The 54,757-nt window shown below is 67.1% G+C and carries 55 protein-coding genes, 1 tRNA gene, 5 pseudogenes and 1 other annotated feature (1 of these 62 cut by a window edge); of the genes and pseudogenes, 19 read left to right on the top strand and 42 right to left on the bottom strand.

The window, feature by feature from the left end:
• On the bottom strand, positions 1-215 hold the 5' end (the start) of the coding sequence (locus tag VRZ77_RS05080) for a class I SAM-dependent methyltransferase (protein ID WP_414591571.1). The gene continues 469 nt to the left of window position 1, outside the view; only the first 215 of its 684 coding nucleotides appear in the window; it begins with the start codon at positions 213-215; its stop codon lies off the left edge, out of view.
• Between the two features lie 50 nt (positions 216-265).
• Positions 266-1,468 carry a tRNA 2-thiouridine(34) synthase MnmA gene (gene mnmA, locus VRZ77_RS05075; RefSeq protein WP_414591570.1) on the bottom strand — a complete coding sequence of 401 codons (1,203 nt, stop codon included), beginning with the start codon at positions 1,466-1,468 and terminating at the stop codon, positions 266-268.
• Between the two features lie 261 nt (positions 1,469-1,729).
• On the opposite strand from mnmA, the gene VRZ77_RS05070 reads away from it, so the two are divergent.
• A complete protein-coding gene (locus VRZ77_RS05070; protein ID WP_241616637.1) occupies positions 1,730-2,005 on the top strand; it encodes a DUF1153 domain-containing protein in 276 nt (91 codons plus the stop codon).
• Positions 2,006-2,064: 59 nt separating this feature from the next.
• Here VRZ77_RS05070 and phnN read toward each other — a convergent pair whose 3' ends face one another.
• From phnN to phnG, 8 genes are all read right to left on the bottom strand, one after another.
• Complete coding sequence (gene phnN / locus VRZ77_RS05065; protein WP_414591569.1) at positions 2,065-2,664, bottom strand: phosphonate metabolism protein/1,5-bisphosphokinase (PRPP-forming) PhnN; 600 nt, start codon at positions 2,662-2,664, stop codon at positions 2,065-2,067.
• Positions 2,661-3,818: an alpha-D-ribose 1-methylphosphonate 5-triphosphate diphosphatase gene (locus VRZ77_RS05060; protein ID WP_414591568.1), complete on the bottom strand. Its 1,158-nt coding sequence runs from the start codon at positions 3,816-3,818 to the stop codon at positions 2,661-2,663. The genes phnN and VRZ77_RS05060 overlap by 4 nt, the downstream gene beginning before the upstream one ends.
• 21 nt (positions 3,819-3,839) lie before the next feature.
• Positions 3,840-4,550: a phosphonate C-P lyase system protein PhnL gene (gene phnL / locus VRZ77_RS05055; protein ID WP_414591663.1), complete on the bottom strand. Its 711-nt coding sequence runs from the start codon at positions 4,548-4,550 to the stop codon at positions 3,840-3,842.
• A 121-nt stretch (positions 4,551-4,671) separates the two neighbouring features.
• Positions 4,672-5,448 (bottom strand): phosphonate C-P lyase system protein PhnK, encoded by a 777-nt coding sequence (phnK, locus tag VRZ77_RS05050; protein WP_414591567.1) that lies wholly within the window; start codon positions 5,446-5,448, stop codon positions 4,672-4,674.
• Positions 5,441-6,475, bottom strand: coding sequence for an alpha-D-ribose 1-methylphosphonate 5-phosphate C-P-lyase PhnJ (locus VRZ77_RS05045; protein ID WP_414591566.1), 1,035 nt, complete (start codon positions 6,473-6,475; stop codon positions 5,441-5,443). The genes phnK and VRZ77_RS05045 overlap by 8 nt, the downstream gene beginning before the upstream one ends.
• Positions 6,472-7,557, bottom strand: coding sequence for a carbon-phosphorus lyase complex subunit PhnI (locus VRZ77_RS05040; RefSeq protein WP_414591565.1), 1,086 nt, complete (start codon positions 7,555-7,557; stop codon positions 6,472-6,474). Before VRZ77_RS05040 ends, VRZ77_RS05045 begins: the two co-directional genes overlap by 4 nt.
• 5 nt (positions 7,558-7,562) lie before the next feature.
• On the bottom strand, positions 7,563-8,153 hold the full coding sequence (gene phnH, locus VRZ77_RS05035; RefSeq protein ID WP_414591564.1) for a phosphonate C-P lyase system protein PhnH: 591 nt from the start codon (positions 8,151-8,153) through the stop codon (positions 7,563-7,565).
• A gap of 2 nt (positions 8,154-8,155) precedes the next feature.
• The gene (gene phnG, locus VRZ77_RS05030) at positions 8,156-8,626 is read right to left on the bottom strand and encodes a phosphonate C-P lyase system protein PhnG (RefSeq protein ID WP_414591563.1); all 471 of its coding nucleotides are present in this window, start codon (positions 8,624-8,626) and stop codon (positions 8,156-8,158) included.
• Between the two features lie 132 nt (positions 8,627-8,758).
• On the opposite strand from phnG, the gene phnF reads away from it, so the two are divergent.
• The 4 genes and pseudogenes from phnF to VRZ77_RS05010 all read left to right on the top strand — a co-directional run bounded on the left by phnF (position 8,759) and on the right by VRZ77_RS05010 (position 10,494).
• The gene (phnF, locus tag VRZ77_RS05025; RefSeq protein WP_414591562.1) at positions 8,759-9,523 is read left to right on the top strand and encodes a phosphonate metabolism transcriptional regulator PhnF; all 765 of its coding nucleotides are present in this window, start codon (positions 8,759-8,761) and stop codon (positions 9,521-9,523) included.
• A gap of 10 nt (positions 9,524-9,533) precedes the next feature.
• A complete protein-coding gene (locus VRZ77_RS05020) occupies positions 9,534-10,142 on the top strand; it encodes a pyridoxamine 5'-phosphate oxidase family protein (RefSeq protein ID WP_414591561.1) in 609 nt (202 codons plus the stop codon).
• A gap of 42 nt (positions 10,143-10,184) precedes the next feature.
• Positions 10,185-10,331, top strand: a pseudogene (locus VRZ77_RS05015) (phosphotransferase-like protein); the annotation flags it as partial.
• A gap of 22 nt (positions 10,332-10,353) precedes the next feature.
• The gene (locus VRZ77_RS05010; protein WP_414591671.1) at positions 10,354-10,494 is read left to right on the top strand and encodes a hypothetical protein; all 141 of its coding nucleotides are present in this window, start codon (positions 10,354-10,356) and stop codon (positions 10,492-10,494) included.
• 62 nt (positions 10,495-10,556) lie between these two features.
• Here the strand turns inward: VRZ77_RS05010 and VRZ77_RS05005 are convergent, their stop codons facing one another.
• Entirely contained in the window at positions 10,557-11,693 is a 1,137-nt protein-coding gene (locus VRZ77_RS05005) for an alpha-hydroxy acid oxidase (RefSeq protein WP_414591560.1), read from the bottom strand.
• A gap of 212 nt (positions 11,694-11,905) precedes the next feature.
• Between VRZ77_RS05005 and VRZ77_RS05000 the strand changes: the two genes are divergently transcribed.
• On the top strand, positions 11,906-12,517 hold the full coding sequence (locus VRZ77_RS05000) for a hypothetical protein (protein ID WP_414591559.1): 612 nt from the start codon (positions 11,906-11,908) through the stop codon (positions 12,515-12,517).
• Here VRZ77_RS05000 and VRZ77_RS04995 read toward each other — a convergent pair.
• Positions 12,504-13,436 (bottom strand): metallophosphoesterase family protein, encoded by a 933-nt coding sequence (locus VRZ77_RS04995; protein WP_414591558.1) that lies wholly within the window; start codon positions 13,434-13,436, stop codon positions 12,504-12,506. The two genes, VRZ77_RS05000 and VRZ77_RS04995, sit on opposite strands and share 14 nt — an antisense overlap.
• Between VRZ77_RS04995 and VRZ77_RS04990 the strand changes: the two genes are divergently transcribed.
• From VRZ77_RS04990 to VRZ77_RS04975, 4 genes and pseudogenes are all read left to right on the top strand, one after another.
• Positions 13,419-13,964 (top strand): NUDIX domain-containing protein, encoded by a 546-nt coding sequence (locus VRZ77_RS04990; protein WP_414591557.1) that lies wholly within the window; start codon positions 13,419-13,421, stop codon positions 13,962-13,964. The genes VRZ77_RS04995 and VRZ77_RS04990 overlap by 18 nt on opposite strands.
• Before the next feature lie 118 nt (positions 13,965-14,082).
• Positions 14,083-14,159 (top strand) — tRNA-Met (locus tag VRZ77_RS04985).
• 177 nt (positions 14,160-14,336) lie between these two features.
• Complete coding sequence (locus VRZ77_RS04980; protein ID WP_414591662.1) at positions 14,337-14,714, top strand: Arm DNA-binding domain-containing protein; 378 nt, start codon at positions 14,337-14,339, stop codon at positions 14,712-14,714.
• Positions 14,715-14,726: 12 nt separating this feature from the next.
• Positions 14,727-15,020: pseudogene (locus VRZ77_RS04975) on the top strand (transposase); the annotation flags it as partial.
• A 64-nt stretch (positions 15,021-15,084) separates the two neighbouring features.
• Here the strand turns inward: VRZ77_RS04975 and VRZ77_RS04970 are convergent.
• The 6 genes from VRZ77_RS04970 to VRZ77_RS04945 all read right to left on the bottom strand — a co-directional run bounded on the left by VRZ77_RS04970 (position 15,085) and on the right by VRZ77_RS04945 (position 21,318).
• Positions 15,085-16,290, bottom strand: a complete 1,206-nt coding sequence (locus VRZ77_RS04970) for an IS1182 family transposase (protein ID WP_414591556.1) — start codon at positions 16,288-16,290, stop codon at positions 15,085-15,087.
• 86 nt (positions 16,291-16,376) lie between these two features.
• Positions 16,377-16,775 carry an acyl-CoA thioesterase gene (locus tag VRZ77_RS04965; RefSeq protein ID WP_414591555.1) on the bottom strand — a complete coding sequence of 133 codons (399 nt, stop codon included), beginning with the start codon at positions 16,773-16,775 and terminating at the stop codon, positions 16,377-16,379.
• A gap of 70 nt (positions 16,776-16,845) precedes the next feature.
• Positions 16,846-18,348, bottom strand: coding sequence for a tripartite tricarboxylate transporter permease (locus VRZ77_RS04960; RefSeq protein WP_414591554.1), 1,503 nt, complete (start codon positions 18,346-18,348; stop codon positions 16,846-16,848).
• A gap of 3 nt (positions 18,349-18,351) precedes the next feature.
• A complete protein-coding gene (locus VRZ77_RS04955) occupies positions 18,352-19,014 on the bottom strand; it encodes a tripartite tricarboxylate transporter TctB family protein (protein ID WP_414591553.1) in 663 nt (220 codons plus the stop codon).
• A gap of 162 nt (positions 19,015-19,176) precedes the next feature.
• On the bottom strand, positions 19,177-20,157 hold the full coding sequence (locus tag VRZ77_RS04950; RefSeq protein WP_414591552.1) for a Bug family tripartite tricarboxylate transporter substrate binding protein: 981 nt from the start codon (positions 20,155-20,157) through the stop codon (positions 19,177-19,179).
• 45 nt (positions 20,158-20,202) lie between these two features.
• A complete protein-coding gene (locus tag VRZ77_RS04945) occupies positions 20,203-21,318 on the bottom strand; it encodes a 4-oxalomesaconate tautomerase (RefSeq protein WP_414591551.1) in 1,116 nt (371 codons plus the stop codon).
• Between the two features lie 93 nt (positions 21,319-21,411).
• Between VRZ77_RS04945 and VRZ77_RS04940 the strand changes: the two genes are divergently transcribed.
• A complete protein-coding gene (locus VRZ77_RS04940; protein WP_414591550.1) occupies positions 21,412-22,314 on the top strand; it encodes a LysR substrate-binding domain-containing protein in 903 nt (300 codons plus the stop codon).
• Positions 22,315-22,658: 344 nt separating this feature from the next.
• Here VRZ77_RS04940 and VRZ77_RS04935 read toward each other — a convergent pair.
• The 13 genes and pseudogenes from VRZ77_RS04935 to VRZ77_RS04875 form a co-directional block, all read right to left on the bottom strand.
• A pseudogene (locus VRZ77_RS04935) lies at positions 22,659-22,991 on the bottom strand (IS3 family transposase); the annotation flags it as partial.
• Positions 22,985-23,460: pseudogene (locus tag VRZ77_RS04930) on the bottom strand (transposase); the annotation flags it as partial. The pseudogenes VRZ77_RS04930 and VRZ77_RS04935, both read right to left, overlap by 7 nt.
• Positions 23,060-23,176, bottom strand: a sequence feature (AL1L pseudoknot). Its footprint overlaps the pseudogene before it by 117 nt.
• Positions 23,426-24,643, bottom strand: a complete 1,218-nt coding sequence (locus VRZ77_RS04925; protein ID WP_414591549.1) for a CobW family GTP-binding protein — start codon at positions 24,641-24,643, stop codon at positions 23,426-23,428. The pseudogene VRZ77_RS04930 and the gene VRZ77_RS04925, both read right to left, overlap by 35 nt.
• Positions 24,636-24,953 carry a hypothetical protein gene (locus VRZ77_RS04920; protein ID WP_414591548.1) on the bottom strand — a complete coding sequence of 106 codons (318 nt, stop codon included), beginning with the start codon at positions 24,951-24,953 and terminating at the stop codon, positions 24,636-24,638. The genes VRZ77_RS04925 and VRZ77_RS04920 overlap by 8 nt, the downstream gene beginning before the upstream one ends.
• A gap of 5 nt (positions 24,954-24,958) precedes the next feature.
• Complete coding sequence (locus VRZ77_RS04915; RefSeq protein WP_414591547.1) at positions 24,959-25,840, bottom strand: polysaccharide deacetylase family protein; 882 nt, start codon at positions 25,838-25,840, stop codon at positions 24,959-24,961.
• A 30-nt stretch (positions 25,841-25,870) separates the two neighbouring features.
• Positions 25,871-26,851, bottom strand: a complete 981-nt coding sequence (locus VRZ77_RS04910; protein WP_414591546.1) for an asparaginase — start codon at positions 26,849-26,851, stop codon at positions 25,871-25,873.
• Between the two features lie 4 nt (positions 26,852-26,855).
• Complete coding sequence (locus VRZ77_RS04905; protein ID WP_414591545.1) at positions 26,856-28,355, bottom strand: tripartite tricarboxylate transporter permease; 1,500 nt, start codon at positions 28,353-28,355, stop codon at positions 26,856-26,858.
• Between the two features lie 4 nt (positions 28,356-28,359).
• Positions 28,360-28,809: a tripartite tricarboxylate transporter TctB family protein gene (locus VRZ77_RS04900; RefSeq protein ID WP_414591544.1), complete on the bottom strand. Its 450-nt coding sequence runs from the start codon at positions 28,807-28,809 to the stop codon at positions 28,360-28,362.
• Positions 28,810-28,903: 94 nt separating this feature from the next.
• Positions 28,904-31,096 (bottom strand): acetate--CoA ligase family protein, encoded by a 2,193-nt coding sequence (locus tag VRZ77_RS04895; protein WP_414591543.1) that lies wholly within the window; start codon positions 31,094-31,096, stop codon positions 28,904-28,906.
• Entirely contained in the window at positions 31,093-32,739 is a 1,647-nt protein-coding gene (locus tag VRZ77_RS04890) for a thiamine pyrophosphate-binding protein (protein ID WP_414591542.1), read from the bottom strand. The genes VRZ77_RS04895 and VRZ77_RS04890 overlap by 4 nt, the downstream gene beginning before the upstream one ends.
• 255 nt (positions 32,740-32,994) lie before the next feature.
• Positions 32,995-34,047 (bottom strand): tartrate dehydrogenase, encoded by a 1,053-nt coding sequence (locus VRZ77_RS04885; protein WP_414591541.1) that lies wholly within the window; start codon positions 34,045-34,047, stop codon positions 32,995-32,997.
• Between the two features lie 70 nt (positions 34,048-34,117).
• Positions 34,118-35,080, bottom strand: coding sequence for a Bug family tripartite tricarboxylate transporter substrate binding protein (locus VRZ77_RS04880; protein WP_414591540.1), 963 nt, complete (start codon positions 35,078-35,080; stop codon positions 34,118-34,120).
• A 160-nt stretch (positions 35,081-35,240) separates the two neighbouring features.
• Positions 35,241-35,705 (bottom strand): GAF domain-containing protein, encoded by a 465-nt coding sequence (locus VRZ77_RS04875; RefSeq protein WP_414591539.1) that lies wholly within the window; start codon positions 35,703-35,705, stop codon positions 35,241-35,243.
• Between the two features lie 142 nt (positions 35,706-35,847).
• On the opposite strand from VRZ77_RS04875, the gene VRZ77_RS04870 reads away from it, so the two are divergent.
• Both VRZ77_RS04870 and VRZ77_RS04865 read left to right on the top strand, forming a co-directional pair.
• Positions 35,848-36,771 (top strand): LysR family transcriptional regulator, encoded by a 924-nt coding sequence (locus tag VRZ77_RS04870; protein ID WP_414591538.1) that lies wholly within the window; start codon positions 35,848-35,850, stop codon positions 36,769-36,771.
• An 83-nt stretch (positions 36,772-36,854) separates the two neighbouring features.
• Positions 36,855-36,989, top strand: a pseudogene (locus VRZ77_RS04865) (IS3 family transposase); the annotation flags it as partial.
• A gap of 187 nt (positions 36,990-37,176) precedes the next feature.
• On the opposite strand, the gene VRZ77_RS04860 reads toward VRZ77_RS04865, so the two are convergent.
• The 3 genes from VRZ77_RS04860 to VRZ77_RS04850 form a co-directional block, all read right to left on the bottom strand.
• Positions 37,177-38,202: an aldo/keto reductase gene (locus VRZ77_RS04860; RefSeq protein WP_414591537.1), complete on the bottom strand. Its 1,026-nt coding sequence runs from the start codon at positions 38,200-38,202 to the stop codon at positions 37,177-37,179.
• Between the two features lie 239 nt (positions 38,203-38,441).
• Positions 38,442-39,254 (bottom strand): hypothetical protein, encoded by an 813-nt coding sequence (locus VRZ77_RS04855; RefSeq protein WP_414591536.1) that lies wholly within the window; start codon positions 39,252-39,254, stop codon positions 38,442-38,444.
• Positions 39,248-41,128, bottom strand: coding sequence for a hypothetical protein (locus VRZ77_RS04850; RefSeq protein WP_414591535.1), 1,881 nt, complete (start codon positions 41,126-41,128; stop codon positions 39,248-39,250). The genes VRZ77_RS04855 and VRZ77_RS04850 overlap by 7 nt, the downstream gene beginning before the upstream one ends.
• Before the next feature lie 411 nt (positions 41,129-41,539).
• On the opposite strand from VRZ77_RS04850, the gene VRZ77_RS04845 reads away from it, so the two are divergent.
• Positions 41,540-42,523, top strand: a complete 984-nt coding sequence (locus tag VRZ77_RS04845) for a zinc-dependent alcohol dehydrogenase family protein (protein WP_414591534.1) — start codon at positions 41,540-41,542, stop codon at positions 42,521-42,523.
• Between the two features lie 83 nt (positions 42,524-42,606).
• On the opposite strand, the gene VRZ77_RS04840 is transcribed toward VRZ77_RS04845, so the two are convergent.
• The gene (locus VRZ77_RS04840) at positions 42,607-43,101 is read right to left on the bottom strand and encodes a BA14K family protein (protein ID WP_414591533.1); all 495 of its coding nucleotides are present in this window, start codon (positions 43,099-43,101) and stop codon (positions 42,607-42,609) included.
• A gap of 192 nt (positions 43,102-43,293) precedes the next feature.
• Here VRZ77_RS04840 and modA point away from each other — a divergent pair, with 192 nt between their 5' ends.
• The 3 genes from modA to modC all read left to right on the top strand — a co-directional run bounded on the left by modA (position 43,294) and on the right by modC (position 45,985).
• Positions 43,294-44,076: a molybdate ABC transporter substrate-binding protein gene (gene modA / locus VRZ77_RS04835; protein WP_414591532.1), complete on the top strand. Its 783-nt coding sequence runs from the start codon at positions 43,294-43,296 to the stop codon at positions 44,074-44,076.
• Positions 44,077-44,160: 84 nt separating this feature from the next.
• The gene (modB, locus tag VRZ77_RS04830; RefSeq protein ID WP_414591661.1) at positions 44,161-44,865 is read left to right on the top strand and encodes a molybdate ABC transporter permease subunit; all 705 of its coding nucleotides are present in this window, start codon (positions 44,161-44,163) and stop codon (positions 44,863-44,865) included.
• Positions 44,866-44,875: 10 nt separating this feature from the next.
• Positions 44,876-45,985: a molybdenum ABC transporter ATP-binding protein gene (modC, locus tag VRZ77_RS04825; RefSeq protein WP_414591531.1), complete on the top strand. Its 1,110-nt coding sequence runs from the start codon at positions 44,876-44,878 to the stop codon at positions 45,983-45,985.
• Here the strand turns inward: modC and VRZ77_RS04820 are convergent.
• From VRZ77_RS04820 to xylF, 7 genes are all read right to left on the bottom strand, one after another.
• Positions 45,963-46,385: a winged helix-turn-helix domain-containing protein gene (locus VRZ77_RS04820; RefSeq protein ID WP_414591530.1), complete on the bottom strand. Its 423-nt coding sequence runs from the start codon at positions 46,383-46,385 to the stop codon at positions 45,963-45,965. The two genes, modC and VRZ77_RS04820, sit on opposite strands and share 23 nt — an antisense overlap.
• 53 nt (positions 46,386-46,438) lie before the next feature.
• Positions 46,439-47,797 (bottom strand): PepSY-associated TM helix domain-containing protein, encoded by a 1,359-nt coding sequence (locus VRZ77_RS04815; RefSeq protein WP_414591529.1) that lies wholly within the window; start codon positions 47,795-47,797, stop codon positions 46,439-46,441.
• A gap of 97 nt (positions 47,798-47,894) precedes the next feature.
• Entirely contained in the window at positions 47,895-48,455 is a 561-nt protein-coding gene (locus tag VRZ77_RS04810; protein ID WP_414591528.1) for a copper chaperone PCu(A)C, read from the bottom strand.
• Positions 48,456-48,534: 79 nt separating this feature from the next.
• The gene (locus VRZ77_RS04805; protein WP_414591527.1) at positions 48,535-48,921 is read right to left on the bottom strand and encodes a hypothetical protein; all 387 of its coding nucleotides are present in this window, start codon (positions 48,919-48,921) and stop codon (positions 48,535-48,537) included.
• A gap of 166 nt (positions 48,922-49,087) precedes the next feature.
• Positions 49,088-49,867, bottom strand: coding sequence for an ATP-binding cassette domain-containing protein (locus VRZ77_RS04800; RefSeq protein ID WP_414591526.1), 780 nt, complete (start codon positions 49,865-49,867; stop codon positions 49,088-49,090).
• Positions 49,868-49,881: 14 nt separating this feature from the next.
• Positions 49,882-51,198, bottom strand: a complete 1,317-nt coding sequence (locus tag VRZ77_RS04795) for a sugar ABC transporter permease (protein WP_414591525.1) — start codon at positions 51,196-51,198, stop codon at positions 49,882-49,884.
• A 175-nt stretch (positions 51,199-51,373) separates the two neighbouring features.
• The gene (gene xylF, locus VRZ77_RS04790) at positions 51,374-52,402 is read right to left on the bottom strand and encodes a D-xylose ABC transporter substrate-binding protein (protein ID WP_414591660.1); all 1,029 of its coding nucleotides are present in this window, start codon (positions 52,400-52,402) and stop codon (positions 51,374-51,376) included.
• Between the two features lie 295 nt (positions 52,403-52,697).
• On the opposite strand from xylF, the gene VRZ77_RS04785 reads away from it, so the two are divergent.
• Both VRZ77_RS04785 and xylB read left to right on the top strand, forming a co-directional pair.
• The gene (locus tag VRZ77_RS04785) at positions 52,698-53,735 is read left to right on the top strand and encodes a LacI family DNA-binding transcriptional regulator (protein ID WP_414591524.1); all 1,038 of its coding nucleotides are present in this window, start codon (positions 52,698-52,700) and stop codon (positions 53,733-53,735) included.
• Positions 53,736-53,782: 47 nt separating this feature from the next.
• The coding region (xylB, locus tag VRZ77_RS04780; RefSeq protein WP_414591523.1) for a xylulokinase at positions 53,783-54,757 on the top strand (975 nt) is incomplete at its 3' end.

The raw sequence follows: 54,757 nt of genomic DNA, 5'->3' as shown, positions 1-54,757 counted from the left end.
ATGTCGACGCCGACCAGACGGTTGGTCCGGCGGTAATTGGGCAGCGCGATGCCGGTGCCGACGCCGAATTCGAGGATGCGCCCGCCGATGCGCTCGGCCGCCTGGATAGCCACCTTGCGGCCCGCCTCGAACACCGCCCCGAAAACCACGTCGTAGATCGGCGCCCATTTGGCATAGGCTTCTTCCACGGTGCTGCGGTCGAGATCGGTGCTCATCGTCGTCGTTCTCCCCTAAGTCCCGCGTGGCGGGATTGCACCCCGCAGCGCTACCCGACTCGCGCCCGCGGCGCATCCGTCACCATCGCCGCACCGCGTGTCACCTGCGTGAAGGACGGGCGGGCGCGGCGGATGGCGCCCCCGCCCAGCAGCCGCGCGGCGGGCCCGCCATCCTCATAGAACACGCAGGCCTGCCCGGGCGCCACGCCTTCCTCCGCCATGTGAAGATGCACCGTCACCGAGCCGTCCGCCGCCCGCGCCAGATGGCCGGGCACCGGCGCGCGGGTGGAGCGGACCTTGACGAAAATCTCGCGCTCGTTCGCCAGCGCCGCGTCGAGCGGCTCGTCGCCGAGCCAGTTCACCTCGTCGACCGGCACCACCGCGACGCCGAGCGCGCTGCGCGGGCCGACCAGCACCCGGCGCGTGGCGGCCTCGATGCCGACCACATAGAGCGGCTCGGCGCTGGAAATGCCGAGCCCCTTGCGCTGGCCGATGGTGTAGCGCATCACGCCGTTGTGCCGGCCGAGCACCCGCCCGTCGATATGGGCGATGTCGCCCGGCTCGGCGGCCTCGGGGCGCAGCTTCTCCACGATGTCGGTGTAGCGGCCGGTGGGCACGAAGCAGATGTCCTGGCTGTCCGGCTTGTCGGCGACCTTCAGCCCGAAGCCTTCCGCCAGCGCGCGCACTTCCGGCTTGGTGGTCTCGCCGAGCGGAAAGCGCAGCATGTCGATCTGCGCCTGGGTGGTGGCGTAGAGGAAATAGCTCTGGTCGCGGCTCTCATCCTGCGGGCGGAACAGCGCGCGCCCGCCCTCCGGCAGCGCGCGGCTGGTCACGTAATGGCCGGTGGCGAGAATATCGGCGCCGAGGTCGCGCGCGGTCTCCAGCAGGTCGCGGAACTTCACCGTGCGGTTGCAGTCCACGCAGGGGATCGGCGTCTCGCCGCTGGCATAGGCATCGGCGAAGCGCTCGATCACCGCGTGGCGGAACCGGCTTTCATAGTCGAGCACGTAATGGGGAATGCCCAGCTTCTCGGCGACGGTGCGCGCGTCATAGATGTCCTGCCCCGCGCAGCACGCGCCCGGGCGGTGGTGCATCGCCTCGCCGTGATCATAGAGCTGGAGCGTGACGCCGAGCACGTCATAGCCGGCCTGCGCATAAAGCGCGGCGACCACGGACGAATCCACGCCGCCGGACATCGCAACGACGACGCGGGTCTGGCTGGGGGCGCGGGAGGTGTCGTCGAGACGGATCATCGCTGCTGCGGGTTCGGGGCACGGAAGGCTCTATATAGAGGAGCCGGGCGCTTCTATGAACCCCAATACGCGGCCCCGCATGCCGCCGGCCGCGCGCGCCGCGCATCGAGGCCATGCGCGAAACGTAAACAAAGCGTTTCAACACTATTAACGAAGCACTTACGAAGCAGATACTCAAGCGCTCGTGATTCGCTTAGGAAAATATTTAAGGCTGCCTGTCTATGCTACCAGCATTGATTGGGTGTTTTTAGTGAGCGTACCATGAGCGAACCCTATCGCCCGAGGGTGAAATACGTAATCGGGCCGGACGGAAGTCCGTTAACCATTGCCGATTTGCCCCCGCCCAACACCAGGCGGTGGGTCATCCGTCGCAAGGCGGAAGTCGTCGCCGCCGTCCGCGGCGGTCTCCTCAGCCTTGAGGAGGCCTGCAAGCGCTATACGCTGACCACCGAGGAATTCCTGTCCTGGCAGGCCTCGATCGACCGCCACGGCCTCGCCGGCCTGCGCACCACCCGCATTCAGCAGTACCGGCAGTAATTTTTGCCGCAGATCTTTGAAATGCAGAGATGGCCGGGCCTGCCCGGCCATTTGCGTGTTCAGCCTTCGGCGCCGAGGCCGCGCAGAAAGGCCGTCAGCCGCTCGCCCGCCTGTTCGACGCCGCCATCATTGATGAGGATGAGGTCGGGCGGGATGTCGATCCTCGGCTCGCGGGCGAGCCGCTGCGCCGCCGCCTCCCCGCCCTCGCGCCCGCGCGCGCTGATGCGGGCGGCGAGCACTTCCGGCGGCGCGGTGACCAGCACCACCTTGACGCGCGCGAACAGATGACGGGCCAGCGCCACCGCCGCGCGCGAGCCGTTGGCCACCACCACGTTTCCATTCGCAATTCCCGCGGCGACGTCCTCGCCCAGCGCGTAGCCGAGCCCGTTGGCGCGCCAGTACAGCGGGAAGCGCCCCTCCGCGACGCCGCGCTCGAAGGTGTCGCCGTCGAGGCTGAGATGATCCTCGGTATGGTCGCTCGCGCGGGTGATACGCCGGCGCGCGAACACGATATCCCCGCGCTCCGCCAGCCGCTGCCGCGCATAGGACAGCAGCGTGTCCTTGCCCGCCCCCGAGGGGCCGACCACGAACACCAAGAGCCCCGCGCCGGAACAGCCGGTGCCCCCGGCGGTGCCTTCCCGCAGTTCGTCCCCGCTCACGCCACCCGCTCGCCTTCGCGCCACACCATCCGCACCACCGGCACCTCGCCGCCGCCTGCCAGCGCCACCCTTATCAGGTCCGCGCGCAATCCGGGGGCGATCCGGCCGCGATCGTTCATGCCGGCCGCGCGCGCCGGATTGGCGCTCACCAGCCGCGTGGCGGCGGCAAGATCGATGCCCTCGACCCGGCGCGGCAGGTCGAAGGCGGCGAGCAGCAGGCTGCCGGGCACATAGTCCGACGACAATATGTCGAGCGTCCCGGCGCGGGCGAGGCTCTCGGCCGCGATGTTGCCGGCATGCGAGCCGCCGCGCACCAGATTGGGCGCGCCCATCAGCACCTGAATGCCGGCCTGGTGCGAGCCCGCCGCCGCCTCGGTGGTGGTCGGGAATTCGGCGATGGCGACCCCGTCCTCCAGCGCCTCCTCGACATGGACGCCGGTAGCGTCGTCATGGCTCGCCAGCACGATGGCGCGCTCATGGGCCAGCGCCACCAGCGCCTGACGGTTCGGACGCGCATGCAGGCGATGCGCCTCCAGCCGCTTCTCGACGATCACGTCCATCTCGGCTGCGGTGATGCCGCTTTTCTTCATGTAGTAATTGCGGAAATGCTCCTGGGTGAGGAACTGGCGCTGGCCCGGCGTGTGGTCCATCAGCGAGATAAGCCGCACATCGGCCTCTTCCATCAGCGCCTGCGCGTCCTCCACCACGCCCTCGGCGGCGACCTCGCAGCGCAGGTGCACATGGTGCTCGGCGCGCAGCATGCCTGCGAGGCCCGCCTCGCGCAGCGTGCGCATCAGCAGCGGCGCGTCGCCTTCCATGCCCACCGCGCGCTTGTCCGGCCACACGCGCAGAGAGTCGAACACGGTGGTGATGCCGGCGCTGGCGATCTGCGCGTCATAGGCGGTCACGGCGGCCATCGCGTTCCAGGCCACGCGCGGGCGCGGATAGAGATGGCCCTCCACCGCGTCGGTGTGCAGTTCGACGAGGCCGGGCATCAGGTAATCGCCTTCTAGGTCGATCGCGCCGCGCGGCAGCGCTCCCCCGCCGATCTCCGCGATCACCCCGTCGCGCAGCACCACATGGCCGACCCGCACCTCGTCCGGCAGCACCAGCCGGGCATTGCCCAGCACGGTCTCACCCATCGTCTCGTTCATCACATCCTCACGCCGCACATGTCACGCCGCCTGCCGGCCGAATTCCGTCACGTCGATCACCCGGCTGCACACCGCCTCGCGCACTTCCGCGTCGTGGAAGATGCCGAGAATGCCGACCCCGGCCCGCTTCTTTTCCTCGATCAGCCCGATCACCACCGCCCGGTTGGCGGCGTCCAGCGAGGCGGTCGGCTCGTCCATCAGCAGCAGCGGGCGATGGGCAATCAGCCCACGCGCGATGTTCACGCGCTGCTGCTCGCCGCCGGAGAAGGTGGCCGGCGGCAGGCCCCACAGCCGCTCCGGCAGGTTGAGCCGCGCCAGCAGCTCGGCGGCGCGGGCGCGCGCTTCCTCGCGGGGCGCGCCGTCGCCGGCCAGCGGCTCGGCCACCACATCGAGCGCACTCACGCGCGGGATCACGCGCAGGAACTGGCTGACATAGCCGATCGTGCCGGCCCGCAGCCGGATCAGCCGGCGCGGCGCGGCGCTGGCGACATCGACGGTCTCGTCGCCGTCACGCACGAGAATGGCCCCGGCATCCACGCGGTAATTGCCGTAGATCATCTTCAGCAGCGAACTTTTGCCCGCGCCCGAAGGCCCGCCCAGCGCCACGCATTCGCCGGGGAAAAGCTCGAACGTCGCGCCGGAGACCACCGGCAGCCGCGCCCCCTCGCGCAGATGCAGCATGAAGGTCTTGGAGAGGCCGGAGACGGAAAGCAGGGCCCCCTCCCCCCTCATTCGCCCCTGCGGGGTGACCTCGCTCTGGCTGGCCGAGGCCATGCGTTCCTCCGGTCCCCTCTGCTCGACGGCGAGAGAGCCGGGGTGAGAGGCGTTGTCCGTCGTCGTCATTCCATCCCCCTCACGCCGCCAGCACCGAGGACACCAGCAGTTGCGTATAGGGCTCGCGCGGGTCGTCGAGCACCTGGTCGGTCAGCCCGGTCTCGATCACCCGCCCCTGCCGCATCACCACCATGCGGTGCGACAGCAGCCGCGCCACGGCGAGGTCGTGGGTGACGATGATCACCGCCAGCCCCAGTTCCGACACCAGCGAGCGCACGAGGTCGAGCAGCCGCGCCTGCACCGAGACGTCGAGCCCCCCGGTCGGCTCGTCCATGAAGACGAGGCGCGGGCGCGTCACCAGATTGCGCGCGATCTGCAGGCGCTGGCGCATGCCGCCGGAAAAGCTGCGCGGGTCGTCGTCGATCCGGTCCGCCGCGATTTCCACGCGGCCGAGCCAGTCCAGCGCTTCCGTGCGGATGTCGCCATAATGGCGGCGCCCCACCGCCATCAGCCGCTCGCCGACATTGCCGCCGGCCGAGACCGCCATGCGCAAGCCATCCGCCGGGTTCTGCCGCACAAAGCCCCAGTCGGTGCGCATCAGCAGCCGGCGTTCCGCCGCGCCGAGCGTCGCCAGATCGCGCAGGCTGCCGTCGCGCAGTCGGTAGGAGACGCGCCCCGCGCTCGGCTCCAGCTCGGTGGAAAGCAGGCCGAGCAGGGTGGACTTGCCCGAGCCGGATTCCCCGACCACCGCCAGCACTTCGCCGGGATAGACCTCCAGCGCCACGTCGCGGCAGCCGATGCGCGCGCCGTAATTCTTGCCGAGCGTCTCGGCGATCAGCAGGGGCTGTTCAGTCATGGCCAGCCTCCGTGCCGCCCGCCCCTGCATCCGCCCCGGCGGGGCGGCCTCTCGCGGACGCGGAGAGGTCGGAAGACGCATCATCGCGGTGAATGCGCGAGGCATCCTCGCCCCGTGGGGAAACGGGTTGGGGCAAGGCCGCATCCGGCGGCGCCATCTCGCCGCGATGCCCCGCGGCCTGCCGGCTTTCGCAATAATCGGTGTCTGAACACACGAACATCCGCCCGCCGCGATCATCGAGGATCACCTCATCGAGATACACGCCCCGCGCCGCGCACAGCGCGCAAGGCTGCGCGAAGCGCTGCACCTCGAACGGGTGGTCCTCGAAATCCAGCGAGCGCACGCGGGTATGCGGCGGGATCGCGTAGATCCGCTTCTCGCGGCCGGCGCCGAAAAGCTGGAGCGCCGGGCAGTCGTCCATCTTCGGGTTGTCGAATTTCGGGATCGGCGAGGGGTCCATCACATAGCGCCCCGCCACCTCGACCGGATAGGCGTAGGTGGTGGCGATGTGGCCGTGGCGGGCGATGTCCTCATAGAGCTTCACATGCATCAGCCCGTATTCTTCGAGCGCGTGAAGCTGGCGCGTCTCGATCTCGCGCGGCTCCAGAAAGCGCAGCGGCTCGGGGATCGGCACCTGATAGACCAGGATCTGGTCTTCCCCGAGCGGCGTCTCGGGGATGCGGTGGCGGGTCTGGATCACGGTCGCCTCCGTGGTCGCGGTAGTGGTCGCCACCCCGGCGGTCTTCTCGAAGAAGCCGCGGATCGCCACCGCATTGGTGGTGTCGTCCGCGCCCTGGTCGATCACTTTCAGCACATCATCCGGCCCGAGCACGGCGGCGGTAACCTGCACGCCCCCCGTTCCCCAGCCATAGGGCATCGGCATTTCGCGCGCGGCGAACGGCACCTGATAGCCGGGAACCGCGATCGCTTTGAGGATCCCGCGGCGGATCATCCGCTTGGTCTGCTCGTCGAGATAGGCGAAGTTGTAGGTGATGGCGGGCATGCCCCCGAGCGTTGCGGTAGTCATTCTGCCGCCTCCTTGAGTTCGGCCTCATGTTCGGCACGCATGCGCCGCACAAGGTCCAGCTCGGCCTGGAAATCGACGTAGTGCGGCAGCTTCAGGTGCTCGACGAAGCCGGTCGCCTGTACGTTGTCGCAGTGGGAGAGCACGAATTCCTCGTCCTGCGCCGGGCTGCCCGGCTCCTCGCCCAGTTCCTTCCAGCGCAGCGCCCGCTCCACCAGCGCCATCGCCATCGCCTTGCGCTCGCTCTGGCCGAAGACGAGGCCATAGCCGCGGGTGAACTGCGGCGGCACTTCGGCGCTGCCCTTGAACTGGTTGACCATCTGGCACTCGGTGACCTGCACCGTCCCCAGCGACACCTCGAAGCCCAGCTCCTCGACGAACAGGCTCACCTCGACATCGCCCACGCGGATTTCACCGACGAAGGGGTGCGAGCGCGCATAGCCGCGCTGCGTGGAGTAGCCGAGCGCGAGCAGATACCCCTCGTCGCCACGCGCCAGGGTCTGCAGCCGCGTCGGCCGGTCGACCGGGAACGTCACCGGCGCGCGGGTGATGTCGAAGGGTTCCGCGCCGTCATCGGCGGGCGCGCTCTCGATCAACCCCTCCTCGCCGAGCAGGTCGGTCACGCGCGGCATGTCCGCCGGCTCGGCGCCGCCGATTTCCGCCGTCGGCGCGCCGATATCGCCGACGAGAGAGGTATCCAGCAACCGGTGCGTATAATCGAAGGTCGGCCCGAGAAGTTGCCCGCCCGGCAGGTCCTTATAGGTCGCCGACACCCGCCGGCGCACCAGCATGGCAGCGGTATCGACCGGTTGCGAGGCACCAAAGCGCGGCAAGGTGGTGCGGAACGCGCGGATCAGGAAGATCGCCTCGATCAGGTCGCCGCGCGCCTGCTTGACCGAAAGGCTCGCCAATTCAACGTCATAGAGCGAGCCCTCCGCCATTACCCGGTCGACCGCGAGACTGAGCTGTTGCGCGATCTGATCCAGCGTGAGCGCAGGCAGCGCCCGGTTTCCGCGCCGGCGTTTCGCCAGCAGGGCATGAGCATTGCGGATCGCCCGCTCGCCACCTTTAGCCGCGACATACATGGCGCCTAGCCCTCCCGAACCATGACCGAACGCGGCAGGCCGGCAACATGCCCTGCCCCGACCAGCAGCAGGTCGACGCCCAGCGGAAAGCCGGCCCGGTTCGCCGCCAGACGCGCGCTGAAATCGACGGGCAGCGGGTCGGCACCAAAGCCCCGCGCGCCCTTAACTCCCGGCCCTTCCAGCACGAGGCCGGAGGAGGCAAAGCCGTTCACCTGCACCACCAGCGTCGCGGAAGCGTCTGGATATTCGAGCGTTCCCTGCGCGAACCCGACGAAATCGGGCATCCGCGCCGGGTCCGTGATCAGCGCGAAGCGTGCCCCGGCGGGATCGGCGACGATCCGTGCGCCGGTGTGGAAGCGCAGGAAATGCGCCACCTGGGGTGCGCTCGCAGCGGGCGCGTCGAGCCAGATCGGCGTCTCGAAATCGCACAGCGCCAGCAGGAGCGCCGCTGCCTCGGGCGAGAGCGGCGCGGGCGGATCCAGCGTCACCGCCAGCGGCTCCGGCCGGCCGGGGCGGGCGAGCGCCCACATGGCGGCGCGGAAAACGCCTTGAGAATCAAACACCGGATCGACAAAGCCGAGAGCGAGGCCCGCCATGCTCAATCCTCCCCGCGCACGAGCGTGAAGAACTCAACCTTCGTCGCCGCCGTCTCGGCGCGCACCGTCTCCGCCTCCCCGGCAAGGCGCTGACGGACCTGAGCGAGCGCGCCTTCCACGCCAGGGCGGCGCGCGGGGTCCTGCCACAGCGCATCGAGGATCGCCGCGGCGCGGGCGGCGGCGATGTCGCGGCCGAGCCGGTAGCAGAAGCCTTCCGCGCCGCCATCGAGCCGCACCGCCGCGCGGGCGACGCTGGCCTCACCGAGATTGAACGGCGCGCCATCGCCCCCGGTGCGGGCCCGCAGCATCACCAGCCCGGCTTCCGCCGGACGCAGATCGGTGGCGGCTGGAACCGGCGAAAGACGTTCCAGAGCCGCCTGCAATTCGCCGATGTCGGCACGGGCAAGCAGCGCCATCACCGCCTGCCGCCCCGGCAAATCCTTGCCGCCGCTGGATTGTGGAGAACTCTGCATCGAAATTCCGCCGGTCAGGAAAGCGCTGGGTGATTTACTTGTTCGACGAATTTGTATAATCATCTATACAAACAGGCAATAGCCCTTCACCGATCCGGCGCAAAAACAATGAGCCCCTCCGACGACACGCCCATGACGGACCTTCCGACAAGCCTGATGCCGCCTCTGGAATCGGAGGATGTCGCGCGCGGCACCGGGGTCGCGCTGTGGAAGCAGATCGCCGAGCGGATCGAGGCCGACATCGCGGAAGGCCGCCTGCCGCCGGGCCAACGCCTGCCGACTGAAATGGAGCTGGCGGAGCGTTTCGGCGTGAACCGCCACACCCTGCGCCGCGCGCTCGCCATGCTGGCCGAGCTGGGTTTGATCGAGGCGACGCCGGGACGCGGCACCTTCGTCAAGGAACCGCCGCTGCGCTACCCGATCGCCGCGCGCACCCGCTTCTCGGAGATCGTCTCCTCGGAAGGTCGGGCGCCGGGTGGGCGGGTAATCAGCTCGCGCGTTGAGCCGGCCAGCCCCGAAGTGGCGCAGGCGCTGCGTCTTGCCGCCGGCGCGCAGGTGCTGCGGCTCGACATGGTGCGCGAGGCCGACGGCGTGCCGATCACGCTGGGCACGCACTGGTACGACGCCGAGCGCTGCCGCGATCTCGACCTGATCGCCGCCGCCACCGGCTCGGTGACGCGGGCGCTGGAAGCCATCGGCATCGCCGATTATCGCCGGCTGGAAACCCGCATCACCGCCCGTGCGGCCGACGAGGAGGAGCGCCGCCACCTCAGCCTGCCGCCGGGGCGCACCGTCATGGTGGTCGACAGCCTCAATGGTGACGCCCAGCGCCGGCCCCTGCAATATACGCGGGCACGCTTCTGCGCCGATCGCGTGCAACTCGTCATCAAGAACTGAAAGGCGCCGCATGGCCCGCATCGACAGCCTCGACCAGCTCCGCAACCTCTATCCCGAACCGCGCGAGCGCAGCCGGCGCAAGGTGCTGCCCGCGCTGGACGTGCATTGCCGCTCGGTCATCGCGCTGTCTCCGCTGGTGATGATGGCGAGCTTTGGCGCCGACGGGCGCGCCGACGTCACCCCGCGCGGCGACGCGCCGGGCTTCGTCCGTGTCGAGGACGACGCCACGCTGCTGATCCCGGACCGGCCGGGCAACAACCGGTTGGACACGCTGACCAACCTGATCGCCAACCCGGCCATCGGCCTGCTGTTCCTGATCCCCGGCGTCGACGAGACGCTACGGGTGAACGGCCGCGCGGAAATCCGCGACGACGAGACGCTGCGCCAGCTTTTCGTCATCGACGGCCGCCCGCCGGCCACCGTGCTGCGCGTCCACGTCGAGGAAGCCTATCTGCACTGCGCCAAGGCCTTCATGCGCTCCCATGCCTGGGACGCCGCGCATTTCGTGCCGCGCTCCGCCCTGCCGAGCATGGGCGAGATGCTGCGCGACCAGCTTGGCCTCGCCACCGCCGAGACCCAGGCCGAGATGATGCAGCGCTATCGCGAAACGCTGTACTGAGCCGCCAAGTCTCGCTCGCCTGAAGACCGGGCAGGATGTGGGATGCTGACGATGGCACGGATCATCTTCCTTCATGGCGCGTCGAGCAGCGGCAAGTCGACCCTTGCCCGAGCCTTGCAGAGCCGGACCGAGGCGCCGTTCTGGCACATCTCCATCGATCATCTGCGCGATTCCAGGGTGTTGCCCATGGCGCGATCTCGCCGCGGAGATTTTGCCTGGAAAGACGCGCGACCGGCCGCACGGCGGCGCGCGAGACGACTTCGAGACCATTCACGTCGGAAAACTCTACGATCTCGAATTGCAGGACGGCGACGACATCGAGAGCAATGTGGAGCGTCTGCTGGCGGCGTAGCGGTCGGACCGGCGACAGTCGTCCTTCCAGAAGCCCCCTCCGCGCCATAGTCCAGCAAGGTCTCAGGCGCTTCGTTCACGTGTCATGTCGACCGTCGGAGGGGCGACACCGCCCCACAGTACATGCGGGCCGATCTGATCCAGCCTCGCGCAGCCCGCCAGCACCATCGCGACCTCGAACTCGCAGCGCAGCACATGAAGCAGATGCGCCACCCCGGCCGGCCCGGCGACGGCGAGCGCAAAGAGGCACGGGCGGCCGACCAGCACCGCCTTCGCACCGAGCGCCAGCGCCTTGAGCACATCGGTGCCCCGGCGGATGCCGCCATCCATCAGCACCGGCACCCTGCCCTCGACCGCGCGCACCACGCCCGGCAGCGCGTCGAGGCTCGCCGGCACGGTGTCGAGCACCCGCCCGCCATGATTGGAAACGATGAGGCCGTCCGCGCCGTGCTCCAGCGCGAGCCGTGCATCTTCCGGCGCGAGGATGCCCTTGAGCAGAATCGGCAGGCGCGTATTGGCCCGCAGCCAGGCGATGTCCGCCCAGCGCGCCGTCACGTCGAGCAGGCCGTTGAACATGATGCTCTCACCCAGCTCGGCATGGGCGGAATAGGCGGTGTGCAGCCCGGCGAGATTGGCGTGCTCGGAGAGCTTGGGCGGCTGATAGCCGGCGCGCTGTTCGCGGTTGCGCATGCCGAAAACAGGGGCATCCACCGTCACCACCAGCGCGCCATAGCCGGCGCGCTCGGCGCGGCGCACCAGCTCCAGCGTGAAGCCGCGATCGTGCTGGATATAGAGCTGGAACCAGAGCGGCGTCCTGGCCGCCGCCGCGATCTCCTCCAGGCGGATATCGGCCTCGGTGCTCACCACCATCCCGGCCTTCGCGCCACCGGCCCCGACCACGGTCGCGATTTCGCCATCGGGATCGGCAAGGCGATGATGGGCGGTGGGCGCGACGAAGATCGGGTGCACATAGTCCTGCCCGAACAGGGTAAGCCCGGTGCCACCGCCGTCGAAGCTACCGAGCACGCGCGGCTTCAGCCGGTGGCGGTCGAACGCCTGCCGGTTCCACGCCACGCTGTGCTCGTCCGCCGCCCCGCCGGCATAATAGGCCAGCGCCGGCGCACTCAGCCGCTCGCGCGCCACCCGCTCATAATCGTCGGCACAAACCACGCCAGCGGGGATCTCGTAGCGTCTGGACATGAGCGCGCTCACCTTCGGAAGGCCAATTCGCAGAACGATGCGGCTTCATAACCCCTCAACCCGCGCGGCGCGACCTGTTACCGGTGCTGAGCGTAAACAGGCGTTAACCCCTCGCGTGTAAGCAATATGGAACGTGTGGCGCATCCGGCTGGCGGGGCGCCAGCGCAACGGTTACTCTTCCGACGACCTCTCGCTCAGGGTATCGAACGACCATGGACGACGCCGGCCACTCTCGTGGCGATACGCCGGGCCTGTCGCTGCGCGAGGCGATCCGCGCCGCGCGGGTCGAGGCCGCCGAGCATACCGGCGTGATCGTCGAGCTGCGCGACGCCAGCCTCGCCCGGCTGTCCATGCTCAATGAAATCCTCGATCCGATCTTCGCCGAGGTGCCGCTCGAACATGCCGACCTGTTCGACCGCGGCCTGATGCCGGGCGAGACCCCACGCCTGTTCGTCGACATGGTGGCCCATGTCACGCTTGCGCGCGACCGGCGCACCTACCGCTTCCTTCAGGACACCCGCTCGGGCCGGCGCGTGCTGGCGGAGAGCACCAATCCGCACGACATCGCCGACGCGGTGACGCGCTATGTCGCCCGCCGGCTCATCGCCCGCGAGCAGGCGATCTCGGCCAGCGGGCCGCCGGAGCCGGAGATCGCCCCTCGCCCGGCGCCGCATCACCCGCCGGCGACGCCGCCCGCGCCACAGCCGGCCGCCGCGCCTGCGCCCGACAAACGAGCCCGCGCCAAGCTCTTCGCCTTCATCGGCGGCGTGCTCGCTGGCGTCTGCGCCATGATCGCGGCCGACGTTCTGCTCAACGTGCGCTGACCACAGGCGCGCTCAGCAGCCGCTCCGTTCGAGCCGCGACCTCCAGCCCGCCGGCGCGGAAACCGCGCGCCTCCAGCGTGCAGCGCCAAGGGAAGGCGGCCTCCTGCGTACGCTCGATACGGTAGAGGTGATAGCCGCCCGGCCAGTGCCGATCTTCCGGCCCCGCTGCGAAGGACGGCGCCTCCACCACCGGGATCAGCCCGGAATTCGGGCCGGGCAGCATCTCCACCATCGGCCGATGGTCATGGCCGCAGATCACCAGCTCCGCGCCATGGCGGGCGAGGCAGGCACGTACCGCGGACGCATCGGTAAGCCGCTTGTGCGCGGCGCGCTGCCCGCAGGGCGGGTGATGGATCAGCACCACCCGGAAAAGCCCCTGCTGGCCAAGTTCGTCGAGCTCGCGGCCGAGGCGTTCGAGCTGCGCATGTCCGACCCGGCCGGTCGCCATGAAGGGCTGGGTGGGAATGGCGGTGGAGACGCCGATCAGCGCCACGTCGCCGCGCCGGCGCACGAAGGGGAAGGCATGGGCGGCGGTGACGTCGCCACCCGCCCCATCGCCGCGCATATATTCGCCCCAGTTCAGCAGGGCGTGATGGGCGGTGGAGCGCACATAGGCGTCGTGATTGCCGGGCACGACGGTGACGTCGGTGCCGGTGCCGAGAACTTCGAGAAAGCGCAGCGCGGTGTGGTACTCGTCCGGCAGGCCGACATTCACCAGATCGCCGGTCACCGCGATATGATCGGGCGCCTGCTCCTTGATGTCGGCGAGCAGCAGGTCGATCGTATCGGAGGAGAATCGGTGCCGGCGGCCCCGGCGCCAGTTCAGCACGCCGAGGACCCGCTTGCCGGCCAGTTCGCGGAACCGGGCGCGGGGCAGCGGCCCGAGATGGGCATCGGTAAGATGGGCGAGAACAAACACGAGGGCTTCCATAGCAGCCCGAACCCGCCCGTGGAAGGCACGGCGACGGCTTTCGGGCCGAGGGCGCTGCTGCCGCGCCGCCTGATACCGCGCCTCATCCATGCGCTCGGCCGCCTCCGACGTTCCATGACGCTCGGCGTGCGCGCGCTGGTGATCGACGGGAAGGGCGATGTGCTGCTGCTGCGCCATTCCTACGTGCCTGGCTGGCATCTGCCGGGCGGCGGGGTGGAGCGCGGCGAGGCGGCGCAAGAGGCGCTGGCGCGCGAGCTCGCCGAGGAAGCGGCGGTGGAAATTCTGGCGCCGCCGCGCCTGCACGGGCTGCTGCTCAACCTCAATCTCGGCCGGCGCGACCATGTGGCGGTCTATGTCATCGAGCGTTTCCGCGCCGGGAAACCCGAGGTTCCGAATCGGGAGATTCTGGAAATCGGCTTTTTCGCGCCGACCGCACTGCCCGACGACACCACGCCCGCGACGCGGCGGCGCATCGCGGAGGTCGTCACGGGCCGTCCGGCCGCACTTTACTGGTGAGGCGCGGCGCGATGGGGATGGCGGGCGCCTGGTTTGCACTCCCGCCTTGACACCCCCCGGCCAGCTTCCTTATATCGCGCCCACTCTGCGGTGCCGGCGCGAAGCGCCAGCCCGTCGTGGCGGGGTAGCTCAGCTGGTTAGAGCACGGGAATCATAATCCTGGGGTCGGGGGTTCAAGTCCCTCTCCCGCTACCAAAACCCTCTCGGATGCATCCCCATGCGTCCCGAACCAGAGAGGAAGTTGGATGAAATCAATCTTCTCGCTATTCTGACGTCCCAATTCGTCCCAGCCTCCTGTGGTGCGGATGTGGTACGGCGAAGCGCAGGCCGCACCACAGGAAAGCGACGTGCCGCTTGCCGACATTGCCTGCCGTGCGGCCAAGGCCGCGGAGGCTGTCGGAAAAAATGAGCGGCGGCGGCCTGAGACTGGTCGTCCGTCCCAACGGGTTAAAAGCTTGGCATCTCGCTTACCGTTTCGAGGGCAATCAACGAACGCTCGTTCTTGGCCCATATCCCGAAGTGAGCCTGGCAACCGCACGAGGGATGCGCGACGACGCGAAACGCATCTTGCGGGACGGGTTCGATCCGGGCGCGAAAAAGCTTGCCGGGAAAACGATCGTTTCATTCGAGTCGGTGGTGCTCTCCAGCTTCGAAAACGACGTTTTTCCGGAGATTGGAAAAATGCACGTTGCCCAGATCGAACCCCAGGACATTAAACCGCCCGGCTCTGCCGGAGGCCCCCACTCCTGAGAGGATGGGGCGATGACGAGCAAGACGACGGACAAGTTCTCGCCTGAGGTGCGTGCCCGGGCGGTGCGGATGGCGCTGGATCACGAGGCTGAACCCCCTTCGCGCTGGCAGGCGATGGTGTCGATTGCGGCGAAGATCGGCTGCTCGGCGCCCTCACTGAATGAGTGGCTGAAGAAGGCCGAGGTCGATGCCGGCAAGCGGGCCGGCGTGACGACGGATATGTAGGCGAAGCTGAAGGCCCTTGAGCGCGAGAACCGCGAGTTGCGGCAGGCGAACGAGATCCTGCGCACGGCATCCGCCTATTTCGCCATGGCGGAGCTCAACGCCGGTCGAAGACATGCATCCAGCCGGCGGAAGCCGAGGAACGCTACTACGCCATGCTCGGTGAGACAGCCATGGCGGCATGACTTAAACCAAATGGCCTCCGGTGAAGCCGGGGCGGTTCAATCCAGCCCTTGATGGTGCCGAAGACGTGCTCGATGGTACAGCGGCGGACCGCCATGGCTTCGGGCATCGCTTGAAGCCTGCGCTCCATGGCATCGAGCACCGCTTCGTGCTCCCATCGTCGGATGCGCTTCTCCTTGCCGGCCGTGCACAGCGGACGCGACGGGCAGGCGCGGCAGGCCTTCTGGTTGAGGTAGACGCTGATGAGCTTGCCGCCCTTCACCCGGGCAAAGCGTTTCTGCAGCTGTTGATCGGCCGGGCAGCGATAGGTGTCGGTCTGCGGCTCATACACGAACATAGCCTTGCCCCAGAAGCCGCGCGCCTGAGCCGGCGATGTGTTGGGCTTGGGCACCATCGGGATGATGCCAGCTTCGGCGCAGGCGCGGATCTGCTCGCCCTCATAGTATCCACGATCTGCCAGGGCGATCATCTCAGTAGCACCGGTCTCGGCCTGGGCGGCTGTGGCCATCTCGAGCAGATGCGAGCGGTCGTGACCGCGGTTGGTCACCGCATTGGCGACGACGATGTGGTGCCGGGTATCGACGGCCGCCTGAACATTGTAACCGACCACGCCGCGATGATCGCTGCCGGTTGCCATGGCGCGGGCATCCGGATCGGTCAGCGATATCTGCTCATCGGGGGAGGCTTCCAGCTGCCGGCCGATCGCCTCGAGTTCGCCAAGGCGCCCGCGCAGCGACGCCAGTCGCTCGGTCAGGTGATGGATCCGGGGAGTGGCCGATTCGGTCTCCGCCCTGTCGGTCTCCTCAAGCTCGGCGAGATAGCGCGCGATGCTTTCCTCGACACGGGCCTTCCGGCGCGCCAGCTTGCCCTTGGTGTAGTTCTTCTCGTGCGTGTTCACCGCGCGCAGGCGTGATCCGTCGATCGCGACCATGCCACCACCGACCAGGCCAAGGGCACGGCAGATTGCAACGAAGCGCTGGCACGCGATCTGGATCGCGCTGGCATTGTCATGGCGGAAGTCCGCGATCGTCTTGAAGTCGGGTGCCAGCTTGCCGGTCAGCCACATCAGTTCGACGTTGCGGCCTGCCTCGCGCTCCAGCTTCCGGCTCGAGGTGAATCGATCTCCTTCTTGAACACGACCACGCGAGCACCTGAAGACTGATCTGCCCAATGCTCGCCAGTTGCTGCAGGAGAGACGCTTCCTTGCTGTCGTCCAGAATACGAGCGAGATAGGGATGGGCCCTTACGATGACGAGATCACGACCCGTCGATCGGGCGCGGCCGGCGGTCGGGCCCGATCGCGACGAAGGTGAAGGTCGCCTCCGTCACCTTGTTGAGCGCTTCACCTTCACGGGGCCTGCGCCAGGCTTCGATGCGGATGCGTAGCGACGTGCGGCCGACCGACAGCACCTCGCCATAGAAGCTCACCTCGTCACCGACCAGAACCGGGCTGAGAAAGCTCATGGCCTCCACCGCCACTGTGGCGACCCGGCCCTTTGCGCGCCGCGTGGCGACGTTGCCGGCGGCAAGATCCATATGCGCCATCAGCCATCCGCCGAAAATGTCGCCTGCCGGATTGGTATCGGCGGGCATGGCGATGGTGCGCACGACCGGTGAAGTCGGCGGCGGCTCGGTAGCGGCGATCATGGTCATCATCCGGCGAGGGGGGCGAGGGCAGGCAGCATGGCATCACACGTTGCCATGCTGCTCGGCTGAGGGGCGCAGGCTATTCCGCAAAGACATCCTCGCGCCCACGGCGGAAGCTCGGCAGCAGCACCACCACCAGCATGATGGCCGCGATGGCCAGGAGGCCGGCGGAGATCGGGCTCTCGACGAAGGTCGCCATATCGCCGCGAGACACCAGAAGGGCGCGCCGGAAATTCTCCTCCATCAGCCGGCCGAGCACAAAGCCGAGCAGCATCGGCGCCGGCTCGAAGCCGAATTTGGCCAGGATGTAGCCGGCAAAGCCGAACAGGCCGATCAGCAGCACCTGCACCGGCTCGGAATTGATCGAGAAGATGCCGATGGAGCAGAACATCAGAATGGCCGGGAACATGAGGTGATAAGGCACCTTCAGCAGCTTCACCCACAGGCCGATCATCGGCAGGTTGATGATGAGCAGCATAAGGTTGCCGATCCACATGGAGGCGATCATGCCCCAGAACAGGTCGGGCGAATTGGTCATGACCAGCGGGCCCGGCACGATGCCGTGGATGGTCATGGCGCCGACCATGAGCGCCATCACCGCGTTGGGCGGGATGCCGAGGGTGAGCAGGGGAATGAACGACGTCTGCGCGCCGGCATTGTTGGCGCTCTCCGGACCCGCGACGCCTTCGATCGCGCCCTTGCCGAAGCGGCTGGGATCTTTGGCGATCTTCTTCTCCAGCGTATAGGCGGCGAACGGGCCGAGCACGGCGCCGTTGCCCGGCAGGATGCCGAGGATGGCGCCGATGATCGTGCCGCGCGCGATTGGTGCCGCGGACTGGCGCATCTCGGCGCGGCCCGGCAGCAGCCGACCGATCGCCTGCTTCACCACGTCCCGGGTCTCGACATTGTCGAGATTGCGCAGGATCTCGGCGACGCCGAACACACCCATGGCGAGCACGGCGAAATCGATGCCGTCGGCGAGGAACTCCATGCCAAGGGTCATGCGCGCTTCGCCGGTCTCAAGGTCGATGCCGACCGTAGAGAGCAGGATGCCGAAGAGGATCATGGCAATGGCCTTGATGATCGATCCGTGCGCGAGCACGACGGCGAAGACGAGGCCCATCACCATCAGCGAGAAATACTCGGCCGGACCGAAGACCAGGGCGAGGCTGGTCAGCGGCTTGGCAAGCGCCGCGATCAACAGGGTGGCGAAGGTGCCGGCGATGAAGGAACCGATGGCGGCGATGCCAAGCGCGACGCCGGCACGCCCGCGCCTCGCCATCTGGTGGCCGTCGAGCGTCGTCACCACCGCCGTCGCCTCGCCGGGAATGTTGACGAGGATTGCGGTGGTCGAACCACCATACTGTGCGCCGTAATAGATGCCGGCGAGCATGATGAGGGCGCCTACGGGATCAAGCCCGAAGGTGATGGGCAACAGCATCGAGATGGTGGCGATCGGCCCGACGCCGGGCAGAATGCCGACCAGCGTTCCCACCAGACAGCCGGTGAGGCACAGCACGAGGTTCTTGAGCGAGAAGGCGACGGCGAGGCCGAGACCGAGATTGCTGATGAGATCGAACATGGCTCAGCCCTCCTTGGTCGCGGTCGGCGCTTTGGCGGACGCGCGGCGTCCGGAAAACAGCACCAGCAATCCGGCGCCGACCATCAGGGCCGCAGCAAGCCGGAGCGCCCCGCGATAGCTCCAGCCGCCCAGCACCACCTCCTGCACGTAGCGGGGCATGATCGGGATCGGAAGATTCAGGAGGTCGCCGAACAGCACGAGGCTGAAGGGCGTGAGGAAGAGCGCCAGGGTCACCAGCGGTCGGAGCTGAACCTCCGGAGCGGCATAGCCGCCAACGATGATGGCGAGCGGTCCGGCCACCACGAGGCCGAGCTCCGGCGTGCTCCAGCCGTCAAAATGCGAGCTCTTGATGGTCAGCGCGAAAAGCGCCGTGGCCGACAGCACGAGGACCGGCCCGCGCAGCGAGAAGGTGAGCCCTTCGGATCCGCCGGCGCCGCGCCACGCGCCCACGAGAATCGGAATGGCGCATAGCCCGAGCAGAATGGAGAGCGCCTGCGGCAGCATCCCGGCGCCGACCGAGCGCAGCGTGCCGCGCGGCAGCTCGGAGGAGAGGGCGAAGCCCAGCACGGCAAGCACGATGAGAATCGCCGCCGCGCCCAGTTCCTTGCGGGAAACGGCCCCCGCCTGCTTGCCGGAGCCCGCAGTTCCGCGTGCAACATCCGTCATCATGCCCTCCCTGAGCGTTCGCCGGGCTTTAGCCCTTGGCGCGTGGTGGCGTTACGCGGTCCGGTTCTTCCCGCCATGTTGTGCCAGACCGGTCTTTGGCGCGGCGATTTCGGAGTGCCGCACGTATGGTCGCGCCCCGGTCAAGGCCGGGGCGCGGAACGGTCAGTCGATGGAGATGCCGGCCTCACCGAGGAACTTCGACCAGCGGGCGCTTTCGGTCTTCATCATCGCGGCGAACTCCTGAGGGGTGTCGCCGACGATAGTCGTGCCCTCGGCGCTCAGACGCTCCTTGATGACCGGCATGGCGAGCGCTTCGATCGTCGCGGTGCGCAGCTTGTCGACCACCGGCTGCGGCGTGCCCTTCGGCACGGCGAAGCCGTACCAGGCGGCCGATTCGTAGTCGGGGTAGCCGCGCTCGGCGATGGTCGGGACGTTGGGTAGCTTGGCGACCCGCTCCTTGGTGGTGACGGCGAGCGGGATCATCTCGCCGCTGTCGACCAGGCCCAGCACCGAGGGAAGCGTCGTCACCATGAAGTCGCCGCGTCCGCCCAGCATGTCGTTGAGCGCCGGGCCCGCGCCCTTGTAGGGTACGTGCACCGCCGAGATGCCGGCCTGCGAGAGCAGCAGCGCCGTCGCCAGATGGCTCGCCGAGCCGTTGCCGGCCGAACCATAGGTAAGGTCGCCGGGGTTCGCCTTGCCGAAGGCGATGATGTCTTCGAAGCTCTTGAACTTCGAGTTCTTGGAGACCACCACGACCAGCGGCGTGCGCGCGATCAGCGTCACCGGATCGAAGGCGGTAAGCGGATCAAGCTTCAAGCTCTTGAACAGGTGCGGATTGACGACCATGGGGCCTTGATTGGCCATCAGCACCGTGTAGCCATCTGGATCGGCACTCGCCACGCGCTGCGAGGCGACATTGCCGCCGGACGTGCCGTTGTTCTCCACGACCATCGCCTGGCCGAGTTTCTCGCCCACGCCATTGGCGACAAGGCGGGCAATGGCGTCGGTGCCGCCACCGGCGGCATAGGGCACGACGAGCTTCACGGGCCGCACCGGATAGGCGTCCTGCGCCTGCGCGGTGGCAAGGGGGGCGGCAAGGCAGCCGGCGGCCAGAAGCAGCGAGAAGTGGCGACGATTCAACATGTTTTCCTCCGGTTCTTGTGTCTTGGTATTCTGGTGGATCGGCGTTCAGGCGAGGCGGGCTTGAGGCTCGCCGTTATCGGTTTCTTCTTCCATGGAAACGATAACCGTCCCCTCGAAAATGCGGCGGGCGGTACGGATCAGGCTCGCGCGGCGCACTTCGCCGGCCGCGTCCATTTCGAGATCAACATCGATCTTACCGCTGGGATGCTCGATGATGAGTGCCTTACCCGCAGCCGGCTGGCGCGCTACGGCATGTGCAACCGTGCCGGGCGTCGCGGCGGCGACAGCGACGCAGAGCGCACCTGTGACCGCATGGGCACGGTGGGTGCGGTGAGGCACGAGGTAGCGCGAGGTGATCGTGCCGTCGGCGCGGACCGGCGCCGACATCAACCCGATCTTCGGCACGACCGCATTGGAAACATCGCCGAGCCCCATGCGACGGCCCGCCTCGCGGCGGAGCGCCTCCAGCTTGCGAAACAGCGGCCGGTTCGCATCGAGTTCCTCCGGCGTTTCCGTGCCGGTCAGGCCGAGCGCTGCCGCCTGCACAAGCATCATCGGCATGGCATAGTCGATGAGCGTCACCGATGTGTCCTCGATGGTCTCTACCGTATGACCGGTGGGAAAGAGGCTACCCGTCTTGGAGCCGTTGGCGTCGAGGAAGGTGAGCTTGATCGGCGCCGCATGACCCGGGACGCCATCGATCTCGGTGTCGCCGCCATAAGTCACGTTGCCGTCGGGCGTCTGCACGACGGCCTCGATGGTCTTGCTGGTGTTGCGGTTGAAGATCCGCACCGTGGTCTGGCCCGCGCCCGCCGGCAGCAGCCCGCTCTCGATCGCGAAGGGACCGACAGCGGAGAGCATGTTGCCGCAGTTCGGCGTCATGTCGACGATCGGCCGATCGACCGCAACCTGGGCGAATAGGTATTCGACGTCCACTCCCGGCCGCTGCGAGGGGGAAATGATGGCCACCTTGCTGGTCAGCGGATTGCCGCCGCCAATGCCGTTGACCTGCAGCGCATCGGGCGACCCCATGATGGCGAGCAGCACGGACTCGCGCAGTTTCGGGTCGGCGGGCAAATCGCTTTCGAGAATGAACGGACCGCGGGACGTGCCGCCACGCATCAGAACAGCAGGGATGCGCATTTCGGAGTTCTTGTGCATCTGTTCCGATCCTCGCATGAATACCATTGATTCATGCTTCTATCGGCAGGCTCACTCCACATTAAATGCAAAGATCGCAAGGATTGATGTGCTTTGAATATCAATTGCGACATACTGGATCTGCGGGCCTTCCTCGCCGTCGTGGAGCTTGAGGGCTTCCACAAGGCGGCCGACGCCCTCAACCTCTCGCAGCCAGCGCTCACGCGCCGCATCCAAAAGCTGGAGCAGGCCGTGGGCGCCGCGCTTCTGGAGCGCACCACCCGCCGCGTCGCGCCCACCGCGCTGGGGCGGGAGCTCGTCCCGCTGGTGAAGCGGATGCTGGAGGAGTTCGAGAGCTCGCTGTTCTCGGTGCGCGAACTCGGCCAGCGTCAGAATACGGTGGTCACCATCGCTTGCCTGCCGACGGCGGCGTTCTACTTCCTGCCCGGCGTCATCAAGCGCTTTAACGAGATCTATCCGCAGATCCGCTTCCGCATTCTCGACCTCAGCGCTAATGACGGTCTCCAGAGCGTGGCGCGCGGCGAAGTTGAATTCGGCATCAGCCTCATGGCGTCTTCCGATCCGCAGCTCCAGTTCACGCCGCTGATGGACGATCCCTTCGTGCTCGCATGCCGGCGCGATCATCCTTTGGCGGTGGAGGGACCGCTGCTCTGGTCCGAGCTGGAGCCGCACCGGCTCATCACCGTAGGGCGCACCAGCGGAAACCGGACCTTGCTCGATGCCGCGCTCGCGCGATCAAATCTCAGGCTGCAATGGTTCTACGAGGTCACGCATCTCTCGACCTCGCTCGGCCTCGTCGAGGCCGGCCTTGGTGTTTCCGTGCTGCCGCGCCTCGCCACGCCGCGATCCGATCACCCCTTCATCATGACCCGCCCGCTGATCGAACCGGAGGTGTCCCGCCCGATCGGCGTCGTCCAACGCCGCAGCGGCCGCCTCTCGCCCGCCGCCCAGCGCTTCCTCGACATGTTGCTGCGCGAGTGGCGGGAGGATGCTTAGGAGAATGGGTAGTTGGCAGAAGCGATCCAATCGAATCGTGATGTCGGTCAAGTCGCGGGCAAGTTCGCGGTTTCTCGTTAGCTTGGTAATGCGTGTCGATCCCAGTGGCATATAGCGGCGACCCAAAGGATGAATGGCTCTCTGCCGAGCGAACTGGCATCTGACATCGAATGGAGATCCACGTTAAGTGGGGGCTGACGACTGCCAGGGTTGACGTGTCAGCATGCGCGTCGGTGGCCGTACGTCCGCTATCCGCTTTACGCGCCTAGCAGACGGTCTACAGTCGGCCCGAAGCGGTCTGTCAGCAAAGCGCCGCCATTGCAGCCTGAACCGCCCCGCGTTTTCTAGACGCCCTCGGCTTTGGCTTTGTGCTGCCGTTCGAACTCGATGGGTGACAGCATCCCGTTCCGTGCGTGCTTGCGGGTGGGGTTGTAGAACATCTCGATGTAATCGAACACGTCCCCGCGTGCCTCGTCGCGCGTGCGGTAGACCTGGCGGCGGATACGCTCGCGCTTGAGCAGGTTGAAGAAGCTCTCGGCGACGGCGTTGTCATGGCAGTTCCCGCGACGGCTCATCGAGGGCTGCAGATCGTGGTGTTTCAGGAACGAAGCCCACTCAATGCTCGTGAACTGGCTCCCCTGGTCCGAATGCACCAGCACACGCTCCTTCGGCTTGCGTCCCGTAGCGCCCGTGCCGAGCCCTTCGACGGATCAAGCCGCCGGGCGACATGCGCATGATAGGTCGATGGGGCGATCGGCAGAACCTTGCAGATCGGCTCGACCCCATACGCACCGCGATGATCATCGATGAACGCGATCATGTCTTCGACCGGCGGTTGAGCTCCGCCATGGCGAAATAGGCGGATGCCGTGCGCAGGATCTCGTTCGCCTGCCGCAACTCGCGGTTCTCGCGCTCAAGGGCCTTCAGCTTCGCCTACATATCCGTCGTCACGCCGGCCCGCTTGCCGGCATCGACCTCGGCCTTCTTCAGCCACTCATTCAGTGAGGGCGCCGAGCAGCCGATCGTCGCCGCAATCGACACCATCGCCTGCCAGCGCGAAGGGTGTTCAGCCTCGTGATCCAGCACCATCCGCACCGCCCGGGCACGCACCTCAGGCGAGAACTTGTCCGTCGTCTTGCTCGTCATCGCCCCATCCTCTCAGGAGTGGGGCCTCCGGCAGAGCCGGGCGGTTCAACATAGAGGACGAGTATTCGGCTTCCGATGAACTGATGCGTGCTCCTGCCGCTAGGAAGGCTCTCAGAGAGCGCTCGACTAATTCAGGTGCAAGCTCCTGAATGATAAAGACCAGCAAGCAATTGCGCGCCTCAGTTGGCCAGGATTCTAGATGCTCGGGCGGGTGAAGCAGCGCGTGGACGCCGTGCAGCATCACGGGCGTTTCCGATCCCGCAATGTTCAGCAAACCCTTGAAACGCAGAATTTTTTCGCCGTGCCGCTGCACGAGCAGACTGAGCCAAAGCCCGAAGCTGGTCCACTCGATCGGCTCGTCGAGTGTCATGACCAGCGAGTGCAACGCGGTGGATGGTGAGACAGACGTCGCTTGAAAGGCGGCACGACGCGCAACACCGGTGTCGCCTTGTCCGCCGCCCCGAAGCCGAGCGCGATAGGAGGCGGCGGTGGCGAGCCATCCGCAGAGCTCCGCGTCGCGCTCCGGCGTATTCGTGCCGCCCAGCCCGGTCAGCACGTCCGCCGCAGCGGCCCCCCGCACCGTCCGCTCGATCCGCACATGCGGATTGAGCTCATCTATGCGCGCCTCGACGTCCGCGCACTGATCCTCATTCGCCAGATCGGATTTCGTCAGCAGAACCCTGTCAGCGAGCGCTACCTGCTTACGGCTCTGCTCGAAACGCTCAAAACTTGTGATCCCGTTCACGGCATCGACGGTGGTGACCACATTGCCAACCCGCAGATGATGGCGAAGCATCGGATCGGCCATCACCGTCGCCATCACCGGGGCGGGATCGGCAAGGCCCGTCGTCTCGATGATGATGCGGTCGAAGGGCGGCACCTCGCCTCGCCCGCGACGGGAATGGAGATCGCGCAGGGTGGTGCGCAGATCGTCCTGTAGCGTGCAGCAGATGCAGCCGCTTTCCATGAGCATGGTGGACTGGTCGAGACGCTCGACGAGGAGATGATCGAGACCAATTTCGCCAAATTCGTTGATCAGCACCGCCGCACGGGAGAACGCCGGGTCCGACAGCACGTGGCGCAACATCGTTGTCTTGCCGCTGCCGAGGAAGCCGGTGACTATGTTTACGGGTATCGTCGCGACCTCTGCGTCAGCCCCAGCGTCTCCCTTCAGCTCATCCATCGAGCGCATCCAGCAGTTCGGGATCGAGCGGGTCGAGCGGGCGGCCGAGAATGGCCTCGACGCGCACCCACAGCGCACCAAGATCCTCGGCCAGTTCGACCCGTCCTGTCGGGCCTGTAACGGTGAAGGCGGCCCCCTGCCAATCGCGGACCACGACGCGGTAACGGCGCAGCACGACGTTGGCCAGCGCCACCGAGCGCTGGCGGGCCTGCCGGCGCAGCCAGGGACGCGGTGTACCGGCGCCATCGCGGCCCGCCACGCCCTCGCTCCAGTGATTGGGCCCGCCCAGCACGCCGCACAGGCCACACATCGGCGCTACTTCGACCGTGGCGAGCGACGCGCGAAGTCGTCCGCAATGTCGTCGAAGGTGGTGAAGCGCACGCCCTCATGGGAATTTATGTACTCGAACAGGCGTTCCAGCATCATCAGCACTTGCGGGCGCCCCGACACGTCCGGGTGCAGGGTTATAGTGAAGACCGCATAGTCCATTTCGCGGTAGACCCAGTCGAACTGGTCCTTCCACATCTGCTCGATGTCGCGAGGATTCACGAAGCCGTGGCTGTTGGGTGACTTCTTGATGAACATCATCGGCGGCAGGTCATCGAGATACCAGCTCGCCGGAATTTCGATGAGATCGCTCTCGGTGCCGCGAACCAGCGGCTTCATCCAGGCCGAGGGGTGCTTGGAATAGTCGATCTTGGTCCAGCTATCGCCGACGCGCACGCGATAGGGCTCGAAGTCTTTGTGCATCAGGCTATGGTCGTACTTGATGCCCTTCTTCAACAGAAGTTCGTTGGTGACCTCGCTGAACTCCCACCACGGCGCGACATATCCAGTGGGTGCCTTGCCGGTGAGATCGGTGATGAGCTTGATACAGTGATCGAGCACCGCCTCTTCCTGCTCCGGCGTCATCGCGATCGGGTTCTCATGGCTGTAGCCATGGACACCGATCTCGTGGCCCGCTGCCGCGACCGCCTTTATCTGTTCGGGGAACGTCTCGATGGAATGGCCCGGCACGAAAAAGGTGGTCTTGATGCCGAAGCGCTCGAACATGTTGAGCATGCGGGGCACGCCCACCTCACCGGCGAACATGCCGCGCGAGATGTCATCGGGCGAATCCTCGCCGCCATAGGAGCCGAGCCAGCCGGCGACTGCGTCGACGTCAACGCCGAACGCACACAAGATTTCCTTCGCCATTCGTCCCTCCTTGAATGAAACGGTGTGCAGTCAATCCGCGACCCGTCCGACAGCCGCGATAATGTCCTCACGGCTCGTTCCCGCGCCGACGAGGACAGACAGCAGAATGCGCGCTTTGATACCCGACAGGTCGCCCGCGAAGATTGCCCCGGCCGCGGCGACATCCTTACCGCCGCCATTGCCGTAGATCGGCTGGACGCGGCCCTGCGGACAACGCGAGGTGACGAGCACGGGCACGCCAGCTTCTGCACAGAGGCGGATTCCCTCCAGCGCGCCGGGCGGGACATTGCCGCGCCCGAAGGCTTCGACAACGAGCCCGCGCGCGCCATCGGCCAGCGCCGCCCGAAAAAAGGTGGCGCTGGAGCCCATCGACACCTTGATGAGTTCGACGGCGCTCTCGATCCGCGTCGTCGGAATGGGGCAGCGGGCGCGCGGCGTGCGGTAGATCACAATTCGAGCGGCGTCGACGTCGCCTAGCTTGCCGTGCTCGGCGGACTGAAAGGTGCCGACGCGCGAGGTGTGGGTCTTGGTGACGTCGCGAGCGGCATGAAACTCCTCGTCGAACGCGATCATTGCGCCGAAACCACGCAGGCGCGGATCGGCAGCGAGACGGATTGCGGCGGACAGGTTTCGCGGGCCGTCGCGGTCGTCCTCCGTGGCGAGGCGCTGGGCGCCGGTGAACACGACGGGCTTATCGGAGGCGACGAGGAGGTCGGCCATGAAGGCGCTTTCCTCCATCGTATCGGTACCATGGGTGACGACGACGCCGGCAACATCCGGGCGTTGCAGTTCCTCGTCCGCCCGGCGGGCAAGCGCAAAGGCCTCCGGCAAGCCCAGTGCGTAGCTGCCGACATTGAACAGCTGGACCACTTCGACCTCGAGATCGTCCGGCAGTCCGCTGAGTTCGGCGACCAGCTCCGCCCCGTTCGCCACCGCGCGGATGTCGCCATGAACGGCATCGCGGCGGGAGGCGATGGTGCCTCCGGTGCAGATGACGACGACTTTTGCCATGGCGCTACTCCTGGAACGCCGCTTCACGCTTGCGGCGGATCGTCGGCGCGGCGACGACGATAAGCAGCAGGGCGGAGGCGACAAGAAGGGCGGCGCTGAGCGGCTCCGTGAGGAACACCGTCGGATCGCCGCGCGAAAGCAGCAGGGAGCGCTGGAGGTTCTCCTCCATCAACGGGCCGAGGATGAAGCCGAGCAGCAGCGGCGCGGGCTCGCAGCCGAGCTTCGCCAGCAGATAGCCAACCGCGCCCAACCCAGCCGCTAACATCAGGTCGAAGGGCTGGTGATTGATGGTGTAGACGCCGATGCTGCAAAACAGCAGGATCGCCGGGAACAGCAGGCGATAGGGCACATTCAGCAGCTTGATCCAGATCCCGATCAGCGGAAGGTTCAGCACGACGAGGATCACGTTGCCGACCCACAGGCTCGCGATCAGCCCCCAGAACAGGCGCGGATCGGTATTCATCACCTGCGGGCCGGGCTGGATGCCCTGGATGGTCATGGCGCCCAGCATCAGCGCCATCACCGCGTTCGGCGGTATGCCGAGCGTCAGCAGCGGCACCATGGAGGTCTGCGCCCCGGCATTGTTAGCCGATTCCGGCGCGGCGACGCCCTCGATCGCGCCGTTGCCGAACCGGCTCTGATCCTTGGCGAGCTTCTTCTCCACCGAATAGGCAGCGAAGGAGGCAAGCAGCGCGCCGCCGCCCGGCAGGATGCCCAGCATGGAGCCAAGCGCCGTGCCGCGCATGATGGCGCCCGCGGACTGCTTGATGTCCGCCATGCTCGGCAGCACCCGGCCAAGACGCGAGGTGAACACCTCCCGCTTCTCGCCCTGCGCAAGGTTGGCGATGATCTCGGCAAAGGCGAACAGCGCTACGGCGACGATGACGAAGTCGATGCCATCCGAGAGTTCCAGCACGTCGAAAGTGAAGCGGCGAGTGCCGGAGTTGAGATCCGTGCCGACCGTGCCCAGCAGAACGCCGAGCACCACCATAGCCACCGCCTTCAGCAACGAGCCGTTGGCCAGCACGACCGCGCTGATGAGGCCGAGCACCATCATGGAGAAATAGTCTGTAGGCCCGACGCTGAGAGCGATCTTCGAGAGCACGGGGGCGAAGAGGAACATCAGCAGCGCGGCGACGCAGCCGGCGAAGAACGAGCCGATGGCGGCGATGCCCAGCGCCGGCCCCGCGCGTCCCTGCCTCGCCATCTGATAGCCATCGATGCAGGTGACGACGGAGGTCGATTCACCTGGCAGATTCACGAGGATCGCAGAGACCGAGCCGCCATATTGCGCGCCGTAATAGATGCCCGCCAGCATGATGAGCGAGGTTTCGGGCGGCAGGTTGAAGGTCAGCGGCAGCAGCATTGCGATGGTCGGCACCGGGCCGAGACCGGGCAGCACGCCAATCAGCGTACCCAGGAGCGCGCCGATGAAGCAGTAGCTGAGGTTCATGGGCGTCAGCGCGACGCTGAGGCCCAGAAGGAGGTGATCGAACGATTCCATCAGCTCACCACGCCGGCCAGAGCTGGAGGTGAAGGCCCAGCGCCCACTGGAAGATGATGACCGAGAAGATCGCGAGGCCGATGGCGAGCACCGCCACCTCGAGGAACCTGAACTCGTGGCCGGCGGCGGCGCCCACCATGATGAGCGCGAGGATGGCCAGCACCATACCGGCACTCGTCACCAGCGCGGCGAACAGCGCAACGGCGGCAAGCACGAGGAACGGGCGCGCCGCGAGCCCGGACACCACGTCGCCCTCTACGATCAGCCCCCGGATCGCGATGACCGCACCGAGCCCGCACAAAAGGTAACTTAGGAGATTGGGGAAATAGCCCGGCCCCATCGAGGTGGCGGTGCCGGGATCGTATTCACGTCCGACCGACAGGGCCGCGATCCCGATGCCGAGGAAGATCAGCCCGGCCCATGTGTCCTGCCGTTTGAGCGCGTGTTGCAACATTATCCACCTCTGGTTGGTGTAATCCGCCCGTCCGCGCATCACTGGCGGATGCTTTTCGCGGAAGGCGGTCGTACGGTCGGGCTTGCGCGCAGCGTCAGTGGCCCTCGCCGGTGAGAAGCATCCGCGCATCGACGACGGCGTAGCCTGCAGCGTTGACGATAACCGGGTTGAGGTCGATCTCGACGATATCCGGCGCGGCGATTGCGAGGTGAGACACCTTAAGCAAGAGTTCGACCAATCCTTCACGGTCCACCGGCTTCGCGCCACGCGCGCCATCCAGAAGCGCCTTGCCCCGGATGCCGTCGAGCATTCCTTCGGCATCTGCGCGGCTGATAGGCAGCGAGCGGAATACGACGTCCTTCATCACCTCGACGAAGACGCCGCCAAGGCCGAACATCAGGAAGCGCCCGAATTGCGGGTCTTGCGTCACGCCGATCACCACCTCGACTCCCTTGGCCGCCATAGGAGTGACAAGCACCCCGGCAATTTCGGCACCTGGGCACGTGTCGGCGATATGTGCGAGCAGCGCGGCGCTCTCGGTCTCGATGGCCTGGGCGCCGGAAATGTTCAGCCGCACGCCGCCGACATCGGATTTATGCAGGATGTCGCGCGAGACGATCTTGAGCGCGACCGGCACATCGGTGAGTTCGGCCGGCAGGCTGGCCGCATCGGTGGGGGAGCACAACAGAGCAAAGGGCGGCACCGCTATGCCGGCCTCGCGCAGCAAGCCCATCGCCTCGGGCTCCAGCAGGGCGTTGCGGCCCTCGGCTTTGGCAGTAGCGGCGAGACCGGAAGCTTTCGCACTCGGCGTGATGCGACTGTCGATCTCATTGGCGGGCGCGGTCGAAACCTCATGGAAGCGCTGCGCGGCAGCGAGTGCGGCAGCCGCGATCTCGATGGAGCGCACCACTACGATGCCACCTTCCCGCAGTATCGAGATCGCCTCGGTCGGGAACTCGGCATAGTGGCACTGCACCACGACCGGCTTGTCGTGCTCTTTGGCGAGCGCGACGAGCTGGTGGGCGGCCTCGTTCTCGATCTCGCGGATCGAAGCGCCGTAGCGCACCTGATAGCCGCCGAAATAGCCGACGATCAGCAGGGCATCGACGGACCTGTCGGCGAGGATTTCGGCTCCGCAGGCCGGCATAAACCGCGGATGCGGATCGGTGCCGCCACCCGCGTCGATAGGGTTTGAGAGTTGCGAGGCGTTGGGTGTGATCTTCTGCAGCGCCCTCACGGTGGCATCAGCGAGTTGCGGCAGTTCAAGCCCGCGTTCGGCCAGCGCGTCGGCCGCCTGAGAAATCGGGCCGCCACCTTCCGACAGCACCGCGACGCCGCGCGTGGGACGGCCCGCCGTGCGCGAGACGAGGTCGGCGACGATGAACATTTCGTCGGAACGCTCGACCTGGATGACGCCCGCCTGCTGCAGCGCGGCGCTGGCTACCGTGTAATTTCCAGCGAGCGAGCCGGAATGCGAGCGCGCCGCGCCCTCACCCAGATCCGTGCGCCCCGCCTTGTAGAGCACCACGGGCTTGATGCGGGCGACCTCGCGCGCGGCCTCGAGGAAGGCCTGCCCATCCTTGAAACCCTCGCAATAGACGATGACGGCCCTGGTGTTCGGATCCTCGCCGAAGAAACGCAGATACTCGTCGAACCGAACATCGCCCTCATTGCCGACGCCCACGAAAGTGCTGAAGCCGGCGTGGCCGTTCTGGTGGCTTTGGGCCAGCAGCGAGAGCGCGACATTCCCGGACTGCGAGAGCACACCGAGACCGCCGGCATAGACGCTCGGCCAGCCGGTGAGGTTCATGCCGGTATGGCCGTCGAACATGCCGTTGGTGTTCGGCCCGATCATGCGGACATTGCCGGCTCTCGCGGCCTCCAGCGTGCGGGCCTCAAGTTCGCCCCCCGCCTCGCCAGCTTCGCTGAACCCGCCCGCTAGCACCAGCGCACCCTTCACGCCGCGCGCGCCGCACAAGGCGATGACGTCGGGGGCGACACGGGCCGGCGTACAGATCATGGCGAGGTCGATCTCGCCGGGAGCGGAGGCGAGGTCGGGATAGGTGGGCAGGCCGAGGATCTCGGTCTCCTTCGGATTGATGGGCAGGATTGCGCCCTTGTACCCGCATTCCTGCAGGGTCTGAATCGCGCGATTGCCTCGCTTTGACGGATCGCGCGAGGCGCCGATGATGGCGATCGAGCGCGGCTTGAGGAAGTCGAGAGCGGCGTGCATGTCGGCTCCGGAAGAAATGGCTGATGGATCGGCCTTGAGGAGTGCGCTGCTCATGTCATTGTCCTCGTGAACTTCACGGTCTGGGCGCGGGCGTCATGATCGGTGACGACGTTGACGAGCGCGGTGCGCCCTTCAGCGACCGCAGCCGCTGCACGTTCGAGCGCCGGGCGGATGTCCTCCGGGCGCTCGACATACTCGCCGACACAATCCAGCGCCTCGGCGAAGTCGTGGAAGCGGGTGTAGCCGAGGTCGCGGCCGGGCTTGATGCGTTCAGGGTCCGAGGTCCAGCCGCCGTTAAGGCTGATCACCACGATGACCGGCAGCTTGTGGCGGACCGCGGTGTCCAGCTCCATGCCGTTCATGCCGAACGATCCATCGCCGTGCAGCACCAGCACCGGCGTATCGGGCTTGGCGGCCTTGGCGCCGAGCCCGAAAGGCAGACCGACACCCATGGTGCCGAAGGTGCCGGAGTTCAGTCGGTGTCCGGCGACGAAGGTCGGAATCGCCTGACGGCCATAGTTCAGGATCTCCTGACCATCGACCGCGAGGATGGCATTGCGGGGCAGGAAGTCGCGGATTTCCTTGCACAGGCGCAGCGGGTGGATCGGCATCTGATCGGTGGAAAGCTGCGCCTCGAATTTCGGCGCCCTCTCCTTCTCGACGCCGGCGAGGCGCTTCACCCATGCTGTGTAGCGCGCGGCCGAAACCCTCTCACCCGCGCCGGCAAGCAACTGGTTCAGCACGGTGCGCGCGTCGCCCAGAATGGGGAGATCGACCTGCGGGGTGATCGCGAGCTCGCCCGGATCGATGTCTATGCGGATCAGCTTCACGTCACGGGCGAAGCGCGGGACCTGCCCCTGCCCGAACACATAGTTCAGCCGCGTGCCGACCACGAGTACGACATCCGCCTCGCGCAGCGCGGTGGAGCGCGCGATGGGGAACTGGCCGGGCTCATCTTCCGGCACCACGCCGCGTCCCTGTGGGGTTGTGTAGAGCGGCATGCCGGTGTGCTCGACCCATTGGGCCAGCGCCTGCGACGCATCCGACCACAGCACGCCGGTGCCGGAGATGACCACCGGGCGCTCGGCATTGGCTAGCAGTTCCAGCGCCTTCTCCACCTGCGCCGGATCGCCCGCCGGGCGCACCCGATGGCCGTCGGCCGGGATCTTCGGCCACACGACCTTCGCTTCGTCCACCTCGGCGTAGAGAATGTCGCTCGGGAAATCGAGATAGACCGGGCCGGGCTTGCCGGTGAGCGCCTGACGGAAGGCGAGGTTGACGATCTCAGGGATGCGATGCGCCTCGTAGACGCGCTCGGCCCACTTCACCAACGGCTTCATGGCGGCGAGCTGGTCGAACTCCTGGAACGCGCCACGGCCATATTCGCCGATCGGGCTGGAGCCGCCGAGCGCCACGACGGGCACGCCGTCCATCAGGGAGGTGGCGAGGCCGGTGCCGAAATTCAACGTGCCCGGACCCGAGCACGCCATACACACGCCCGGCTTGTTGCTCACGCGGGCATAGCCATGCGCCATCATCGCGGCGGCCTGTTCGTGTCGCACGTCGATGCCGCGAATGCCGAGATTCATCGCGGCCTTTTCGCCGGATGACATCGGCGCACCCATGATGAAGAAGAAGGTCTCGACGCCCTGATCCTTGAGGGCCTGCGCCAGGAGGTCATGTCCCCATACGGCCATGATCAGACCTCCCGAGCGACGGTGGTGGCGGAAGCGGGCTTGGTCGAAAGGGGCACAGTGGGCACTCCGTTTGCACTGATCGAATGGGCGGACCACTTGCGCCTCATGTGATGGGCCGGGTCCGTCGAAGGTGGGAAGCTCTTGCGGATTTTGGCGGATACTCGCTGGTCAATGAGTTTTTCGCATAGGCGAGAGAGAGCTTGGCCCGACGGCCGTCACTTCGGCGCGCCCGCCGCGGCCCGTGGACGCGTTCGTTCAGATGGCGGCCGCGATGGCCGCGCCCATCTCCTGCGTCGAGGCTGTGCCGCCGAGATCCGGCGTGTGCGGCCCGGCGGACAGGACCTTTTCGATGGCGGAGACGATGGCGGCGGCGGCTTCGGGCTGACCGAGATGCTCCAGCATCATCGCGCCCGACCACACCTGCCCGATCGGGTTCGAGATGTTGCGCCCGAAAATGTCCGGCGCGGAGCCGTGGACGGGCTCGAACATGGAGGGATGCACCCGCTCGGGGTTGATGTTGGCCGAGGGCGCGATCGCGATGGTGCCCGCGCAGGCCGGGCCGAGATCGGAGAGGATGTCGCCGAACAGGTTCGACGCGACCACCACGTCGAACCATTGTGGGTTACGCACGAAATGCGCGACCAGAATGTCGATGTGGAACTGCGCTGTGGTCACCGCCGGGTAGTTCGTCGCCATCTGCGCGAAGCACTCGTCCCAATAGGGCATGGTGATCGCAATGCCGTTGGACTTGGTGGCGGAGGTGAGGCTCTTGCGCCGCTTTATTGCCGCTTCAAAAGCATAGCGCTGGATGCGGTCCACACCCTTACGGGTGAATATGCTGTGCTGGACCACGCGCTCTTCCGGCGTGCCGACATTCTCGCGCCCGCCGACGGAGGAATACTCACCCTCCGTATTCTCGCGGATGATCAGCATGTCGATATCGGCCGGCCCGCGATCGGCGAGCGGCGAACGCACGCCGGGCATCAGGCGGACGGGTCGCACATTGGCGTACTGGTCGAATTCGCGGCGGATCGGGATCAGAAGGCCCCAGAGCGAGACGTGATCGGGCACGCCGGGATATCCGACGGCGCCGAGATAGATCGCGTCATGGCCGGCGATCTGCTGGAGCCCGTCCTCGGGCATCATCGCGCCGGTGCGATGATAGCGCTCGCACGACCAGTCCTTCTCGTCCCACTCGAGTCCGAAACCGAATCGGCGGGCGGCGGCCTCAAGGACGCGCATGCCTTCGGGCATGACCTCGTGGCCGATTCCATCGCCGGGAATGGTGGCAATGCTATAGGTCTTCATGATGCGAGCCCTTTTGGAGAAATCCCGTGGCGGCCGGACGGGGGTTACGGCCGCCACGGTTATGCATCCGTCAGTTCAGCGTGATGTTGGCTTCGGTAATTAGGGTGCGGAAGCTGGTGATTTCCGTATCGAGGAAGGTGCTGAACTCGGCCGGGCTCGAGCCCTCGACCACCAGACCAAGCTCGGTCAAGCGCTTCAAGACGGCAGGTTCAGCCAGAGCCTTCACCACGGCGGCGTTGAGCTTGTCGAGGATCGGCTGGGGCGTTCCGGCGGGAGCGACCATGCCGAGCCAGCCGCGCGACACGAAATCCGCCACGCCGGCTTCCTCCATCGTGGGAACACTAGGAAGCTGCACCGAGCGCTTTTCGACGGTGACGGCGAGCGGACGAAGCTGGCCGGAGGTGATGTAAGGCGTCGCGCTCGGAATCGTCTCGAACATCAGCTGGATCCGACCGGCGACGAGATCCGTCATGGCCGGCCCGCCGCCGCGATAGGGAACGTGCACCATCTCGACGCCGGCACGACGCTTGAAAAGCTCACCCGACAGATGCTGCGAGGCGCCGAGCCCCGAGGATCCGAAGTTGAGCTTGCCGGGATTGGCCTTCGCGTAGGCAATCAGTTCGGCGACGGTCTTCACCGGCAGTTCGGGGTTCACCACCAGCACGTTAGGCTGCAGCGCGACGAGCGAGATCGGGGCAAAACTGGTCTTGGGGTCATAGCCGAGGGCTTTGTAGAGGCTGATGTTCACCGCCAACGGCGAGGAGGCCATCAACAGCGTGTAGCCGTCGGGCTTGGCTTTGGCGACGGTCTCGAAGCCGATATTGCCACCCGCGCCCGCGCGGTTCTCTACCACGATGGACTGGCCGAGTTCCTTCGTGAGTTCCTGGCCGATAATGCGCGCAACCGTGTCGACGCTGCCACCGGGAGCAAAGGGCACGACGAGCTTGATCGGCTCGGAGGGATAGTCGGCAGCATAGGATGGCGCCGCGCATAGGAGTAGCGCTGCGCCCACCGCGCTCAGGATTTTCCGCATGTTGTCGTCCTCTGGATGGATTGTTGTTCAGGATCGTCTGACGCCGTCGCGGTGCTCTGCGGCACCTGCATTCCGGCAACGATGTCGTGCTGCTAAACGATGTCCTTCCTGTTTCGTGCGCCGGCGCCGCTAGAAGCGGCATGCGCGGAGAATGGGCCGATCAACGTGCGGTATCGGCGAGAATGGAGCGGACGCTGTCCACGGCCGCATCGAGAGCTGCGGTATCGGCCGCGCTCCAGTTGCGGGAGGCCCCGCATTCATGCACTGACACCCAGCCCTGAAGGGCGCCATCGACGATGAGCGGACCGAGCATCTGCGCGTGCACGCCATAGATCTCGATCAGCGCGGCAGGCGCCGGGACCTCGGCGGTGAGCAGATCGTCCTGGACGAGCGGGCGACGTTCGCGCTCAAGCCACTTCACCGTCTCGAGGGCACGCTGGTTTAGGCCGGTCTCACCGCGCAGCGACTTCACTTCCGCGCGTTTTGCCTCGCCAGCGGGATCGTTCACGATGAACCCCAGCGCCGGGACGTCGACGCGAAGAGTGGTTCGGCTCGCGTTCGTGGCATCAAGCAGCGTTGAGAGAACCGCGTCCAACCGTGAGGCGACTTCCTGCGAGTTCGTCATCTTCCCTCCCTGACGTCACCGATGCGTCATGAGCGATACTAATGAGGGCTCGCTTTTATTATCAAATAATTTCTGATGCCGTTTACTGATGCGAAATTCGCATATATCTCTCGACGATCCAGACTCGAACCGGGCTGTTTTCATGTCGGAGATCCCCAATCTATCGGTCCGCCAACTCAAGGCAGTCGCGGCAGTAGCAAAGTATTCCAGCTTTATCGCCGCGGCGTCGGAAATGCAGCTCTCCCAGCCTGGCCTTTCACGGATGATCCGGTCGGCAGAAGAAGAATTGGGCATCGCTTTATTCGACCGCACGACGCGGCAGGTGACGCTCACCAATGCGGGGGCGGAGTTCGTGCCGCTGGCAGAGCGCATCCTTCACGACCTCGAACTCAGCTCGGAGGCGCTGCGCGAGTTGCGCGACCAGACGCGCGGTCACCTGTCGATTGCGTGCCCGATGTCGTTCGCGACCAACATGCTCGCCAACATGATCATCGAATACAAGCGCGCCAATCCGAACGTGATCATCCAGGTACTAGAAGGTATTCAGAGCAATACCATGGGAATGATCCGCTCGGGCCAGGTCGATTTCGGCATCGGCACCCTGAGCGAGCCCTATGACGATCTTTTCGTCGACAAACTGTGCCCTACACATTTCCATGTCGTATTCGCACGGGGACACCGTTTCTCGACATTCGAGAAGGTGACCCTTACGGACCTGAGGGACGAGCCGCTTGTCTCCATGCCGCCCTCCTCGAATTTGAGACGCATCTTCGATGGCGCAGCGGCGAGTGCGGGCTTCCGTCTGAACTATACGATCACGGTGAATACTTACAGCGCCGTCGCCCAGTTCGTCCGAGCCGGCGTCGGCGTCACCATTCTGGCAAGCACCTCTCTTCCAGACGACGAAATGCTACAGTCCCTCCCGGTGGAGCCTGCGGGAGTAGGCGGCATTCTCGCGATCATGCGCCTGCGAGGCCGACCGCTGTCATCCGCCGCGCGTGGCTTCCAGACCCTGATCAAACAACATTTTGCGAAGGCGGGCGAGGAGTTTGCCGGTGAGGGATGATTAGGCCGACCTGATACCAGGTGACGTTGCCCTGATGTCTAATCCAGCTTGAAGTTCGTTCTGGCCCATTAACCGTGAGATAGAGAGCCACGCGCGGGAATGACGCCTCGCTTCGCGAGCGCGTGAAGGCCATCGCCCGGGAGCGACGGCGGTTCGGTTACAGGCGTCTGCATGTGCTGCTCCGGCGCGAAGGCTTCGAGGTCAACCACAAGCCGCTGTTACCCAGCTTGTCCGGGACAGAGCCGCGCTGGCCCGGTGGAAGCTCGACTACAAGAGACGACGCATCTTGGACGGTGCGCGAACATGCGACGTGTAAGCGAGTTCCTGACGGAATGCGCACCGTCGCGAACATCACGGCTGGTTTGGGCGCGCCGCTGATCGCCGCATATGTGAACGAGAGGCCTGTCAGCCGCACTCCCCCACCTTCCGCCCCATCACCGGATATTTCGGATCGACCGCATAGGCCACGGCCGCGGCGCCGCGCGGGACGATCTGGTCCACGGCCGCCTCATGTGCGCTGGACCAGGCGACATCGACCGCCTTCAGATAGCTGTCCCACTGCTCCATGGTGCGCGGGCCGACGATGGCGGCGGTCACGTTCCGGTTCGCCAGCACCCATGAAATGGCGAAGGCTGTCGGCTCGATGCCGAGCGAGGCGGCATAGGCCGCGATCCGCGCCGCGGCCTGAACCGCCTCTGGGCGATAGGCGGATTCCAGAATCCGGCGGTCGCCGACCGCGACGCGGCTGTCGGCAGGGGGCGGGCCGTCGAGGCTGTACTTGCCGGAAAGGATGCCGCGCGCCGTCGGGCTGTACACCGCGACGCCGACGCCCAGATAATCGCAGGCCGGCAGCAACTCGGTCTCCGCCGTACGGTCGAGCGCGTGATAAAGCGGCTGGGCGACCACCGGGCGGTCGATGCCCTCCTCGTCGCAGAGCGCGCACAGCGTGGCCATGCGCCAGGCGCTGTGATTGGAGATGCCGAAATAGCGGATTGCCCCGTCGCGCTGAAGCTGGGCGAGCGCGCGCACCGTCTCTTCGAGCGGGGTGTCGGGGTCCTCAACGTGCAGGTAGAGGATGTCGATATAGTCGGTCTTCAACCGCTTCAGGCTCTTATGCGCCTCATGCAGCACCCATTTGCGCGACAGGCCGCGATCATTGTGTCCCGGGCCGTTGCGATTGGCGAGCTTGGTGGCCAGCACCCAACTATCGCGATTGCCGGCGAGCGCGGTGCCGACGATCTGTTCCGAACGACCCTCCGAATAGGTATCGGCGGTGTCGATGAAATTGACGCCCGCCTCGGCCGCGGCGGCGATGATGGCGAGCGCGTCGGCTTCACTGGTCCGGCTGCCGAAATTCATCGTGCCGAGCACAAGGCGGGAGACGACAAGGCCGCTGCGGCCGAGTCGGCGGGCCGGGATCTGGAGGGACATCATATTTCCGGCGTGAGGGGGCTAAGGGTGTCACGCTCGACAATGCCGGCGCGACGGTTAATTTCCAAGCCGGAATTATGGTCGAGGAACACGCCCGACTTGCGCATCAACGGCTCGCTTCAGAAGCCGAGGCTCAGCTTCACGCGCGTCTTCCGGGCTCAACGCCCCGACGCGTACCGCTCTCGCCGCCGGGATCCTTTGTCGCCGTGATGACGGCAGCCTCCCGCCGAGCCCCGACCTCAAGGGCCCATCGCGAAAGGCGCGGGGCGGATCGCAGGCCGGGAGGCCGTGGCGCTGAAGGGCGGGACGATCTCGGCCGGATCGTTGCGGCCCTGCGTGGTCGCGGGCGCAGGCGGGCGCGCCGGCGTCTCGCGCGCCATCTGTTTCGGAGCGGCGGGCGCCTGCTTCGCGACCGGGGCGCGGGCAGTCGCGGGCGATGCCGCTGGAGCCTTGGCGGCCGGGGCGTCGCTCGCCTCCTGCGGTCGTGCATCGACCGCAATGGTCGACAGCCGCCAATTTCCGCCGATCGCCTGGAAACCGAGATCGAACCCGATGCGCAGCGGCGCGGTCGGGAAATAGCCGGCAAGCCGCAGCACGCCGTCCTTGTCGATCGATGGGGCGCGCGACAGCTTGGCGTCGAGCAGCAGGATCGCGGCGAAATCAAGCGCGTTCTCGCGCCAGGGCCGGAACCGGTCGGCGAGCTCGGCGGCATTGTAGTTCTCGCGGAATGCCGGCGCGCCGAGATCGCGCAGCACCGAGTAATTGCCGGTCACGTTTGCCTGATTCACGGCGGCGAGCGTGCCGCGCAGCAGAGCCAGCAGCACGGCGGGAGGCGGCACCTGAAGCACGCCCTGCGCCGTCGAGGCCGGCACTGTCGGCGAAGTCCCGCCGGCGGGCGCCGCGTTCGCCGGTGTGCTGGCGGGCCGGGCCTCTTGCGCCTCCTGCTGCGCCGAGCTGACGAAGCCGGTCGGCTGGCTGGTCACCGCCGGCAGGCCAAGCGCAACGCCAAACGCGGCGGCGAGCACCAGCGCGGCGGGGCGCAGCGTCACCATGCCATCATCACGCCGGCCTTGCCGCCGACCGTGCCTTCATTAAAGCCGACGCCGATGCCGCCGGTGAGGAACAGGCTGTCGTCCCAGATCCGTGCGATGCCGGAGAACGCCATCGCATTCTGCCCGCCGAACGTACCCCACTGCGCGCTGACCGCGACGTCCTTGCCATAGGGCAGGTTCGGCGTGTCCATCGCGATCGCCATGGCAACGCCTTCCTGCACGCGGTCGATCTCGCGATAGACCGAATCGAGATTGACCAGCTGGCTCACCGGCGCCGAGGCGAGGTTGCCCGATGTATCGGTGGTGACAATCTGCACCGGGCCGGACTGCGCCGACCGGCTGGTCGAGGAGGTGAGGCCCGGCATGGAATAAGTATTGGCCGCGGTGCCGATCGCGACCTGATTGGCACGGGTGGTGGTGGCGCCGCTGCCCAGCGCGAAGGAGTTGGTGAACGCGGCATTGGCGCCGGTGCCGACGGCGGTGGCGCTGGTGGCAGAGGCGGTCGCGCCCTGGCCGAAAGCCGCCGCACCCGGTGCCGACGCCACGGCACCCTGCCCCAAGGCGGAGGCGCCCGAGCCGCTCGCCGAGGCGCCCCAACCGACCGCCGTCGTGCTGGTGGCGTTGGCGATAGCGCCACTGCCGAGCGCGGTCGCGCCCTCGAACCCGGCCGCCGAAGCGTTGCCGAGGGCAGTGGCATTGGCGGCGCCGGAACTCGCGCCCTGCCCGATCGCGGTCGCTCCCTGGAAGGCGGCGGCCGCACCCTGCCCCAGCGCGGTGGCGCCGGCGCCGTTGGCCGAGGCGCCCCAGCCGACCGCCGTCGCATTGACGGCATCGGCGGTGGCGCCGCTGCCGAGCGCGGTCGAGGCCTGCGAGGCGGCGGTCGCGCCATTGCCGAGCGCGGTCGCGTCGACAGCCGAGGAATTGGCACCCTGCCCGACCGCGGTCGAGCCCTGGAAGGCGGCGATGGAGCCTTGCCCCAAGGCCGTGGCGCCGACCCCGTTCGCCGAGGCGTTCCAGCCCAGCGCCGTCGAGTTCGCGGCATTGGCGGCGGCGATGCGCCCGACCGCGGTCGCGCCCTCGGCATTGGCGGTGGCGTTCTGGCCGAGCGCGGTTGAGCTGTCGGCGTTGGCGATCGCCTCCTGGCCGAGCGCGGTCGAACCGACGCCATTGGCCACCGCCCCCTGTCCGACGGCGGTGGCCTGCGCGGCCGTGGCGCCGGCGCCCTGGCCGAGCGCGGTGCTGGCGCTGGCGTTCGCCTGCGCGCCATTGCCGAAAGCGGAAGCGTTCACGCCCTGCGCGGCGGAGCCGGCGCCGACGGCCGTCGCGAAATCGAGATTGGCGTTGGCGCCCTGACCGATAGCGGTGGCGCTGCGCCCATTGGCATTGGCGCCCTGGCCGATGGCAGTGGCGGCCACCGCATTGGCCGCCGCGTCCGCGCCCATCACCGTAGTCTGGGCAGCGTTGGCGGCGGCGTTGCGCCCGACCGCCGTCGAGGAGGCGCCATTGGCCGCGCTGTTCTGGCCGACCGCCGTGGAGGATACGCCATTGGCCACTGAGAGCTGGCCGAAAGCGCTGCCATTCACGCCGAATACTTTGGAACCCTGCCCGACCGCCGTCCCGCCATCCTGCGTTGCCTCAGAATCGTCGCCGACCGCCGTCGCATCCGCGCCGGTCGCCGCGCCTGCGCAGCTCAGAGAGGTGGCGGTAAGATCACAGGCTACATCGGCCGCCCGCGCCGGCAGCGGCATCAGCGCCGCGAGCGAGAGGGCCGCCGCGGACACCGCGCCGAGGCTCGCGAACGCAGGCGGGCGCCACGCTTTGCGGCTCGAGAAGGCCGGCGTCGCGCGGCCCGCGTCAACGGTCGTTTCGGCCATGTCCCACTGCCCTGCCCACAGACTCGAATCACCTTATCCCGCGAGCATAGCAGATATGACACTTCGACATGGGCAGTCCCGACGGTCTCCGCGGATGGGAGACCCGCGTTTTCGCAGCGCCCGAGGTATTGCTTCAAGTATTCGACGGAAATTTTCGTAACGAACCGACGATGCCCTGAATAGACGTCTTGTCGCTGCATCCGATGAAAGGTCAGCTACCCTGACAATCCTGCGGAACTCACAATATCCCCAGTACGTGGCGCGGAATGGAAGGCGCAAACACGATCGACGACAGCGCGGCGCGCTTCTGCCGATTCAGGCAGCGCTTCGGCGAATGGGATGTCGCGCGTCGCTGGCATCGGGCATGATGGTGGCCACCCGCGCCGTCGTGCCCTGTTCCGGAGAGCGCCCATGCACGCCATGGTCCTTAACGCCATCGGAGAGAAGCTGGTTTGGACTGAGTTGCCCGACCGCACGCCCGGCCCCGGCCAGATCAGGCTGAAGGTCACGGCCTGCGGTGTGTGCCGCACCGATCTGCATGTCGTGGACGGCGAACTCCCCCATCCGCGCGTGCCGATCATTCCCGGCCACGAAATCATCGGCCGCATCGATGCCATCGGCCCGGATGTCACCGGCCTCAATCTCGGCGAGCGCGTCGGCGTGCCGTGGCTGGGCCATAGCTGCGGCACCTGCCCCTACTGCCGCGACGCCCATGAGAACCTCTGCGACGCTCCGGAATTCACCGGCTACACCCGGGACGGCGGCTATGCGACGGCCGTGATCGCGGATGCACGCTTCGCCTTTCCGCTTGGTGAGGCGGGGGAGGATGTCGCGCTGGCGCCGCTGCTCTGCGCCGGGCTGATCGGCTGGCGCTCGCTGGTGATGGCGGGCGAGGCGCGCCGGCTTGGGCTCTATGGCTTCGGCGCGGCGGCCCATATCATCGCGCAGGTGGCGCGCTGGCAGGGGCGCGAGGTATTCGCCTTCACCCAGACGGGCGATACCGCCAGCCAGGATTTCGCCCGCTCGCTCGGCGCGGTCTGGGCCGGCGGTTCGGATGAGAGACCGCCCGAGCCGCTCGACGCCGCCATCCTGTTCGCGCCGGTGGGCGCGCTGGTGCCGGCGGCGCTGAAGGCGGTGCGCAAGGGCGGGCGCGTAGTGTGCGCCGGCATCCATATGAGCGACATTCCGAGCTTTCCCTACGCCCTGCTCTGGGAGGAACGGCAGGTGCTCTCGGTCGCCAATCTGACGCGGCAGGACGGCCTCGACTTTCTCGACCTCGCCCCGCGCATCGGCATCGCGACCCGAACCACGGCCTACCCGCTGCACGAGGCCAACCGCGCGCTGGACGATCTGCGGCACGGCCGGTTCGACGGCGCGGCGGTGCTGGTGCCATAGCCGGCGCATACCGTCTCAAACGAAAATGCCGCCCCGGCGATGCGGCCGGGACGGCATTCATCAGTTCATACGGACGTCAGGCCTCAATAGGGCGAGACGCACTGCTGGCGCGGGCCGTTATAGGGCTGGAAGGTGTTGTCGGAGACCCGGTAGGAACGGTACTGGCTCTGGCACCAGGCCACATGCCCGCCTCCGCCGGAATAGGCCGGCGCCGACTGGTTGGCGATGGCACCGCCGATGATCGCGCCGGTCGCGAACGCCGCCGCCGGGAACCACCAGCCATTATACTGACGATAGCCGGGCCGGTAATAATTGTAGCCGCGGTGCCCGTTATAATAGTAGCGGCCGCCACGGTTGTAATAGGCCGGGCCGGGGCCACGATACCCAGGGCCGCGATAGCCAGGCCCACCATAACCGGGTCCGGGGCGCGGGCCATGATAGCCCCCGTGGCGCACCACCTCAACATTGGACGGCGGCGCCGCAAGTTGATGAGGGCCGAAAGGCGCGGCGACAGCCGGAACGGCCATGGACGAGACAGCAGTCACGACAGCGAGAGCGGCAACACTAAACTTTTTCATCCTGAGTCTCCTCTGGATCTACAATCGATAAACCCACGTTAGGTTCCTTGAAATGAACGCTGGCTGAATGAATGCTCGTTCATCCTCAAGGAAGATTGACCCACAAAATCCGCCACGCGGCGCCTCCCGAGGCTCTGGCATTGGCCGCTCAATCATGTATATGGAGAAATACATGATCATCGGAGCCTCGCCATGTCGTTCATTTCCAGATCGTTCTGCGCGGCCGCCTTCGCCGTGGTGGCCGGGCTGCTGGCCCACGCGGCCCCCGCGCCGGCACAGGGCCAGACCACCATCTTCGCCGCCGCCAGCCTGACCAACGCGTTTCAGGACATCGGCAAGCTCTACAAGGCGCAGACCGGGAAGGATGTGAGCTTCTCCTTCGCCGCCTCTTCGGCGCTGGCCAAGCAGTTGGAGGCCGGCGCGCCGGCCGCCATCTTCGCTTCGGCCGATACCAAGTGGATGGACTACACCGAGGGCAAGGACCTGACCCTGAAGGCCACCCGCGTGACCCCGATCGGCAATTCGCTGGTGTTGATCATGCCGGCGGACAAGGCGAGAGACGTAACCCTCGACACGTCCTTCGACTGGCTCGCCTTCCTCGGCGCCGACGGCAAGATCGCCACCGGCCTCACCGACAGCGTGCCGATCGGCGTCTATGCCAAGACCGCGCTGACCAGCCTCGGCCAGTGGGACAAGGTGAAGGATCGCATCGTCGGCGCCGAGAGCGTGCGCGCGGCGCTCGCGCTGGTGGAGCGTGGCGAGGCCACCGCCGGCATCGTCTATTCCACCGACGCCGCCATCGCCAAGAATGTGAAGATCGTCGCCACCTTCCCGGCCGACAGCCACCCGCCGGTGGAGTACCCGTTCGAGATCGTGAAGGGCCAGGACAATGACGAGACCCGGGCGTTCTTCGACTATCTCGTCGGCCCGGACGCCAGGAAGGTGTACGCCCAATACGGCTTCGTGGTGAAGTGATAGCCACCTGACGACAAACGCCGTCCGCCTGCGCCAACCCGGCCGGGCGGCCCCCGCTCAACGCCGCCGCGAAGGATCGACCCGCTGTTCAGCTCCGGCTACTGGCTCACCCCCGAAGAGTGGACGGCGGTCCATCTCAGCCTGAAGGTCGCGTTCTGGGCGACGTTCTGGAGCCTGCCGGTCGCCATCGGCGCGGCGTGGCTGCTCGCCCGCACCCGCTTTCCCGGACGCGGGCTGTTCGACGGCCTGATCTACCTGCCGCTGGTACTGCCCAAAGTGGTGGTCGGCTATCTCCTGCTACTGACGCTCGGCGCGCGCGGTTCCATCGGCCAGTATCTCGACGCCTGGTTCGGCATCAGGCTGATCTTCACCACCGCCGGCGCCACGGTTGCCGCCGCCGTGGTCAGCTTCCCGCTGACGGTGAACGCGATCCGCCTGTCGCTGGAAGCGGTCGACCAAGGCCTGGAGACCGCCGCGCGCACGCTCGGCGCCAGCCGGCTCGATGTGTTCTTCTCCATCACGCTGCCGCTGATGCTGCCCGGCATCCTCTCCGGCGCGCTGATGGCGGTTGCCTCGGCGCTTGGCGAGTTCGGCGCCACCATCACCTTCGTCTCCAATGTCGAGGGCCAGACCCGCACCATCCCGCTCGCCATCTACAGCGCCACCCACATGCCAGACGGCGACGCCATGGCCGCCCGCCTCGTGGTGGTCTCCGTGGTGCTGGCGCTGGCCTCGCTGCTGCTGGCGAGCCTGGTCGACCGGCGCATCCGCGCCATGATGGGCCGGTGAGGACGGCGCCATGATCGAGATCGACATCGCGCTCGCCCGCCCCGACGGCTTTTCGCTCGAAGCCCGCTTCGCGGCGCCAGCAGCCGGCGTCACCGCACTGTTCGGCCGCTCGGGCGCCGGCAAGACCACGATCATCCAGGCCATCGCAGGCGTGGTGCGGCCCGATCGCGGGCGCATCGTCGTCGATGGCGAGACCTATTTCGACGCCGCGCGCGACATCGACCTCAGGATCGAGCAACGCCGCGCCGGCTATGTGTTCCAGGATGCGCGGCTGTTCCCGCATCTGTCGGTGGAGCGCAACCTGCGCTATGGCGAGCGCCGCAGCCGCGCCACTGACAAGCGCATCGGCTTCGCGCCGGTGGTGGAGTTGCTGGGCATCCCGCACCTTCTGGCCCGCCGCCCGCACACCCTGTCCGGCGGCGAGCGCCAGCGCGTGGCGATCGGCCGGGCGCTGCTGTCCCAGCCCCGCCTGCTGCTGATGGACGAGCCGCTGGCGGCACTCGATGAGGCGCGCAAGCAGGAAATCCTGCCCTATCTCGAACGCCTGCGCGACGAGATGGCGCTGCCCATCCTCTATGTCAGCCATTCGGTGGACGAGGTGCTGCGGCTCTCCGACATGGTGGTCGCCCTGCACGACGGCCGGCAGATCGCCGCCGGCCCGGTGGGTGAGGTGATGTCCCGGCCGGAAGTGCTGCCCGTGATCGGGCGCTTCGACACCGGCAGCCTGCTGGAATGCGTGGTCGAGCGCCATGATGACGCCTACGCGCTCTCCACCCTCGCCTTTCCCGGCGGGCAGTTGCGGGTGCCGCGGGTCGAGATTTCCGTCGGCGCGCGGGTGCGGGCGCGGGTGCGCTCCCGCGACGTCGCTTTGGCGCTCGCCCGGCCGGACGACACCTCGGTCTCCAACCTGCTGCCGGCGAGGATCACCGACATCCGGCTCCAGGAGGGACCGTATGCCGATGTCGCGCTCGATCTCGGCGGCAGCGCGCTCGCCGCGACCATTACGCGCGAAAGCGTGCAGCGGCTTGGCCTCAGTCCCGGCATGGCGGTCTGGGCGATGATCAAGAGCGTAGCGGTGGACAGCCGCAGCCCGGATTTCAGCGCGGCTCGCCGGCCTTGAGCGCGGGGGGCGCTACGCCCCAGTCTGGCGCCAGCTTCGCGCGCAGCTCAGCGACCGGCCCGGCGCTGGCCTCGGTACTGGCGCGCTCGATCTCGCGATAGAGCGTGATCAGCCTCTCGCCGAACTCGGTGAGATCGGTGCCGTGGCCGCGCCGTCCGGGATAGGTGCGCACCACGCGCTCGGTGAAGGCGCGGTCGAGCTCGTCCACCAATAGCCAGGCGCGGCGATAGCTCATACCCATGCGCCGCGCCGCCGAGAGAATGGAGCGCTCGACCCGGATGGTTTCCAGAAGCTCGATCATGCCCGGGCCGATATGGCGCCCGTCGCCGAAATAGACACGGATGAAAAGCCCGTCGCGGTGCCGCTCACCCTCGGCATCCGGCTCACTCGATTGGGTCATGGCGCCTCTTCCCCCGCAGCCAAGTTAGGGGAAGAGACGCCGCTCCGAAAGTCTCAGGCGTGGTGGGTGACCGCCCGTCGCGTCCGCGCGAACAGGAAGTCGAGCGCCAGCATCACCAGCAGCGAGGCACCGACCAGCGGGAAGATCAGGCCGACCACCGCCATGATCGCCACCAGACCGCGCATCACCGAGCGGTCCTGCGGCGCGGGGGGAATGCCGAGCGAGCCGGCAGGGCGGCGCTTCCACCACATCACTCCGGCGGAGACCGACATCAGCAGGATGGCAAGGCACAGGGCCAGCATGAAGAGCTGGTTCGCCAGCCCGAATTCCTGCCCCATATGCACATTGATGCCCCACTCCATCGCCTTGGCGGCCGGACCGTAATCGGCATAGCTCATGTCGATCAGCGGCGCGCCGCTATACTGGTCGAGATGAACGACGCGCTGCTTCGACAGATCGTCCGGGTAGACGGTCGCCGAATAGACGCCGGTCGACCCCGAGGGCAGGCTCAGCGTATAGCCGGGCGCGACGCCAAGCCGCTCGATGATCGCCGCCGCCTCGTCGATGCCGATGGGCGTCACTGGGGCCGGGGTCGATTCCGGCATCTTCGCCTGTTCCAGCGACCAGGCGGTCGGGCCGTTGGCATGCGCGAGGTGCTCGTCCGACATCGGCACGGCGGTATAGACGCCGGCCGGGTAGCCGTAATTGGAGCTATTGGCGATCTCGTTGACCTTGTCGCCCCAGACCAGCGACCACGGCATGCCCGACAGCGCCATGAAGCCGATGGCAATTCCGGCAAAGGCGCCGGTCACCGCGTGCAGGTCGCGCCAGAACACACGCTTCGCCGGCGTACCGCGCACGGTGACGACACCGCCGGACTGCCGGCGCGGCCACCATAGATAGAAGCCGGTGCCCACAAGCAGGATCGACCAGCCGCCGACGATCTCGATGAGCGCGTTGGGAAACGTGCCGAATTCTGCGAGGCTGTGCAGACGGCGCACCAGCCACATCACCGTGCCGCGATCCGCCAATTCTCCGAGCACCCGCCCGTCATAGGGGTCGACATAGACCGAGCGGCGCGCGCCGTCGCTGGTTTTCACCACCACCTCCGCAGACGCATTCGCCGTGGCCGGGGAGATGAACTTAAGCACCGTGCCGGGCCGGGCTGTGAGCGCAGCGGCGACCCATTCGCTGGGGGCCTGCCGAGGCGCGTCGCGCACCACGACCTGCTTGAGGTCGCGATGCCACAGCCCGTCCAGCTCGTCGCGGAACAGGTAGAGCCCGCCGGTCACCGCCAGCAGGATCATGAAGGGCAGCACCAGCAGCCCGGCGTAGAAGTGCCAGCGCCAGACGGCGCGGTAGAGGTCGGCCGAGCGCGTAGCGTCAGCGGTGGGCAAAGAGGTAGCGTTCATCGGAATCGCTCCGGAAAAATAGGACAGGGGGAAGCGCGGACGGCGCCGGGCCGGCGTCATGCCGGCCGGCTGGCCCTGACGCGGGAAGGAAGGCGGCTCAGTTCGCCGGCGGCGTGCCGTGATGGGCGGAATGATCCTCCGCGGCAGGCGTCTTGCCGCCCTTGGGCCCGGCCATGCTCTCGACCTTGAACTCGACGTTCACCGTGCCGGCCTTGGCGAATGTGAGCGTGCCCTTGAAGCTCTCACCTTCCTTGAGCGGCTGCTTGAGGCCCATCATCATGAGATGATAGCCGCCGGGCGCGAGCGCGACCTCCGCCCCGGCCGGGATCGTCACGCCCTCGGGCAGCATGCGCATCTTCATCACGCCATCGCTGACGCTCATCTCATGAATTTCGACGCGTTCGGCGACCTCCGAGGTGGCGGCGACCAGCGTGTCGGCCTCCTTGCCCTCATTGTGCACGCTGAGATAACCGCCGCCGACCGTGGCGCCGGCAGGGGTCATGCGCGCCCAGGGATGGCCGATCTCCAGTTCGCCGACCTTGAAGCCATGGGCGAACACCGGCTGGGCGGCGAACAGGATGAGGGCGGCGGCGAAGATGGCGGCGCCGAAGCGCTCCTCGGCGTGACGCAGCACGCGCGTGAAGGTGTAGCGGACCATGTGGAGGCACTCCCGGTGTGCCGGCGGGCGTCGCGCGCTCTGCGCCGGCGGTCATCGACTGACGGTGAAGGATCAGGCGTCAGGCGGCGGGAGGCGCACGGGGAGGATGGGAAAGCCGCTCAGCGCCCGGCAGCACCTCGGCAGCCGGGGAGACGGTCATGGCCGCGCCGGCAAGCGCGAGCGGGGCGAGCAGGCCGGCCGCAGCCGGCGGCGGCAGCGCGGCGATCCCCGCATTCTGGCAGCCGACGGTGCAGCAATCGGGGGTATGGTGCGCGGGATCTGCCGGACCGGCGGGCGCATCGCCCCGCGCCATGCCGAGACAGATCGCCGGCGCCGCCTCCGGCGACAGGCCGGCGGCGGCATGGGCGCCAGTAGCAAGGCCGCCGAGCAGCGCCTGAAGCACGAGCAGATAGGCGACGGCGAGAGCCATCGTCAGTCGGCGCAGGCTTGCGTGGGCGGCGGTCATTGTCGTGCGGTTCCCCTCGGCCACAAGCTAGCACGCGTCAGGGAGGCAGAAAACAGCGGCATGCCGCCGCTGCGGACCGTGGCCCCGCGGAAAAAGAAGGGGGGCGCCGTGCGGGGCGCCCCCCTCTGCCTCACCCTCCGCCTCTGAGGCGATCAGGTGAATCCGATCAGTGCGCGGCGCCGGGGCCGGCAATCGCGCCGGGCGGGCTCTTGCCCATGATGATCATGCCCAGCACCTCGTCCTTGGTGACGTCCGTGGTCTTGGCGGTGCCGACCAGCTTGCCGTTCTTCATCACGCTCACCCGGTCCGCGAGGTCGAACACGTCGTGGATATCGTGGCTGATGAGGAAGATGCCGATGCCCTCGGCCTTGAGTTGCTTGATCAGCTCTGCCACCTGCGCGGTCTCCTGCGGGCCGAGCGCGGCGGTCGGCTCGTCCATGATCAGGATCTTCGCGTTGAAGTGGATGGCCCGGGCGATCGCCACCGACTGGCGCTGACCACCGGAGAGGCCGCGCACCGGCTCCTTGAACTTGCGGAAATTCGGGTTCAGCCGGCCCATCACTTCGCGGGTCGCCGCCTCCATCGCCACGTCGTCGAGCGTGCCCCAGGGGGTCCTCAGTTCGCGGCCGAGGAACAGGTTGGCGGCGGCGTCGACATTATCGGCCAGCGCTAGCGTCTGGTAGATAGTCTCGATGCCGTAGCGCTTGGCGTCGCGCGGATTACCGATGTCGGCCTTTTCCCCGGCGATGCGGATTTCGCCGCCATCCGGGCGATAGGCGCCGGAGAGGATCTTGATCAGCGTCGACTTGCCCGCGCCGTTATGGCCGAGCAGGCCGACGACCTCACCGGGATAGAGGTCGACATTCACCCCGTCCACGGCGCGGATGCCGCCGAAGGAGATCGAGATGTCGCGCATGTCGACGAGGGGAGTGGATGCGTGTGCCATGAGCCTGTCTCCCCTCACTTGAACCGCTTGCGGTACATGGTGTCGATCCACACCGCGAACACCAGCACGATGCCGACCACGATATTCTGGTAGGGCGTATCGACCCGCATCAGCACCATGCCGGACTGCAGGCTCTGCATCACCAGCGCGCCGAGCATCGCGCCCGCCACGGTGCCCGCGCCACCCGCAAGCGAGGTGCCGCCGATCACCGCCGCCGCGATAACGTAGAGCTCGTCGAGCGTGCCCTGCGCATTGGTCGCGGAGTTGAGGCGGGCGGTGGAGATCGCGGCGCCGACGGCGGCCAGCCCGCCCATCAGCGCGAACACCAGAAGGGTGACGCGCTTGGTGTTGATGCCGGCGAGCTCAGCCGCCTCCGGGTTGCCGCCGATGGCGAAGACATAGCGGCCGAAGCGGGTGCGGGTGGTCAGGAAGGTCATGGCGATGCCGACCGCCAGCGCCACCAGCACCGGCACCGCGAAGCCGAAGCTGATCGCGAGCCCCTCCGGCGGCACCTCGATGCCCGCAGCCTCGGCATAGCGCCGGGCCAGCGCGGCGGGCAGCGTGTAGGCGTTCACCACCAGCGTCGCGGCGACCACCGCGAGGCAGCCGGCGGCAACGGTGAAGGCTTCCGCCCAGAGCGGCTTCAGCGGAAAGCGGAAGCGCTGGCGCTGGCGGCGCGCCTGCACGGTCGCTGCGAAAATCGCGAGGCAGGCGATCGCGCACACGATCCAGCTCCAGGTGGCGCCGATCGAACCATTGGCACCGCCACCCAGCAGCTTGAAATTGTCGTCGACCAGCGGAATGGTCTTGCCCTCGGCCATCGCCCAGGCGGCGCCGCGCCACACCAAGAGGCCGCCCAGCGTGACGATGAAGGCCGGCACGCCGAGATAGGCGATCACGAAGCCTTGCAGAGCGCCGATCGCGGCGCCAGCGAGGATGCCGGCCGCGAGGGTGAGCACGATCACCGCTGGGTGGTTGAAGCCGAAGGTTGGCAACAGCTGGTTGACCTGGAACACCGCCATGATCATGCCGGTGACGCCGAGGATCGAGCCGACCGACAGGTCGATGTGGCGCATCACGATGACCAGAACCATGCCGGTGGACATGACCGCGATGGACGAGGTCTGGACCGAAAGGTTCCAGAGATTGCGCGGGGTCAGGAAGGTGCCGTCGGCGAGGAAATCGAACACGATCCAGATGACGGCGAGCGCGCCGACCATGCCCAGAAAGCGGACGTCGATCTCAAGCGCGCCCAGAAACGAGGTCGGCGCCGCAGGGGGAGCCGATGCCGGCCGGGCCGGGGGCACGGCCGTGGTGGTGGTGTCGCTCATGAGCGTTCTCCTGATGCCCGTCATGAGCCGGATCCGGCCGGAACCGGATGCCCCGCCACGCGGTCAGCTCAATTTGTTGGTTCGAAGGACCGTTCCGGCCGATCGGCGCTCCGCCGACCGGAAGGCCCGGCTGCGGCGGCGGGGAGGTCCCGCCGCCGCATTGGCATGAATTGGATCAGTCGCAGGCCTTGACCGTGCCGGGCTTCACGCCCTGGCAGACCGTGGCCTTGGGCACCCAGCCGGCCTCGATGATCACGCCGAGATTGTCCTTGGTGATCGGCAGCGGCTTGAGGAAGGTGGAGTTCATCGCCTGCCCCTTCGGGCCGCCGGTGAAGGTGGTGGTGCCGGGAACCGCCTTGGCATCGGTGCCCTTGGCGAGCTCCAGCGCAATCTCCGCCGCCTTGGCGCCGAGTTCGCGGGAATCCTTCCACACCGAGACGGTCTGGGTGCCGAGCGCGATGCGGTTCAGCGCGGCGAAGTCGGCATCCTGGCCGGACACCGGGACCGAACCTGCAAGGCCCTGCGCCGCCAGCGCGGCGATGGCGCCGCCGGCGGTGCCGTCATTGGAGGCCACGACCGCGTCGACCTTGTTGTTCGCGGCGGTCAGGAACTGCTCCATGTTGCGCTGGGCATTGGCCGGCAGCCAGCTGTCGGTATAGGCCTCGCCGACATTCTTGATGTCGCCCTTGTCCATGGCGGGCTTCAGCACTTCCATCTGGCCCGAGAACAGGAAGTCGGCATTGGGGTCGGAGGCCGAGCCCTTGATGAACACGTAATTGCCCTTCGGCTTCAGCTTCAGGACCTCGGCGGCCTGGAGGCGGCCGACTTCCTTGTTGTCGAAGGTCACGTAATACGCATAGGGATTCTCGATCAGGCGGTCATAGCCGACCACCGGAATGCCTTCGCTCTCGGCCTTGGCAATGGCGGGCGCGATGGCGTCCGAATCCTGCGCAAGGATGATGAGCGCGGTGGCGCCCTGCGCGATCAGCGCCTCCACATCGGAGAGCTGCTTGGCGGCGGAGGACTGGGCGTCGGCCGAGATGTACTTGGCGCCGGCGGCAGCGAGCGCCTTCTTGATCGCGGCTTCGTCGGTCTTCCAGCGCTCTTCCTGGAAATTCGACCAGCTCACGCCCACCACCGGCTCGGCGGCGCGGGCCAGCCCTACCGTCGCCACCGTGGCGAGCGCAGCAAGGGCCACTGTCATCTTGAACTTCATGATTCTACCTCCCATAGGGTGCCGATATCGAGGGCGACCCGGGATTCGATGCGCGAAACGCAGCGTACCCGGACGTTATTTTTGACGTTCGAACCTCAAATTGTTCCAAACGCGTCATGCGTGTCTTGCAACACTCGATCACACAAACCGCTATTCTCACCGCTTGCCAACCGTTCGCGGCACCCTAGCAAAGTGTTTGAAGCATGGCTGCTACCAATTTGTCTAGGTGCACCCTCAGCACAATGAGTTGCGCACCTCAAAGATTGAAGGCATCCTGCCACGCATGTCCAGACCCCTTTCCCGCATCACGCTCCAGGATGTCGCCCGAGAAGCGGGCGTGTCGCTCGCCACCGCCGACCGCGTGCTGAACGGCCGCGCCGGCGTGCGCGGGCCGACGGCCGAGCGGGTGCGCGAGGCGATCGCGCGCCTCGGCTACCGGCCGAACGTCGCCGCCGCCCGTCTGGCGCGGGGGGCGCATTATCGCTTCTGCTTCGTGCTGCCGGCAGGCCCCAACGTGTTCATGCGCATGCTCGCCGAACAGGTGGCGAACACCGCGAACTGGCTCGCCGCCAACAACGCTTATATCGACACGCTCCATGTCGACGTGTTCGCGCCGGAGACGCTGGCGAGCGCGTTGGAGGGGCTGATCGGTCATTATGACGGCGTGGCCCTGGTAGCGCTGGACCATCCGCGGGTGCGCGCGGCCATCGACGATCTCAGCGCTTCGGGCATCGCCGTGGTGACGCTGGTCTCCGACGTGCCGTCCTCACACCGGCTGCATTATGTCGGCATCGACAATATTGCCGCCGGCCGCACCGCCGCCACGCTTCTCGGCCGATTCGCCGGCGGGCGGCGCGGCACGGTCGGGCTCATCGTCGGCACGCCGGCGCTGCGCGACCATGCCGAGCGCCAGTTCGGCTTCACCCAGGTGCTGGCCGGCGAATATCCCGCGCTCAAGGTGCTGCCGGTTCAGGAAAGCCTCGACGAGGACGAGCGCACCGAGGCGATCACCCGGACCATGCTGCGCGAGGCGCCAGACCTCGTCGGCCTCTACAATGTCGGCGCCGGCAATCGCGGCGTCGCGGCTGCGTTGACGGTGGCCAACCGCGCCAGCGAGACGCTGTTCATCGGCCACGACCTCACCGAGGACACCCGCCGCTTCCTGCTGCGCGGGGTGATGGATGCGGTGATCAACCAGGATGCCGGCCACCAGTCGCGCTCGGCGGCCCGCGTGCTGCTGGCCCATTGCGCCGGCGAGCCCTTGTTCAGCGAGCAGGAGCGCATCCGCATCGACATCTTCGTGCGGGACAACCTGCCGTGACCTTCGCCGCAATCTTCCGTTTTCGACCGCTTCAAGGGATGTGAGGCATGTATCTCGGCCTCGATATGGGGACCTCCGCCGTCAAGGCGGTGCTGGTCGACGACGAGCAGAACGTACTGGCCAGCGCCGAGACTTCGCTGGACATTTCGCGCCCGGCGCCCGGCTTTTCCGAGCAGGACCCGGAGGAATGGTGGCAAGCGACTCTTGCCAGCATCGACGCGCTCAAGGCCCAGCAGCCCGCCGCGCTCGAAGCCGTGCGCGGCATCGCGCTGTCCGGGCAGATGCACGGCGCGGTGCTGATGGACGCGAGCGACAAGGTGCTGCGGCCGGCCATCCTGTGGAACGATGGCCGCTCCGCTGCCGAATGCGTGGAGCTGGAGCAGCGCTTCCCGCAGCTTCACGCCGTCGCCGGCAACCTCGCCTTCCCCGGTTTCACTGCGCCGAAACTGTTGTGGGTGCGCCGCCACGAGCCGGAAATCTTCGCCGCGACCCGGACCGTGATGCTGCCCAAGGCCTATATCGGCTTCCGCCTGACGGGCGAGAAAGTCGAGGAGATGTCGGACGCTTCCGGCACGCTCTGGCTCGATGTCGCCAAGCGCGACTGGTCGGATGCCGCGCTGGAAGCGACCTATCTTTCCCGCTCCAACATGCCCCGCCTCGTCGAAGGCAATGCGGTTGCCGGCCGGCTCAAGCCGGAACTGGCCGCGCGCTGGGGCATGGCGACGCCGCCGGTGGTGGCGGGCGGAGCGGGCGACAACGCCGCCGGTGCGGTCGGCCTCGGCGCGATCCATCCCGGCGACGCGTTCGTCTCGCTGGGCACGTCGGGCGTGCTGTGGGCGACCACCGACCGCTTCGCGCCCAACCCGCAATCCAGCGTCCACGCCTTCTGCCATGCCGTGCCCGCGACCTGGCACCAGATGGGCGTCATCCTCTCCGCCGCCTCGGCGCTCGGCTGGTGGGCCAGGGCCAGCAAGTCGACGCCGGCAGAGCTTCTCGCCCCCCTCGGCGCAGCTCCCGACGCC

This window comes from Ancylobacter sp. G4_0304 (assembly GCF_047501495.1).
In the GTDB taxonomy this organism is placed as follows: Bacteria; Pseudomonadota; Alphaproteobacteria; order Rhizobiales; family Xanthobacteraceae; genus Ancylobacter.
The sequence above is the reverse complement of the archived record's forward strand: the minus strand, read 5'-3'. Positions and strand labels throughout refer to the sequence as shown.

What these genes read in the sequence shown, in the direction of transcription:
- mnmA (WP_414591570.1), bottom strand. Translation starts at nt 1,468, where the DNA reads ATGATCCGTCTCGACGACACCTCCCGCGCCCCCAGCCAGACCCGCGTC.
- VRZ77_RS05070 (WP_241616637.1), top strand. Translation starts at nt 1,730, where the DNA reads ATGAGCGAACCCTATCGCCCGAGGGTGAAATACGTAATCGGGCCGGAC.
- VRZ77_RS05060 (WP_414591568.1), bottom strand. Translation starts at nt 3,818, where the DNA reads ATGAACGAGACGATGGGTGAGACCGTGCTGGGCAATGCCCGGCTGGTG.
- phnL (WP_414591663.1), bottom strand. Translation starts at nt 4,550, where the DNA reads ATGAGGGGGGAGGGGGCCCTGCTTTCCGTCTCCGGCCTCTCCAAGACC.
- phnK (WP_414591567.1), bottom strand. Translation starts at nt 5,448, where the DNA reads ATGACTGAACAGCCCCTGCTGATCGCCGAGACGCTCGGCAAGAATTAC.
- VRZ77_RS05045 (WP_414591566.1), bottom strand. Translation starts at nt 6,475, where the DNA reads ATGACTACCGCAACGCTCGGGGGCATGCCCGCCATCACCTACAACTTC.
- VRZ77_RS05040 (WP_414591565.1), bottom strand. Translation starts at nt 7,557, where the DNA reads ATGTATGTCGCGGCTAAAGGTGGCGAGCGGGCGATCCGCAATGCTCAT.
- phnH (WP_414591564.1), bottom strand. Translation starts at nt 8,153, where the DNA reads ATGGCGGGCCTCGCTCTCGGCTTTGTCGATCCGGTGTTTGATTCTCAA.
- phnG (WP_414591563.1), bottom strand. Translation starts at nt 8,626, where the DNA reads ATGCAGAGTTCTCCACAATCCAGCGGCGGCAAGGATTTGCCGGGGCGG.
- phnF (WP_414591562.1), top strand. Translation starts at nt 8,759, where the DNA reads ATGACGGACCTTCCGACAAGCCTGATGCCGCCTCTGGAATCGGAGGAT.
- VRZ77_RS05020 (WP_414591561.1), top strand. Translation starts at nt 9,534, where the DNA reads ATGGCCCGCATCGACAGCCTCGACCAGCTCCGCAACCTCTATCCCGAA.
- VRZ77_RS05005 (WP_414591560.1), bottom strand. Translation starts at nt 11,693, where the DNA reads ATGTCCAGACGCTACGAGATCCCCGCTGGCGTGGTTTGTGCCGACGAT.
- VRZ77_RS05000 (WP_414591559.1), top strand. Translation starts at nt 11,906, where the DNA reads ATGGACGACGCCGGCCACTCTCGTGGCGATACGCCGGGCCTGTCGCTG.
- VRZ77_RS04990 (WP_414591557.1), top strand. Translation starts at nt 13,419, where the DNA reads ATGGGCGAGAACAAACACGAGGGCTTCCATAGCAGCCCGAACCCGCCC.
- VRZ77_RS04965 (WP_414591555.1), bottom strand. Translation starts at nt 16,775, where the DNA reads ATGATGACCATGATCGCCGCTACCGAGCCGCCGCCGACTTCACCGGTC.
- VRZ77_RS04960 (WP_414591554.1), bottom strand. Translation starts at nt 18,348, where the DNA reads ATGTTCGATCTCATCAGCAATCTCGGTCTCGGCCTCGCCGTCGCCTTC.
- VRZ77_RS04955 (WP_414591553.1), bottom strand. Translation starts at nt 19,014, where the DNA reads ATGACGGATGTTGCACGCGGAACTGCGGGCTCCGGCAAGCAGGCGGGG.
- VRZ77_RS04950 (WP_414591552.1), bottom strand. Translation starts at nt 20,157, where the DNA reads ATGTTGAATCGTCGCCACTTCTCGCTGCTTCTGGCCGCCGGCTGCCTT.
- VRZ77_RS04945 (WP_414591551.1), bottom strand. Translation starts at nt 21,318, where the DNA reads ATGCACAAGAACTCCGAAATGCGCATCCCTGCTGTTCTGATGCGTGGC.
- VRZ77_RS04925 (WP_414591549.1), bottom strand. Translation starts at nt 24,643, where the DNA reads ATGGATGAGCTGAAGGGAGACGCTGGGGCTGACGCAGAGGTCGCGACG.
- VRZ77_RS04920 (WP_414591548.1), bottom strand. Translation starts at nt 24,953, where the DNA reads ATGTGTGGCCTGTGCGGCGTGCTGGGCGGGCCCAATCACTGGAGCGAG.
- VRZ77_RS04915 (WP_414591547.1), bottom strand. Translation starts at nt 25,840, where the DNA reads ATGGCGAAGGAAATCTTGTGTGCGTTCGGCGTTGACGTCGACGCAGTC.
- VRZ77_RS04910 (WP_414591546.1), bottom strand. Translation starts at nt 26,851, where the DNA reads ATGGCAAAAGTCGTCGTCATCTGCACCGGAGGCACCATCGCCTCCCGC.
- VRZ77_RS04905 (WP_414591545.1), bottom strand. Translation starts at nt 28,355, where the DNA reads ATGGAATCGTTCGATCACCTCCTTCTGGGCCTCAGCGTCGCGCTGACG.
- VRZ77_RS04900 (WP_414591544.1), bottom strand. Translation starts at nt 28,809, where the DNA reads ATGTTGCAACACGCGCTCAAACGGCAGGACACATGGGCCGGGCTGATC.
- VRZ77_RS04895 (WP_414591543.1), bottom strand. Translation starts at nt 31,096, where the DNA reads ATGAGCAGCGCACTCCTCAAGGCCGATCCATCAGCCATTTCTTCCGGA.
- VRZ77_RS04890 (WP_414591542.1), bottom strand. Translation starts at nt 32,739, where the DNA reads ATGGCCGTATGGGGACATGACCTCCTGGCGCAGGCCCTCAAGGATCAG.
- VRZ77_RS04885 (WP_414591541.1), bottom strand. Translation starts at nt 34,047, where the DNA reads ATGAAGACCTATAGCATTGCCACCATTCCCGGCGATGGAATCGGCCAC.
- VRZ77_RS04880 (WP_414591540.1), bottom strand. Translation starts at nt 35,080, where the DNA reads ATGCGGAAAATCCTGAGCGCGGTGGGCGCAGCGCTACTCCTATGCGCG.
- VRZ77_RS04875 (WP_414591539.1), bottom strand. Translation starts at nt 35,705, where the DNA reads ATGACGAACTCGCAGGAAGTCGCCTCACGGTTGGACGCGGTTCTCTCA.
- VRZ77_RS04870 (WP_414591538.1), top strand. Translation starts at nt 35,848, where the DNA reads ATGTCGGAGATCCCCAATCTATCGGTCCGCCAACTCAAGGCAGTCGCG.
- VRZ77_RS04860 (WP_414591537.1), bottom strand. Translation starts at nt 38,202, where the DNA reads ATGTCCCTCCAGATCCCGGCCCGCCGACTCGGCCGCAGCGGCCTTGTC.
- VRZ77_RS04855 (WP_414591536.1), bottom strand. Translation starts at nt 39,254, where the DNA reads ATGGTGACGCTGCGCCCCGCCGCGCTGGTGCTCGCCGCCGCGTTTGGC.
- VRZ77_RS04850 (WP_414591535.1), bottom strand. Translation starts at nt 41,128, where the DNA reads ATGGCCGAAACGACCGTTGACGCGGGCCGCGCGACGCCGGCCTTCTCG.
- VRZ77_RS04845 (WP_414591534.1), top strand. Translation starts at nt 41,540, where the DNA reads ATGCACGCCATGGTCCTTAACGCCATCGGAGAGAAGCTGGTTTGGACT.
- VRZ77_RS04840 (WP_414591533.1), bottom strand. Translation starts at nt 43,101, where the DNA reads ATGAAAAAGTTTAGTGTTGCCGCTCTCGCTGTCGTGACTGCTGTCTCG.
- modA (WP_414591532.1), top strand. Translation starts at nt 43,294, where the DNA reads ATGTCGTTCATTTCCAGATCGTTCTGCGCGGCCGCCTTCGCCGTGGTG.
- modC (WP_414591531.1), top strand. Translation starts at nt 44,876, where the DNA reads ATGATCGAGATCGACATCGCGCTCGCCCGCCCCGACGGCTTTTCGCTC.
- VRZ77_RS04820 (WP_414591530.1), bottom strand. Translation starts at nt 46,385, where the DNA reads ATGACCCAATCGAGTGAGCCGGATGCCGAGGGTGAGCGGCACCGCGAC.
- VRZ77_RS04815 (WP_414591529.1), bottom strand. Translation starts at nt 47,797, where the DNA reads ATGAACGCTACCTCTTTGCCCACCGCTGACGCTACGCGCTCGGCCGAC.
- VRZ77_RS04810 (WP_414591528.1), bottom strand. Translation starts at nt 48,455, where the DNA reads ATGGTCCGCTACACCTTCACGCGCGTGCTGCGTCACGCCGAGGAGCGC.
- VRZ77_RS04805 (WP_414591527.1), bottom strand. Translation starts at nt 48,921, where the DNA reads ATGACCGCCGCCCACGCAAGCCTGCGCCGACTGACGATGGCTCTCGCC.
- VRZ77_RS04800 (WP_414591526.1), bottom strand. Translation starts at nt 49,867, where the DNA reads ATGGCACACGCATCCACTCCCCTCGTCGACATGCGCGACATCTCGATC.
- VRZ77_RS04795 (WP_414591525.1), bottom strand. Translation starts at nt 51,198, where the DNA reads ATGAGCGACACCACCACCACGGCCGTGCCCCCGGCCCGGCCGGCATCG.
- xylF (WP_414591660.1), bottom strand. Translation starts at nt 52,402, where the DNA reads ATGACAGTGGCCCTTGCTGCGCTCGCCACGGTGGCGACGGTAGGGCTG.
- VRZ77_RS04785 (WP_414591524.1), top strand. Translation starts at nt 52,698, where the DNA reads ATGTCCAGACCCCTTTCCCGCATCACGCTCCAGGATGTCGCCCGAGAA.